This window comes from Prevotella sp. Sow4_E9_plate, from assembly GCF_052116205.1.
Classification (GTDB): Bacteria; Bacteroidota; Bacteroidia; order Bacteroidales; family Bacteroidaceae; genus Prevotella.
The window spans coordinates 1-47,041 of record NZ_JBQKLN010000028.1 but is presented as its reverse complement, the minus strand read 5'-3'; the positions used below and the strand labels follow the sequence as shown (position 1 = coordinate 47,041).

Annotated in this window: 53 protein-coding genes; 43 read left to right on the top strand and 10 right to left on the bottom strand. The window is 43.3% G+C overall.

Features of this window, described 5'->3' with window-relative positions; all coding sequences use genetic code 11:
* The first annotated feature begins 70 nt into the window (after positions 1-70).
* The 36 genes from ACTQ53_RS11365 (at position 71) to ACTQ53_RS11190 (ending at position 22,502) form a co-directional block, all read left to right on the top strand.
* Positions 71-2,509, top strand: a complete 2,439-nt coding sequence (locus tag ACTQ53_RS11365; RefSeq protein WP_441933072.1) for an outer membrane beta-barrel family protein — start codon at positions 71-73, stop codon at positions 2,507-2,509.
* A 191-nt stretch (positions 2,510-2,700) separates the two neighbouring features.
* Complete coding sequence (locus tag ACTQ53_RS11360) at positions 2,701-3,027, top strand: DUF3467 domain-containing protein (RefSeq protein ID WP_153125293.1); 327 nt, start codon at positions 2,701-2,703, stop codon at positions 3,025-3,027.
* A 241-nt stretch (positions 3,028-3,268) separates the two neighbouring features.
* The gene (rpsL, locus tag ACTQ53_RS11355) at positions 3,269-3,649 is read left to right on the top strand and encodes a 30S ribosomal protein S12 (protein WP_006848839.1); all 381 of its coding nucleotides are present in this window, start codon (positions 3,269-3,271) and stop codon (positions 3,647-3,649) included.
* Positions 3,650-3,835: 186 nt separating this feature from the next.
* The gene (gene rpsG / locus ACTQ53_RS11350) at positions 3,836-4,312 is read left to right on the top strand and encodes a 30S ribosomal protein S7 (RefSeq protein WP_153125295.1); all 477 of its coding nucleotides are present in this window, start codon (positions 3,836-3,838) and stop codon (positions 4,310-4,312) included.
* Positions 4,313-4,341: 29 nt separating this feature from the next.
* A complete protein-coding gene (fusA, locus tag ACTQ53_RS11345; protein WP_294969745.1) occupies positions 4,342-6,456 on the top strand; it encodes an elongation factor G in 2,115 nt (704 codons plus the stop codon).
* 113 nt (positions 6,457-6,569) lie between these two features.
* Positions 6,570-6,875: a 30S ribosomal protein S10 gene (gene rpsJ, locus ACTQ53_RS11340; protein WP_006283658.1), complete on the top strand. Its 306-nt coding sequence runs from the start codon at positions 6,570-6,572 to the stop codon at positions 6,873-6,875.
* Between the two features lie 20 nt (positions 6,876-6,895).
* Positions 6,896-7,510: a 50S ribosomal protein L3 gene (rplC, locus tag ACTQ53_RS11335; protein ID WP_153125299.1), complete on the top strand. Its 615-nt coding sequence runs from the start codon at positions 6,896-6,898 to the stop codon at positions 7,508-7,510.
* Complete coding sequence (rplD, locus tag ACTQ53_RS11330; protein ID WP_153125301.1) at positions 7,510-8,139, top strand: 50S ribosomal protein L4; 630 nt, start codon at positions 7,510-7,512, stop codon at positions 8,137-8,139. Before rplC ends, rplD begins: the two co-directional genes overlap by 1 nt.
* 17 nt (positions 8,140-8,156) lie before the next feature.
* Positions 8,157-8,450, top strand: coding sequence for a 50S ribosomal protein L23 (gene rplW / locus ACTQ53_RS11325; protein ID WP_006848834.1), 294 nt, complete (start codon positions 8,157-8,159; stop codon positions 8,448-8,450).
* A gap of 8 nt (positions 8,451-8,458) precedes the next feature.
* A complete protein-coding gene (gene rplB, locus ACTQ53_RS11320) occupies positions 8,459-9,286 on the top strand; it encodes a 50S ribosomal protein L2 (protein WP_089543925.1) in 828 nt (275 codons plus the stop codon).
* 10 nt (positions 9,287-9,296) lie between these two features.
* Positions 9,297-9,563 (top strand): 30S ribosomal protein S19, encoded by a 267-nt coding sequence (gene rpsS / locus ACTQ53_RS11315; RefSeq protein WP_006848832.1) that lies wholly within the window; start codon positions 9,297-9,299, stop codon positions 9,561-9,563.
* A 36-nt stretch (positions 9,564-9,599) separates the two neighbouring features.
* Positions 9,600-10,004, top strand: a complete 405-nt coding sequence (gene rplV / locus ACTQ53_RS11310; RefSeq protein ID WP_006848831.1) for a 50S ribosomal protein L22 — start codon at positions 9,600-9,602, stop codon at positions 10,002-10,004.
* A 9-nt stretch (positions 10,005-10,013) separates the two neighbouring features.
* The gene (gene rpsC / locus ACTQ53_RS11305; protein ID WP_153125305.1) at positions 10,014-10,751 is read left to right on the top strand and encodes a 30S ribosomal protein S3; all 738 of its coding nucleotides are present in this window, start codon (positions 10,014-10,016) and stop codon (positions 10,749-10,751) included.
* A gap of 16 nt (positions 10,752-10,767) precedes the next feature.
* Positions 10,768-11,196, top strand: a complete 429-nt coding sequence (gene rplP, locus ACTQ53_RS11300; protein WP_006848829.1) for a 50S ribosomal protein L16 — start codon at positions 10,768-10,770, stop codon at positions 11,194-11,196.
* Positions 11,197-11,198: 2 nt separating this feature from the next.
* Positions 11,199-11,393, top strand: a complete 195-nt coding sequence (rpmC, locus tag ACTQ53_RS11295) for a 50S ribosomal protein L29 (protein WP_006848828.1) — start codon at positions 11,199-11,201, stop codon at positions 11,391-11,393.
* Between the two features lie 2 nt (positions 11,394-11,395).
* Entirely contained in the window at positions 11,396-11,662 is a 267-nt protein-coding gene (gene rpsQ / locus ACTQ53_RS11290) for a 30S ribosomal protein S17 (protein ID WP_006848827.1), read from the top strand.
* A 2-nt stretch (positions 11,663-11,664) separates the two neighbouring features.
* Positions 11,665-12,030 (top strand): 50S ribosomal protein L14, encoded by a 366-nt coding sequence (rplN, locus tag ACTQ53_RS11285; RefSeq protein WP_294969736.1) that lies wholly within the window; start codon positions 11,665-11,667, stop codon positions 12,028-12,030.
* Positions 12,031-12,050: 20 nt separating this feature from the next.
* On the top strand, positions 12,051-12,368 hold the full coding sequence (gene rplX, locus ACTQ53_RS11280) for a 50S ribosomal protein L24 (protein ID WP_089543922.1): 318 nt from the start codon (positions 12,051-12,053) through the stop codon (positions 12,366-12,368).
* Complete coding sequence (gene rplE / locus ACTQ53_RS11275) at positions 12,368-12,922, top strand: 50S ribosomal protein L5 (protein ID WP_288231472.1); 555 nt, start codon at positions 12,368-12,370, stop codon at positions 12,920-12,922. The genes rplX and rplE overlap by 1 nt, the downstream gene beginning before the upstream one ends.
* A 5-nt stretch (positions 12,923-12,927) precedes the next feature.
* The gene (gene rpsN, locus ACTQ53_RS11270) at positions 12,928-13,230 is read left to right on the top strand and encodes a 30S ribosomal protein S14 (protein ID WP_089543921.1); all 303 of its coding nucleotides are present in this window, start codon (positions 12,928-12,930) and stop codon (positions 13,228-13,230) included.
* Between the two features lie 71 nt (positions 13,231-13,301).
* Positions 13,302-13,697: a 30S ribosomal protein S8 gene (gene rpsH / locus ACTQ53_RS11265; protein WP_006848822.1), complete on the top strand. Its 396-nt coding sequence runs from the start codon at positions 13,302-13,304 to the stop codon at positions 13,695-13,697.
* Between the two features lie 14 nt (positions 13,698-13,711).
* Positions 13,712-14,284 carry a 50S ribosomal protein L6 gene (gene rplF, locus ACTQ53_RS11260; protein WP_153125309.1) on the top strand — a complete coding sequence of 191 codons (573 nt, stop codon included), beginning with the start codon at positions 13,712-13,714 and terminating at the stop codon, positions 14,282-14,284.
* 18 nt (positions 14,285-14,302) lie between these two features.
* On the top strand, positions 14,303-14,647 hold the full coding sequence (gene rplR, locus ACTQ53_RS11255; protein ID WP_022122151.1) for a 50S ribosomal protein L18: 345 nt from the start codon (positions 14,303-14,305) through the stop codon (positions 14,645-14,647).
* A 6-nt stretch (positions 14,648-14,653) separates the two neighbouring features.
* The gene (gene rpsE, locus ACTQ53_RS11250; protein ID WP_117662536.1) at positions 14,654-15,166 is read left to right on the top strand and encodes a 30S ribosomal protein S5; all 513 of its coding nucleotides are present in this window, start codon (positions 14,654-14,656) and stop codon (positions 15,164-15,166) included.
* A gap of 16 nt (positions 15,167-15,182) precedes the next feature.
* Positions 15,183-15,359, top strand: coding sequence for a 50S ribosomal protein L30 (rpmD, locus tag ACTQ53_RS11245; RefSeq protein ID WP_153125311.1), 177 nt, complete (start codon positions 15,183-15,185; stop codon positions 15,357-15,359).
* A gap of 26 nt (positions 15,360-15,385) precedes the next feature.
* Positions 15,386-15,832, top strand: coding sequence for a 50S ribosomal protein L15 (gene rplO / locus ACTQ53_RS11240; protein WP_294969726.1), 447 nt, complete (start codon positions 15,386-15,388; stop codon positions 15,830-15,832).
* A 4-nt stretch (positions 15,833-15,836) separates the two neighbouring features.
* Complete coding sequence (gene secY, locus ACTQ53_RS11235; RefSeq protein ID WP_294969724.1) at positions 15,837-17,174, top strand: preprotein translocase subunit SecY; 1,338 nt, start codon at positions 15,837-15,839, stop codon at positions 17,172-17,174.
* Positions 17,175-17,189: 15 nt separating this feature from the next.
* Positions 17,190-17,990: a type I methionyl aminopeptidase gene (gene map, locus ACTQ53_RS11230; protein WP_153125314.1), complete on the top strand. Its 801-nt coding sequence runs from the start codon at positions 17,190-17,192 to the stop codon at positions 17,988-17,990.
* 2 nt (positions 17,991-17,992) lie between these two features.
* Entirely contained in the window at positions 17,993-18,211 is a 219-nt protein-coding gene (gene infA / locus ACTQ53_RS11225; RefSeq protein ID WP_006848815.1) for a translation initiation factor IF-1, read from the top strand.
* Between the two features lie 17 nt (positions 18,212-18,228).
* The gene (rpmJ, locus tag ACTQ53_RS11220) at positions 18,229-18,345 is read left to right on the top strand and encodes a 50S ribosomal protein L36 (RefSeq protein ID WP_006848814.1); all 117 of its coding nucleotides are present in this window, start codon (positions 18,229-18,231) and stop codon (positions 18,343-18,345) included.
* 99 nt (positions 18,346-18,444) lie between these two features.
* Entirely contained in the window at positions 18,445-18,825 is a 381-nt protein-coding gene (rpsM, locus tag ACTQ53_RS11215) for a 30S ribosomal protein S13 (RefSeq protein WP_022252022.1), read from the top strand.
* A gap of 20 nt (positions 18,826-18,845) precedes the next feature.
* On the top strand, positions 18,846-19,235 hold the full coding sequence (gene rpsK, locus ACTQ53_RS11210; protein ID WP_294969718.1) for a 30S ribosomal protein S11: 390 nt from the start codon (positions 18,846-18,848) through the stop codon (positions 19,233-19,235).
* Between the two features lie 42 nt (positions 19,236-19,277).
* Positions 19,278-19,883 carry a 30S ribosomal protein S4 gene (gene rpsD / locus ACTQ53_RS11205; RefSeq protein WP_217760887.1) on the top strand — a complete coding sequence of 202 codons (606 nt, stop codon included), beginning with the start codon at positions 19,278-19,280 and terminating at the stop codon, positions 19,881-19,883.
* A 12-nt stretch (positions 19,884-19,895) separates the two neighbouring features.
* Complete coding sequence (locus tag ACTQ53_RS11200; protein WP_153125320.1) at positions 19,896-20,891, top strand: DNA-directed RNA polymerase subunit alpha; 996 nt, start codon at positions 19,896-19,898, stop codon at positions 20,889-20,891.
* A 33-nt stretch (positions 20,892-20,924) separates the two neighbouring features.
* Positions 20,925-21,407: a 50S ribosomal protein L17 gene (gene rplQ / locus ACTQ53_RS11195; RefSeq protein WP_294969712.1), complete on the top strand. Its 483-nt coding sequence runs from the start codon at positions 20,925-20,927 to the stop codon at positions 21,405-21,407.
* A gap of 171 nt (positions 21,408-21,578) precedes the next feature.
* Positions 21,579-22,502, top strand: coding sequence for a hypothetical protein (locus tag ACTQ53_RS11190; protein WP_441933071.1), 924 nt, complete (start codon positions 21,579-21,581; stop codon positions 22,500-22,502).
* 194 nt (positions 22,503-22,696) lie between these two features.
* Here the strand turns inward: ACTQ53_RS11190 and ACTQ53_RS11185 are convergent, their stop codons facing one another.
* Positions 22,697-23,290 (bottom strand): septal ring lytic transglycosylase RlpA family protein, encoded by a 594-nt coding sequence (locus ACTQ53_RS11185; protein WP_441933070.1) that lies wholly within the window; start codon positions 23,288-23,290, stop codon positions 22,697-22,699.
* Between the two features lie 99 nt (positions 23,291-23,389).
* Between ACTQ53_RS11185 and ACTQ53_RS11180 the strand changes: the two genes are divergently transcribed.
* From ACTQ53_RS11180 to ACTQ53_RS11160, 5 genes are all read left to right on the top strand, one after another.
* The gene (locus tag ACTQ53_RS11180; protein ID WP_441933069.1) at positions 23,390-26,431 is read left to right on the top strand and encodes a PEP/pyruvate-binding domain-containing protein; all 3,042 of its coding nucleotides are present in this window, start codon (positions 23,390-23,392) and stop codon (positions 26,429-26,431) included.
* A 269-nt stretch (positions 26,432-26,700) separates the two neighbouring features.
* Positions 26,701-28,263 (top strand): glycoside hydrolase family 43 protein, encoded by a 1,563-nt coding sequence (locus ACTQ53_RS11175; RefSeq protein WP_441933068.1) that lies wholly within the window; start codon positions 26,701-26,703, stop codon positions 28,261-28,263.
* Between the two features lie 69 nt (positions 28,264-28,332).
* Complete coding sequence (locus ACTQ53_RS11170; protein ID WP_295348140.1) at positions 28,333-29,553, top strand: MFS transporter; 1,221 nt, start codon at positions 28,333-28,335, stop codon at positions 29,551-29,553.
* A 203-nt stretch (positions 29,554-29,756) separates the two neighbouring features.
* Positions 29,757-30,770: a class II fructose-bisphosphate aldolase gene (locus tag ACTQ53_RS11165; protein WP_117586715.1), complete on the top strand. Its 1,014-nt coding sequence runs from the start codon at positions 29,757-29,759 to the stop codon at positions 30,768-30,770.
* Between the two features lie 376 nt (positions 30,771-31,146).
* Entirely contained in the window at positions 31,147-31,635 is a 489-nt protein-coding gene (locus ACTQ53_RS11160) for a hypothetical protein (RefSeq protein WP_295024978.1), read from the top strand.
* A gap of 219 nt (positions 31,636-31,854) precedes the next feature.
* On the opposite strand, the gene ACTQ53_RS11155 is transcribed toward ACTQ53_RS11160, so the two are convergent.
* The 4 genes from ACTQ53_RS11155 to ACTQ53_RS11140 all read right to left on the bottom strand — a co-directional run bounded on the left by ACTQ53_RS11155 (position 31,855) and on the right by ACTQ53_RS11140 (position 35,637).
* The gene (locus tag ACTQ53_RS11155) at positions 31,855-32,658 is read right to left on the bottom strand and encodes a DUF5106 domain-containing protein (protein ID WP_441933067.1); all 804 of its coding nucleotides are present in this window, start codon (positions 32,656-32,658) and stop codon (positions 31,855-31,857) included.
* A 53-nt stretch (positions 32,659-32,711) separates the two neighbouring features.
* Entirely contained in the window at positions 32,712-34,469 is a 1,758-nt protein-coding gene (locus tag ACTQ53_RS11150; RefSeq protein WP_441933066.1) for an AAA family ATPase, read from the bottom strand.
* A 307-nt stretch (positions 34,470-34,776) separates the two neighbouring features.
* Positions 34,777-35,082 (bottom strand): helix-turn-helix domain-containing protein, encoded by a 306-nt coding sequence (locus tag ACTQ53_RS11145; protein ID WP_089544424.1) that lies wholly within the window; start codon positions 35,080-35,082, stop codon positions 34,777-34,779.
* Positions 35,083-35,085: 3 nt separating this feature from the next.
* A complete protein-coding gene (locus tag ACTQ53_RS11140) occupies positions 35,086-35,637 on the bottom strand; it encodes a hypothetical protein (protein ID WP_441211053.1) in 552 nt (183 codons plus the stop codon).
* A gap of 535 nt (positions 35,638-36,172) precedes the next feature.
* Here ACTQ53_RS11140 and ACTQ53_RS11135 point away from each other — a divergent pair.
* Positions 36,173-37,051 carry an Rpn family recombination-promoting nuclease/putative transposase gene (locus tag ACTQ53_RS11135; protein ID WP_441933065.1) on the top strand — a complete coding sequence of 293 codons (879 nt, stop codon included), beginning with the start codon at positions 36,173-36,175 and terminating at the stop codon, positions 37,049-37,051.
* Positions 37,052-37,229: 178 nt separating this feature from the next.
* Entirely contained in the window at positions 37,230-37,661 is a 432-nt protein-coding gene (locus tag ACTQ53_RS11130) for a PD-(D/E)XK nuclease family transposase (RefSeq protein WP_441933073.1), read from the top strand.
* Positions 37,662-38,171: 510 nt separating this feature from the next.
* Here the strand turns inward: ACTQ53_RS11130 and ACTQ53_RS11125 are convergent.
* The 5 genes from ACTQ53_RS11125 to ACTQ53_RS11105 all read right to left on the bottom strand — a co-directional run bounded on the left by ACTQ53_RS11125 (position 38,172) and on the right by ACTQ53_RS11105 (position 46,907).
* Positions 38,172-41,021 carry a DUF4906 domain-containing protein gene (locus tag ACTQ53_RS11125; protein ID WP_441933064.1) on the bottom strand — a complete coding sequence of 950 codons (2,850 nt, stop codon included), beginning with the start codon at positions 41,019-41,021 and terminating at the stop codon, positions 38,172-38,174.
* A 32-nt stretch (positions 41,022-41,053) separates the two neighbouring features.
* On the bottom strand, positions 41,054-42,253 hold the full coding sequence (locus tag ACTQ53_RS11120; RefSeq protein WP_441933063.1) for a hypothetical protein: 1,200 nt from the start codon (positions 42,251-42,253) through the stop codon (positions 41,054-41,056).
* Between the two features lie 116 nt (positions 42,254-42,369).
* Positions 42,370-43,497: a FimB/Mfa2 family fimbrial subunit gene (locus tag ACTQ53_RS11115; protein ID WP_441933062.1), complete on the bottom strand. Its 1,128-nt coding sequence runs from the start codon at positions 43,495-43,497 to the stop codon at positions 42,370-42,372.
* Between the two features lie 306 nt (positions 43,498-43,803).
* Positions 43,804-45,282 carry a fimbria major subunit gene (locus tag ACTQ53_RS11110; RefSeq protein WP_441933061.1) on the bottom strand — a complete coding sequence of 493 codons (1,479 nt, stop codon included), beginning with the start codon at positions 45,280-45,282 and terminating at the stop codon, positions 43,804-43,806.
* Between the two features lie 188 nt (positions 45,283-45,470).
* The gene (locus ACTQ53_RS11105) at positions 45,471-46,907 is read right to left on the bottom strand and encodes a DUF3868 domain-containing protein (protein ID WP_441933060.1); all 1,437 of its coding nucleotides are present in this window, start codon (positions 46,905-46,907) and stop codon (positions 45,471-45,473) included.
* Positions 46,908-47,041: the final 134 nt, after the last annotated feature.

Below are 47,041 nucleotides of genomic sequence, written 5' to 3'. Positions count from 1 at the left end.
TTACTGAAAATCAGCGACTTGACCAACTTTTTATAGTTAAGTTTTCATAAGCATTTCTTAATATAAGTTATTGATTTACAGCCGATTAAATATTAATTTAACGCAGTATTGCTATAATGAACTGGAAGATTTCACCGTCACTACCTCTTTCCGTAATCTTGATTTGCAGGAAGCTTTGGGGCGGGTCTTTGGATTTTATCCGATGAAGGCTACGATAGAGGATAGCTTGATATTCGTGGAATGTACCCAAAAGGAACCTACCAAATTGATGGGACGGGTGATTGATGAACGTCATCGACCAGTGGAGTTTGCCAATGTGGCTTTACTCAATCCTAGGGATTCTTCCTTTCTCACAGGTGGTGTGACCAATGCCAGCGGCAATTTCGTGATACCTTGTGGCATGAAGAAGGTTCTCGCCAAAGTAAGTTGTGTGGGTTATTACACCTTATATAATATATATAATGTGGGAAAAGTCGGAAATGTGGTATTGAAGGAGAGTACCATGCATATCAATGGTGTTACGGTGAAGGCGAAATTGCCTTCTTTCAAGATGGGACGTGAAGGAATGCTCATAGACATACAGCATTCTGATTTGTCAAAAGTAGGAGATGCCGTTGATGTACTCCGACAATTACCTCGCATCAATGTAAGTAGTACCGATGTCATCAGCGTTTATGGCAAGGGTACACCTATTATATATATCAACAATAAGCAGGTGAGAGATTCCAGGGAATTGCAGCGCCTGAAGTCTGATGCCATCAAGAATGTGGAAATCATTACTTCGCCTGGTGCAAGATATGATGCCACGGTTAGCTCTGTCATACGTATCCGAACCGTCAAGAAGCAGGGCGAAGGGGTGAGTGGATCCTTGAATTCCATGGTATGGTATAATGGATATCTGGGAGGGTCAGAACAGCTTAGTCTCAATTATCAGAGTGAAAAGCTCAACTTGTTTGGGTCTCTTTGGGGATATACAAGAGGGCATAAGGAGGCTACTTCGCTAATTCAGCATATTGAAGGAACGAAGAATGTTACCGTAAACCAGTATGGTCCCTTATCCTATCGCAATACAATGGGAGAAGTAAACTTTGGTTTCAATTATGACCTCAATGATGAAAACTCTATCGGTGCTTCTTATGATTTAGAATGCGAACCCTATGCGAAAGGGCATGTTGATGGACAGCAGGAAATATTCAATGAGGGACAACCTGTGGATATCATCAAACAGAAAGCATTGGTCGATGATATAGGTGGTCCTACCCATGAGTTGAATGCTTACTATGTGGGAAAGGTCAATAAACTGGGAATAGACTTTAATGGAACCTATCTCTGGCAAAAAACTGGGCGGGATATGTTGGAAACAGAAGAGGCTACCGTATTGGAAAATCGGGAAATCCATACTGCGAGTCGCCGCCATAATCAGTTGCTTGCAGGCAAACTGGTTCTTTCTTATCCCATAGCCAAGGGGCAGTTGGAGTTAGGAAGCGAAGTGAGCCATACCCACAGTAGCGGAGATTATAGCAATGCGGAAGGCATTGTGGCGGATGCTTCTACCGATATGAAGGAAGATAATTTGGCGGGATTTCTTGCCTTTTCATATCCTTTAGGCTCGTTTTCAATGGATGCAGGATTGAGATACGAGTATGTGTCTGCCAAGTATTATTCTTTCGGTAAGTATGAAGAAGAGCCTAGCAGGAATTATAGCAATTGGTTTCCCAACCTGACCCTGTCATGGAATAAGGAACCATGGGCGGCATCTCTGGCGTATACCTGCAAGACAAAGCGTCCTTCTTATAGTTCCTTGCGCAATGAGGTGCAGTATGATAATCGCTATATGTATGAAGGTGGCGATCCTTATCTTCGTCCTACCATTGCTCATGATGTTTCATTGGATGTGATGTGCAACTGGATTTCGTTTGGTGTGGAGTATCTTTATGAGGACAATCCCATCATCTGGTATGTTACCCTTTATAATCATCAGGATATAGCCTTCTTGAGAAATGTGAACTTTTCCAGCAAGCAGACGATGACAGCGTATGTCATAGCTGCTCCCAAGTTCGATTGGTATCAGCCTACATGGCAAGTCTTCTTTCAGAAGCCTTTTTTTGATGCGGAAAAATATGGTGCCCCTCGTGGTTTGTCGAAGCCTGCCTTGGGTATTACATGGAACAACCAGTTTAAGTTGAGCTCCACTTGGACTTCATGGGTGACCCTTCATGCCAATACGACATCCTATAATGCCTTCCGCCGGTATCGCTCTGGTTATTATGCCTCCATGCGAATGGTTAAGACATTTTTGGATGAAGCTTTGACTGTTAATTTCTATGCAGACGATATCTTCAGAAGTCAGAAAGACCAATGGACCATGTATGGTGACCATGCAACCTTGACGAAGGATAGTTATAATAGTGCCCGTGAAATTGGTGTCAGGGTGGTCTATAAATTCAATTCCGGTCATAGAAAGTATAAGGGCTCAGGTGCTGGTAATGCAGAGAAGAGCCGCTTCTGACAGATCGGTTCTTCAGATAAAAAAGAATTTATATTTCAAAAGTCCTTTCATACTAAGCTTGTGTCTTTGAAGCGTTTTAGTGTGAAAGGACTTTTAACACAAAATAATTGGCAGATTATTCGTTTTTTCCAGATATTATGTGTAAATTTGCATCATAAATTAAAGTTTAACCCTATTAACTTGATAAAATTATGGAAGAAAATAAGAATAAGGAACAGCAGAATCAGTTCCAGATGGGTATCAGCCCAGAAGTAGCAGAAGGTACATATTCAAACTTGGCATTGATTACCCATTCTAGCTCAGATTTCATTTTGGATTTTGCTTGTGCACTCCCAGGAATGCCGGCACCTCAGATCAAGAGCCGTGTCATCATGGCACCAGAGCACGCTAAGCGTTTGCTTCAGGCCTTGCAGAGTAATGTATATAATTATGAGCAGACTTTCGGTAAGATTAAGATGGCTGAAGAGCAGCAGGATCGTACTATCGCTCCATTCGGCACACCAAAAGGTGAGGCTTAATCCATAAAACATACATACTAAGACTAAATTTCCTGCTAAATTCCACTTTTTCTTTATAAGTTTTGTTTTTAATAGTTATATAAAGTTAAAATTTAGAATCCTTTTTCAAAAGTTACCTATAATATTAGGTAGTTTGCAGAAAAAATCGTAACTTTGCACCCCGAAAAACCCCATAATGTGGTGGCTTATACGGAAATAAGACAATAATAAAAAACAAAATAATAAATTAAAAAGTAAAATTATGCCTACTATTTCACAGTTAGTAAGAAAAGGCAGAAGAGTTTTGGTAGACAAGAGCAAGTCTCCAGCTTTGGATTCATGTCCTCAGCGTCGTGGTGTTTGCGTTCGTGTTTACACAACAACTCCAAAGAAGCCTAATTCGGCAATGCGTAAGGTTGCCCGTGTACGTTTGACAAACTCTAAGGAGGTTAACTCTTACATTCCAGGAGAGGGACACAACTTGCAGGAGCACTCAATCGTATTGGTTCGTGGTGGTCGTGTAAAGGACCTTCCTGGTGTTCGTTATCACATCGTTCGTGGTACTCTTGATACCGCAGGTGTTGCAAACCGCACACAGCGTCGTTCTAAGTACGGTGCTAAGCGTCCAAAGGCTAAGAAGTAATTCTAAATCCGGACAAAATTAAAAGAAATCCGAAAACTCACGGTCGGAGAAGGTCGAGAGTTTAGGTAAAAAGATTATTTTATTAAACGTTTTGCTGGAGAAGTAACAGGTTGAGTAAATACTCGGGTGCGAGTGTTGAAGAACGATATACAGCCCCATGCAGAATTTAAATTTTTTCGATTAAAAATGAGAAAAGCAAAACCAAAGAAGAGAGTGATCCTCCCAGATCCAGTCTTCAACGACCAGAAGGTCTCTAAATTCGTAAATCATTTGATGTATGATGGTAAGAAGAATACATCTTATGAGATTTTCTACAATGCACTCGATACCGTAAAGGCTAAGATGGCTAACGAGGAGAAGTCTGCACTTGAAATTTGGAAGCAGGCTCTCGATAATATTACTCCACAGGTTGAGGTTAAGAGCCGCCGTATTGGTGGTGCTACCTTCCAGGTTCCTACAGAAATTCGTCCTGACCGTAAGGAAAGTATCTCTATGAAGAACCTTATCAGCTTCGCTCGCAAGCGTGGTGGTAAGACTATGGCAGACAAGCTTGCTGCTGAGATTATGGATGCTTATAACAATCAGGGTGGCGCTTTCAAGCGTAAGGAGGATATGCATCGTATGGCTGAGGCTAACCGTGCATTTGCTCACTTCAGATTCTAATTTAACATATAAAATAGGTTTAAAAGAAAATGGCAAATCGCGATTTACATTTGACACGTAACATCGGTATCATGGCGCACATCGATGCCGGAAAGACAACAACATCTGAGCGTATCTTGTTCTATACAGGTAAGACTCATAAGATTGGTGAGGTACACGATGGTGCTGCTACAATGGACTGGATGGTCCAGGAGCAGGAGCGTGGTATTACTATCACTTCTGCAGCTACAACTTGTAACTGGAACTATCTCGGTAAGTCTTATAAGATTAACTTGATCGATACTCCGGGACACGTTGACTTCACTGCTGAGGTTGAGCGTTCACTCCGTGTACTCGATGGTGCTGTTGCTACATATTCTGCAGCTGACGGTGTACAGCCACAGTCAGAGACAGTATGGCGCCAGGCTGACAAGTACAATGTACCTCGTATCGGTTATGTAAACAAGATGGACCGTTCAGGTGCTAACTTCTTTGAGACAGTTCAGCAGATGAAGGATATCTTGGGTGCTAATCCTATTGCTATTCAGATTCCTATTGGTGCAGAGGAGAACTTCAAGGGTGTAGTTGACCTGATCAAGATGAAGGCTATTCTCTGGCACGATGAGACTATGGGTGCTGAGTATGACGTAGAGGAAATTCCTGCTGATTTGGCTGACGAGGCAGCAGAGTGGCGTGATAAGCTTCTTGAGGGTGCTGCTAACTTCGATGACGAGGTTATGGAGCTCTATCTCGATGGTCAGGATATTCCAGAGGAGAAACTCCTTGCGGCTATCCGTAAGGGTTGCTGCGCTATGGAATGCTGCCCAATGTTGCTCGGTTCTTCATACAAGAACAAGGGTGTTCAGCCATTGCTCGACTATGTATGTGCATTCTTGCCATCACCAATGGATACTCCAAATATCATCGGTACTAACCCTGATACAGAAGAGGAAGAGGATCGTAAGCCATCTGAGGATGAGCCAACATCTGCTCTCGCATTTAAGATTGCTACTGACCCATTCATGGGCCGCTTGGTATTCTTCCGCGTTTACTCAGGTAAGGTTGTTGCTGGTTCTTATGTTTACAACCCACGTTCTGGCAAGCGCGAGCGTATCAGCCGTCTGTTCCAGATGAACTCTAAGCAGGAAATTCCAATGGAGTCAATCGACGCAGGTGATATCGGTGCAGGTGTAGGTTTCAAGGATATCCGTACTGGTGATACACTCTGTGATGAGGATCACCCAATTGTATTGGAGTCTATGACATTCCCTGATACTGTAATCTCTATCGCAGTTGAGCCTAAGAGCCAGGCTGACATCGCTAAGTTGGATAACGGTCTCGCTAAGTTGGCTGAGGAGGATCCAACCTTTACAGTACGTACTGATGAGCAGAGCGGTCAGACAATCATCTCTGGTATGGGTGAGCTCCACTTGGATATCATCATCGACCGTTTGAAGCGTGAGTTCAAGGTTGAGTGTAACCAGGGTAAACCTCAGGTTAACTACAAGGAGGCTATCACTAAGACAGCTCAGAGCCGTGAGACTTACAAGAAGCAGTCTGGTGGTCGTGGTAAGTTCGCTTGTATCGATGTAACCATCGGTCCTAAGGACGAGGATTACAAGGAGGGCGACTTGCAGTTCATCAACGAGGTTAAGGGTGGTAACGTTCCTAAGGAATTCATCCCATCAGTACAGAAGGGCTTCGCTGACTGTTTGTCAAATGGTGTACTCGGTGGCTTCCCAATGACAGGTTTGAAGGTAACTTTGACCGATGGTAGCTTCCACCCAGTTGACTCTGACCAGTTGTCATTCGAGTTGGTAGCACATCAGGCATTCAAGGTACTTTGCCCTAAGGCTGGTCCTGTTTTGATGGAGCCTATCATGAAGGTAGAGGTTGTTACTCCAGAAGAGAACATGGGTGATGTAATCGGTGACTTGAACAAGCGCCGTGGTCTCGTTCAGGGTATGGAAGAAGGTCGTAGCGGTGCTCGCATCGTAAAGGCAATGGTTCCATTGGCTGAGATGTTCGGTTATGTAACAGCTTTGCGTACTATCACTTCTGGTCGTGCAACAAGTTCTATGGAGTACGATCATCATGCACCTCTTTCTTCAACAATTGCTAAGGCTGTGTTGGAGGAGGTTAAGGGTCACGCAGAACTTCTTTAATAACAAAGAAATAACGGTAAGATGAGGCGCTGCTTAGCGAATGACTCTTAAGCAGCGTACCTCTTCTTCCTTTAGACTAAAATAATTCATATAATAATAACTTAATTTTAAAAATGAGTCAGAAAATCAGAATTAAGCTGAAGTCTTACGACCACCAGTTGGTTGACAAGTCAGCTGAGAAGATTGTGAAGGCTGTAAAGGCAACAGGCGCTATCGTTAGTGGTCCTATTCCATTGCCAACACACAAGCGTATTTTTACTGTAAACCGTAGTACTTTCGTTAACAAGAAGTCTCGCGAGCAGTTCCAGCTCTCAGATTTCAAGCGTCTCATTGACATCTACAGCTCAACAGCTAAGACAGTTGATGCCTTGATGAAGCTTGAATTGCCAAGTGGTGTAGAAGTAGAAATCAAAGTCTAATTATTAAAAATTAAATTGAAATGCCAGGATTAATTGGAAAGAAAATCGGAATGACATCCGTTTTCAGTGCCGACGGTAAGAACATTCCGTGCACTGTTATCGAAGTAGGTCCTTGTGTTGTAACCCAGGTTAAGACCGTAGAAAAGGATGGTTACAAGGCTTATCAGTTAGGTTTCGGCGAGGCTAAGGAGAAGCGTACTTCTCAGCCTATGATGGGAATCTTCAAGAAGGCAGGCACAACACCTAAGAAGCACTTGGCCGAGTTCAAGTTTGATGAGGAGTACAACCTCGGTGACACCATTACAGTTGAAATCTTCAACGGCTGCAAGTTCGTTGACGTAATTGGTACATCAAAGGGTAAAGGCTTCCAGGGCGTTGTTAAGCGTCACGGATTCGGTGGTGTAGGTCAGTCTACTCATGGTCAGGATGACCGCGCCCGTAAGCCGGGATCTATTGGTGCATGTTCTTACCCTGCTAAGGTATTCAAGGGTATGCGCATGGGCGGCCAAATGGGAGGTGATAGAGTAACAACTCAGAACCTTCAGGTGTTAAAGGTAATTCCAGAGCAGAATCTCCTTATCGTTAAGGGTTCTTTCGCTGGATGCAAAGGTTCAACTGTTTTAATTGAGAAATAATGGAAGTTAGCGTATTAGATATCAAAGGTCAGGAGACCGGCCGCAAGGTAGCTCTTAATGATGCAGTCTTCGGCATTGAGCCTAACGATCACGTTCTCTACCTCGACGTAAAGCAGTATCTCGCTAACCAGCGTCAGGGTACAGCTAAGTCTAAGGAGAGAAGCGAGATGAGCGGTTCTACTCGTAAGCTTGGTCGTCAGAAGGGCGGCGGCGGTGCTCGCCGTGGTGATATTAACTCACCTGTACTCGTAGGTGGTGCTCGCGTATTTGGTCCTAAACCACGTGATTACCGCTTCAAGCTCAACAAAAAAGTAAAGATTCTTGCTCGTAAGTCTGCTTTGTCTTACAAGGCACAGGAGAGCGCAATCGTAATGTTGGAAGATTTCACATTCGAGGCTCCAAAGACTAAAGAATTCTTAAGTGTTCTTAAGAATCTTAAAATTGAGGGCAAAAAAGTACTCTTTGTTTTGCCAGAATCAAATAAAAACGTATATTTGTCTGCACGTAACTTACAGCGCGCTGAGGTTATCCTCGCATCTAACGTCAATTCGTACAAAATTTTGAACGCAGATGTTGTAGTGATTACAGAAAAGTCGCTTGAGACTATCGACCAGATCTTAACAAAGTAAAAAGGAGATATTAGAATATGGCATTTATTATCAAACCATTGGTTACTGAGAAGATGACCAAGATTACAGACAAGCAGCCTAACCGCTATGGCTTCGTTGTTCGTCCTGAGGCTAATAAGCTCGAGATTAAGAAGGAAGTTGAGAGTCTGTATAATGTTACAGTAGTTGACGTGAACACTATTCGCTACGCTGGCAAGCGCTCTGCTCGTTACACAAAGGCAGGTCTTGTTAAGGGTCAGAAGAATGCGTTCAAGAAGGCAATCGTTACTCTTAAGGAGGGCGATACAATTGATTTTTACAGCAATATTTAAAATAAAAAATGGCAGTACGTAAATTAAAACCGGTTACTCCGGGTCAAAGACACAAGGTTATTGGCACGTTCGAGGATATTACTGCATCCGTGCCAGAGAAGTCTCTCGTTTACGGTAAGCGTTCTACCGGCGGTCGAAACAACACCGGTAAGATGACCGTTCGCTACATTGGCGGTGGTCATAAGCAGAAGTATCGTTTAATCGACTTCAAACGTGAGAAAGATGGTGTTCCAGCAGTTGTTAAGACAATCGAGTACGATCCAAACCGTTCGGCTCGTATCGCTTTGCTTTACTACGCTGATGGTGAAAAACGTTACATTATTGCTCCTAACGGACTTCAGGTAGGCGCTACTTTGATGTCAGGTGCAGAGGCTGCTCCTGAAATCGGTAACTGTCTTCCATTGGCAAACATCCCTGTAGGTACAGTGATCCACAACATCGAGTTGCGTCCTGGTCAGGGTGCTTTGTTGGTTCGTTCGGCTGGTAATTTTGCTCAGTTGACTTCTCGTGAGGGCAGTTATTGTGTAATTAAGCTCCCTTCTGGTGAAACTCGCCAGATTTTGAGTGCTTGTAAGGCTACAGTTGGTAGTGTTGGTAACTCTGACCATGCTCTTGAGCAGTCTGGTAAGGCTGGTCGTTCACGCTGGTTGGGTCGTCGTCCACACAACCGTGGTGTTGTTATGAACCCTGTTGATCACCCAATGGGTGGTGGTGAAGGTCGCCAGAGTGGTGGTCATCCACGTTCACGTAAGGGCTTGTACGCTAAGGGTCTTAAGACTCGCGCACCTAAGAAGCTTTCTAACAAGTATATTATCGAAAGAGCTAACAAAAAATAAAGAGTAAATTATGAGTCGTTCACTTAAAAAGGGTCCATACATCAACGTTTCTCTCGAGAAGAAGATTCTCGCTATGAACGAGAGTGGCAAGAAGAATGTTGTTAAGACATGGGCTAGAGCTTCAATGATATCTCCTGATTTCGTAGGACATACTGTTGCAGTTCATAACGGTAATAAATTTATCCCTGTTTATGTTACAGAGAATATGGTTGGCCACAAGCTTGGAGAGTTCGCTCCAACACGTCGCTTTGGCGGTCACTCTGGTAACAGAAAGTAAGCTAAGGGTTAAACCATTTAAAAATTTAAGTAAATAATGGGAGCAAGAAAACATATTGCGGCTGAGAAATTGAAAGAAGCCCGTAAAAACTTGTACTTCGCTAAGTTGGTAGGCGTTCCTTCTTCTCCACGTAAGATGCGCTACGTTGTAGACATGATTCGTGGTATGGAGGTAAACCGTGCACTCGGAGTACTTCGCTTCTCTAAGAAGCAGGCATCTGCTGACGTTGAGAAATTACTTCGTTCAGCTATCGCTAACTGGGAAGCAAAGAATAATCGCAAGGCTGAAGACGGTGAGCTTTATATCAGTAAGGTCTTCGTTGACGAAGGCGTTACAATGAAACGTATGAGACCTGCACCACAGGGTCGTGGTTATAGAATCCGTAAGCGTTCTAACCATGTAACTCTCTTTGTTGATGCAAAAACTAATGACGAAAAATAATTAAGTAGAATGGGACAGAAAGTTAATCCGATTAGTAACCGACTTGGTGTTATCCGTGGTTGGGATTCAAATTGGTTCGGTGGTAAGAACTTCGGTGACAACCTCGTAGAGGATCAGAAAATCCGTAAGTATCTTAACGAGCGCCTTGCTAAGGCAAGTGTTTCTCGTATCGTTATCGAACGTACATTGAAACTTGTTACCATTACTATTTGCACAGCCCGTCCAGGTATTGTCATTGGTAAAGGTGGTCAGGATGTAGATAAGTTGAAGGAAGAGTTGAAGAAGCTCTACAAGAAGGAGATTCAAATCAACATCTTCGAGGTTAAGAAGCCTGAGCTTGATGCTACCATCGTTGGTAAGAACATCGCGAGCCAGATTGAGCACATGATTGCTTATCGTCGCGCTATCAAGATGGCAGTTGCTAACACCATGCGTGCTGGTGCTGAGGGTATCAAGATTCAGATTACAGGTCGTCTGAACGGTGCTGAAATGGCACGTAAGGAGATGTACAAAGAGGGTCGTACTCCTCTTCACACTTTCCGTGCAGACATCGACTATTGCCAGTGCGAGGCTCTTACTAAGGTAGGTTTGCTTGGCATCAAGGTTTGGATTTGCCGTGGTGAGGTTTATGGTAAGGCTGATCTTACTCCAAATTTCGCTCAGGACAACAAGAGCAACAATAACAACCGTGGAAACGGTCGCTCTAACAACCGTGGTGGTAATCGTAAAAGAAACAATAACCGTTAAATTTTAGAAAGCTATCATGTTACAGCCAAAAAGAGTAAAATATAGAAGACCTCAAGATGGTCGTGGCAACAAAGGCAACGCTCACAGAGGTACACAATTGGCATTCGGTTCTTTCGGCATCAAGACTCTTGAGTCAAAGTGGATCGATAGCCGTCAGATTGAGGCAGCTCGTGTGGCATTGAACCGCTACATGAACCGTCAGGGTCAGGTCTGGATCCGAATTTTCCCTGATAAGCCAATCACTCGTAAGCCTGCAGATGTCCGAATGGGTAAAGGTAAGGGTGATCCAGCAGGATGGGTTGCACCTGTTACACCAGGTCGTATTCTCTTCGAAGTAGAGGGTGTAAGTTTCGATATCGCTAAAGAAGGCCTTCGCCTTTGTGCTCAGAAACTTCCAGTGAAGACTAAGTTTATTGTTAGACGTGATTACGATAAAAACGCTTAATTATGAAGATTGCAGAAATTAAAAATATCGAGACCAAGGAATTGGTTGAGAAGTTGGAGGCAGCTGTTGACGCTTTGAACAAGAAGAAGATCAACCACAATGTTACTCCACTTGAGAATCCATCAGAGATTAAGGTTGCTCGTCGTGATATCGCACGTATGAAAACTGAACTTCGTCAGAGAGAACTTAACAAATAATAATGGTCCAGATGGAAACAAGAAATTTAAGAAAAGTAAGACAGGGTGTTGTTATCAGCAACAAGATGGATAAAACCATTGTTATTGCAGCTAAGTTCAAGGAGATGCACCCTATTTATGGTAAGTTTGTCCAGAAGACAAAGAAGTACCATGCGCATGACGAGAACAATGAGGCTAACGTAGGTGATACAGTTATGATCATGGAAACTCGTCCTCTGTCTAAGACAAAGAGATGGAGATTAGTACAAATCGTAGAAAAAGCTAAGTAATTATGATACAGACTGAATCAAGACTTACAGTATGTGATAACAGCGGCGCTCGCGAGGCTCTCTGCATTCGAGTTCTCGGTGGTACAGGCCGTCGTTACGCAAGTGTTGGTGACGTAATTGTCGTTGCTGTCAAGAACGTTATGCCATCAAGTGATTTGAAGAAGGGTGCAGTATCAAAGGCTTTGATTGTTCGCACAAAGAAGGAGATTCGTCGTCCTGACGGTTCATATATCCGTTTCGACGATAACGCTTGTGTATTGCTCAACAATGCAGGTGAGCTTCGTGGTAGCCGTATCTTCGGTCCTGTTGCTCGTGAGCTTCGTGCAGTTAATATGAAAGTCGTTTCTTTGGCACCTGAGGTTCTTTAATATTAAAAAAGTAAAAAGTAATGAGTAAGTTACATATTAAGAAAGACGATACCGTTATCGTTATTGCCGGTGCTGATAAGGGCAAGACAGGTAAGGTGCTCAAGGTCCTCGTTGACGAGAACCGTGCCATCGTTGAGGGTGTGCACATGGTATCTAAGAGCACTAAGCCATCTGCTCAGAATCCTCAGGGAGGCATCGTAAAGCAGGAGGCTCCTATTCATATCTCAAATTTGAGTTTGATCGATCCTAAGAGTGGCAAGGCTACTCGCGTTGCTATCAAGCATGAGGGTAAAAACGTTGTTCGCATCGCTAAAAAGTCAGGGGAGGAAATCAAGTAATGGATACAGCACAGTTAAAGAAAGTATATAAGGAGACAATCGCACCAGCTCTTCAGAAGCAGTTCAACTATTCTTCTGCTATGGAGATTCCAGTATTGAAGAAGATTGTCATCAACCAGGGTCTCGGTGACGCTACTCAGGACAAGAAGCTTGTTGACGTAGCTATCAATGAGATTACTGCTATCACCGGTCAGAAGGCTGTTGCTACATATTCTAAGAAGGATATCGCAAACTTCAAGCTTCGTAAGAAGATGCCTATCGGTGTTATGGTAACATTGCGTCGTGAGCGTATGTACGAGTTCTTGGAGAAACTCGTTCGTGTTTCTCTTCCTCGTATCCGCGACTTCAAGGGTATTGAGAGCAAGTTTGATGGTCGTGGTAACTACACATTGGGTATCACAGAGCAGATCATCTTCCCAGAGATCAATATCGATGAGATTGATCGTATTCAGGGTATGAACATTACCTTCGTAACAACTGCTAAGACAGACGAGGAAGGTTTTGCTCTTTTGAAGGCTTTCGGTCTTCCATTCAAGAACGCAAATAAAGATTAAGAGATATGGCAAAAGAATCAATGAAAGCTCGCGAGATTAAGCGTGCAAAGCTTGTAGCTCGTTACGCTGAAAAGCGCGAAGCTCTGAAAAAGATTATTGCAACTTCTAATGATCCAGCCGAAGCATACGAGGCAGCTCGTAAGCTTCAGGCTATTCCAAAGAATGCAAACCCTATCCGTCTTCACAACCGTTGCAAGATCACTGGTCGTCCTAAGGGTTATATCCGCCAGTTTGGTCTTTCTCGTATCCAGTTCCGTGAGATGGCTTCTGCTGGTTTGATTCCTGGTGTAAAGAAGGCTAGCTGGTAATCTTTAAAGGCAAAGAATTTTTTTATTTAATATTGTCGGGGTAGTCCCGATTAATTAAACATTTATATTTTATGACAGATCCAATAGCAGATTATCTGACAAGACTCAGAAACGCAATCATGGCACATCACCGTGTTGTTGAAGTTCCTGCGTCTAACTTGAAGAAAGAGATTACAAAGATCCTCTTCGAGAAAGGTTACATCCTCAACTACAAGTTTGTAGAGGATGGTCCTCAGGGCTCAATCAAGGTTGCCTTGAAGTACAACCCAACTACAAAGCAAAACGCTATCAAGTGTTTGAAGCGCGTGTCTACTCCAGGTTTGCGTAAGTACACTGGTTACAAGGACATGCCTAGAGTTATTAACGGATTAGGTATCGCAATCTTATCTACATCCAAAGGTGTAATGACAGACAAAGAGGCTTCTGATCTTAAGATCGGTGGCGAGGTTCTTTGCTATATTTATTAATTGGAGGCTTTTATATGTCTAGAATAGGAAAATTGCCAATTAGTATCCCTGCAGGTGTTACTGTAAACTATGACAACGATTCACACGTTTGTACAGTAAAGGGCCCTAAGGGTGAACTTTCTCAGTGGATTGATCCATCTATCAAGTTTATCAATGCAGATGGTCATATTAGCTTTGAAATCGATGAAAATAGTCCTGTAAATGTTAAGCAGAAGCAGGCTTTCCACGGTTTGTATCGCTCTCTCGTCCACAACATGGTTGTTGGTGTTAGCGCTGGTTATACAAAGGTTTTGGAATTGGTAGGTGTTGGTTATCGTGTTTCTAACCAGGGCAACCTTATTGAGTTTGCTTTGGGTTACACTCACCCTATTTTCATCCAGTTGCCTAAGGAGATTAAGGTTGAGACTAAGTCTGAAAGAAACCAGAACCCAATCTTGACATTGGAGTCATGTGACAAGCAGTTGTTGGGACTCGTTTGTGCAAAAATTCGTTCTTTCCGCAAGCCTGAGCCTTATAAGGGTAAGGGTATTCTCTTTAAGGGTGAAGTTATTCGCAGAAAGTCTGGTAAGAGTGCTTCAGCTAAGTAATTTTAATTATTCACGATTATGACAACAAAGAAAGTAGAAAGACGAATTAAGATAAAGTTCCGCATTCGTAAGAGTGTGAACGGTACAGCTGAGCGTCCACGTCTTAGTGTATTCCGCTCTAACAAGCAGATTTACGCTCAGGTTATTAACGATTTGACAGGCACTACACTTGCATCAGCTTCTTCACTTGGTTTGGAGAAGATGCCTAAGCAGGAGCAGGCAACTAAGGTTGGCGAGCTCATTGCTGAGAAGGCAAAGGCTGCTGGCGTTGAGGCAGTAGTTTTCGACCGTAATGGTTATCTTTACCATGGTCGCGTTAAGCAGTTGGCTGAGGGTGCTCGTAACGGTGGTCTTAAATTTTAAACGATTATGGCAATGGATAAAGTAAAAGTAAATAACGAAGAAGTACTTAAGGATCGCTTGGTTGCTATCAACCGTGTAACTAAGGTTACTAAGGGTGGTCGTACTTTCACATTCGCTGCTATCGTCGTTGTTGGTGACGGTAATGGCGTAATCGGCTACGGTCTTGGTAAGGCAGGTGAGGTTACAGCTGCTATCGCTAAGGGCACTGAGGCTGCAAAGAAGAACTTGGTTAAGGTTCCTGTACTCAAGGGTACAGTTCCTCACGAGGTTGAGACTGCATTCGGTGGTGCAAAGGTTCTCATTAAGCCAGCTGCTGCCGGTACAGGTTTGAAGGCCGGTGGTGCTATGCGTGCTGTTCTTGAGAGCGTTGGTATCAAGGATGTCATTGCAAAGTCTAAGGGTTCTTCAAATGCCCACAACCTTGTAAAGGCTACTATTGCTGCTCTTGCTGAGATGCGTGATGCATACACAGTGGCAGGTGAGCGTGGTATCAGTATGGATAAAGTATTTAACGGTTAATTAGGAAATATCGAATATGGCAACAATTAAAGTCAAGCAGATTAAGAGTAAAATCGGTGCTCCAGTAGATCAGAAGCGTACACTCGCTTGTCTTGGTCTCCACAAGATTTCTCAGGTTGTTGAAGTAGAGGATACTCCTAGCAACCGTGGTATGATCCGTAAGGTTCATCACCTCGTAAGTGTAGTTGATTAATTAATCTTTATAAATTAGGAACGATTATGAAATTAAATAATTTGAAACCTGCTGCAGGTTCTACCCATTCACGTCGTCGTATTGGTCGTGGTCCAGGTTCTGGTCTCGGTGGTACTTCTACACGTGGTCACAAGGGTGCCAAGGCTCGTTCTGGTTATAAGAGAAAGATTGGTTTCGAAGGTGGTCAGATGCCATTGCAGCGTCGTGTTCCAAAGGCTGGATTCAAGAATATCAACCATAAGGAGTACTTCGCAGTAAACCTTTCAACTCTTCAGGCTCTTGCTGAAGCAAAGAACCTTACAAAGATCGGTATTGAGGAACTTAAGGCTGCTGCTCTTACCAATGGTAAGGAGCTCGTTAAGGTTCTCGGTAACGGTGAACTTAAAGCAAAATTGGAAGTTGAAGCTAATGCTTTCTCAAAGACTGCCGAAGAAGCAATCAAGGCAGTAGGTGGTAACGCAACTATAATCTAAGTAAATGAAAAAGTTTATTGAGACACTAAAGAACTGTTGGAAGATAGAGGATCTCCGTCAGAGACTCCTCATCACTCTTCTGTTTACGGCTATTTACCGTTTTGGCTCGTTTGTGGTGCTTCCTGGCATTAATCCGAGCATGTTGGAAAAATTACAGTCGCAGACCTCTGGCGGTCTTATGTCGCTTTTGGACATGTTCTCTGGTGGTGCATTTTCTAATGCGTCTATCTTCGCATTGGGAATTATGCCTTATATCTCAGCTTCAATTGTAATGCAGCTTCTTGCTGTCGCTGTACCTTATTTCCAGAAGATGCAGCGAGAGGGCGAGAGCGGCCGCAAGAAAATACAATGGTATACTAGAGTCCTGACTGTAGCCATTCTGGTCTTTCAGGCTCCTAGTTACCTCTTGAATTTGAAGATGCAGGCTGCTAATGCTCTTGCAACTGGTATTAGCTGGACAGTCTTTATGATTCCAGCTACTATCATTCTTGCAGCAGGAAGTATGTTCATCCTTTGGCTTGGTGAGCGTATCACTGATAAGGGTGTTGGAAATGGTATCTCTCTGATTATTATGATTGGTATCATCGCACGTTTGCCTCAGGCATTCGTTCAAGAGGTTACTTCGCGTTTGCAGGCTATCTCCGCTGGTGGTTTGATTATGTTTATCGTAGAGATTCTGATTCTTTATGCTGTTGTCTGTGCTTCAATTCTTTTGGTGCAGGGAACACGTAAAATCCCTGTTCAATACGCTAAGCGTTTGGTTGGTAATAAGCAGTATGGTGGTGCACGTCAGTACATTCCTTTGAAGCTTTTTGCTGCTAACGTAATGCCTATCATCTTTGCTCAGGCTTTGATGTTTATTCCATTGGCTATAGTTCGCTATCAGTCTGAGAATGCTAGTAGCGTTGTTCAGCAGTTGATGGATAATCGTAGTTTGCTTTACAATGTTGTTTATGTAATCTTGGTTATTGCATTTACATACTTCTATACTGCGATTACATTGAATCCTACCCAGATGGCAGAGGATATGAAACGCAATAATGGTTTCATTCCAGGTGTTAAACCAGGAAAGGATACAGCTGAGTACATTGATACCGTAATGTCTCGTATTACTTTACCAGGTTCATTATTTATTGCATTTATTGCGATTATGCCTGCTCTTGCAGGACTTCTCGATGTGCAGCAGGCCTTCTCACAATTCTTCGGAGGTACTTCTCTGTTGATTTTGGTAGGTGTCGTTATTGATACTTTACAGCAGATCGAAAGTCATTTGCTTATGCGCCACTATGATGGCCTTCTCAATTCTGGTCATACTCGTCAGGGTGGTGTTGCAGCATATTAATCTTTATCTTTTGAAATGAAGATATTTCTGAAGACAGAGGATGAAATTAACCTGATGCGACAAGCTAACCAGTTAGTTGGTAAAACACTTGTTGAATTAGGTAAACATATAAAACCAGGTGTAACGACTCTCCATTTGGATAGGATAGCAGAGGAGTTTATCCGTGATCACGGGGCAATTCCAACGTTTAAGAATTTTCCTAATCCATATGGAGAGCCTTTTCCCGCTAGTATATGTACATCTATCAATGATGTGGTTGTACATGGCATTCCTAGTGAAAAGGACGTTCTCAATGATGGTGATATCATTTCCATCGACTGTGGAACTCTTTTGAATGGCTTCAATGGAGATAGTTGTTATACTTTTGCCGTTGGAGAAATATCTTCTGATGTTAAGCAACTTCTTAAGGTGACTAAAGAATCTTTATATCTAGGTATCGAACAGGCTGTAGTAGGAAAACATTTGGGTGATATTGGTTACGCTGTACAGAGCCATTGTCAACAATATGGCTATGGAGTTGTGCGGGAGTTAACAGGTCATGGCATTGGCAAGGATATGCATGAGGATCCTCCGGTACGTAATTATGGTAGTAGGGGCTCTGGTATTTTGTTAAAGGAAGGCATGTGCTTAGCCATCGAGCCGATGATAACTATGGGCGACCGTCAAATTGGTATGCTACCAGATAAATGGAGTATAGTTACTAGAGATCGTCAACCGGCTGCTCATTACGAGCATACTATTGTTGTTCGAAAAGGTAAAGCTGAAATTTTATCTTCATTCGTAGAAGTTGAACATTTAGAAGGACAAAATTTTTAATTATGGCAAAACAGGCCGCTATTGAGCAAGATGGAACAATTGTAGAGGCATTATCAAATGCGATGTTCCGCGTTGAATTAGAGAATGGTGTCGACATTACTGCCCACATCTCTGGTAAGATGAGAATGCATTACATTAAGATTTTACCTGGTGATAAAGTTAAGGTGGAAATGAGTCCATATGACTTGACAAAGGGTAGAATTGTTTTTAGATACAAATAATTATCACATATAAGGTTATGAAGACAAGAGCATCATTGAAGAAGCGTTCAGCTGATTGCAAAATTGTACGTCGTAAGGGTCGTCTCTTCGTTATCAACAAGAAGAACCCTAAGATGAAATTGCGTCAGGGTTAATGTTAAAGTTCTGTAAAAGTATGGCTGTTAAAAAAAAAAGTTGTACTTTTGCACCGCTTTTAACGCAAAGGTATTAATTTATTAATTTTTTATTAAACAATGGCAATAAGAATTGTTGGAGTAGATTTGCCCCAGAATAAGCGTGGCGAAATCGCATTGACCTATATCTACGGTATTGGTCGAAGTAGTTCAGCAAAGATATTGGATAAGGCAGGTGTAAGCCGTGACCTGAAAGTCAGCGAGTGGTCTGACGATCAGGCAGCCAAGATCCGTGAAATTATCGGCGCTGAGTTCAAGGTTGAAGGTGATCTCCGTTCTGAGATCCAAATGAACATTAAGCGACTGATGGATATTGGTTGCTATCGTGGAGTTAGACATCGTAATGGTCTTCCTGTTCGCGGTCAGAGCACCAAGAATAATGCTCGTACTCGCAAGGGTAAGAAGAAGACTGTTGCTAATAAGAAGAAGGCTACTAAGTAATTCTAAGGAGGAAATTAATTATGGCAAAGCAAAAAGCAACATCTAAGAAGAGAAACGTACGTGTTGACGCATTGGGTCAGCTTCACGTACATAGCTCATTTAACAACATTATTGTATCTCTTGCTAATAACGAGGGTCAGGTTATCTCTTGGTCTTCTGCTGGTAAGATGGGTTTCCGTGGTTCTAAGAAGAATACTCCATATGCTGCTCAGATGGCAGCTGAGGATTGTGCTAAGGTAGCTTTTGATCTTGGTCTTCGCAAGGTTAAGGCGTACGTTAAGGGTCCAGGTAACGGTCGTGAGTCTGCTATCCGTGCCGTACACGGTGCAGGTATCGAGGTTACTGAGATTGTAGACGTTACTCCATTACCACACAACGGGTGTCGCCCTCCAAAGCGTCGTCGTGTATAATAGCATTCATTGATACAAACAATATAGCATTTTATTAATATTATGGCTAGATATATAGGTCCGAAATCTAAAATTGCGCGTCGTTTTGGTGAGCCAATCTTCGGCGCAGACAAAGTTTTGTCCAAGAGAAACTTCCCTCCTGGACAGCATGGCAACAACCGTCGTCGCAAGATGTCTGAGTACGGTGTCATGTTGGCAGAGAAGCAGAAGGCTAAGTACACTTACGGTGTATTAGAGCGTCAGTTCCGTAATATGTTTGAGAAGGCAGCAAAGGCTGAAGGTATTACTGGTGAGGTTCTTCTTCAGAGCCTTGAGTGCCGTCTCGATAATGTGGTGTTCCGTCTTGGTATCGCTCCTACTCGTGCTGCTGCACGTCAGTTGGTTGGTCACAAGCACATCACTGTTGATGGCAAGGTAGTTAATATCCCTTCATTTGCAGTTAAGCCAGGTATGGTTGTTGCTGTTCGTGAGAAGTCTAAGTCTCTCGAAGTTATTGAAGCAGCACTTGCAGGTTTCAACCATAGCAAGTACCCATGGATCGAGTGGGATGATAATTCAAAGAGCGGCAAGTTCTTGCACAAGCCAGAGCGTGCTGACATTCCAGAGAATATCAAGGAGCAGTTAATCGTTGAGTTGTACTCTAAATAAATCATTAAATTAATGGCGATATTAGCATTTCAAAAACCTGATAAAGTAGTAATGCTGGAGGCTGATAACCAGTTCGGAAAATTTGAATTCCGTCCTTTGGAGCCTGGCTTTGGCGTGACCATTGGTAACGCCTTGCGCCGCATTCTCCTTTCATCATTGGAGGGTTACGCAGTGAACACCATCCGTATTGCGGGTGTTGAGCACGAGTTCTCTTCAGTTCCTGGTGTGAAGGAAGATGTTACCAACATTATCTTGAATCTCAAACAAGTTCGATTCAAGCAAGTAGTAGAAGAATTCGAGAATGAGAAAGTTAGTATCACCGTTGAGAATTCTACAGAATTCAAAGCTGGTGACATTGGTAAGTATCTGACTGGATTTGAAGTGTTAAACCCTGATTTGGTGATTTGTCATTTAGATGCCAAAGCTTCGATGCAGATCGATTTGACTATTAACAAGGGTCGTGGTTACGTTCCTGCTGATGAGAATCGTCAATTCTGCACAGATGTTAACGTTCTCCCAATCGATTCCATCTACACCCCTATTCGTAATGTAAAGTACGCAGTTGAACCTTATCGTGTTGAGCAAAAGACCGATTATGATAAGCTCGTTCTTGAGGTTACGACAGATGGTTCCATTAGTCCTAAGGATGCACTGAAAGAGGCTGCGAAGATTCTTATTTATCATTTCATGCTTTTCTCTGATGAGAAGATCACTCTTGAAAGCCCAGATCAGGAGAACAATCAAGAGTTTGATGAAGAAGTTCTTCATATGCGCCAGTTACTTAAGACTCGTCTCGTAGACATGAACCTCAGCGTTCGTGCTCTAAACTGCTTGAAGGCAGCTGATGTTGAGACACTTGGTGATTTGGTACAGTATAATAAGACTGACCTCTTGAAGTTCCGCAACTTCGGTAAGAAATCGCTCTCAGAGCTTGATGATTTGCTCGAGAGTCTGAATCTGTCTTTTGGAACTGATATTTCAAAGTATAAATTAGACAAGGATGCTTAATGCATCCTTTGTCCAAAAAGAACAAAAATTAAAATGAGACACAATAAAAAATTCAACCATTTAGGTCGTACTGCTTCTCATCGTAACGCGATGTTGGCTAACATGGCTTCATCTCTTATTTTGAGCGAGCACAAAAGAATCACTACGACCCTCGCAAAGGCAAAGGCTCTTAAGAAGTATGTTGAGCCATTAATCACTCGTTCAAAGAATGATACAACTACATCACGTCGTGTTGTTTTCCGTTATCTTCAGAACAAGTATGCCGTTAAGGCTCTCTTCGGTGAGGTAGCTGAGAAGGTAGCTAACCGTCCTGGTGGTTACACTCGCGTAATCAAGTTGGGTACCCGTCAGGGTGACGCAGCTGAGATTGCTTTCATCGAGCTCGTTGACTTTGATGAGAACATGGCTAAGACTCCTAAGGCTGCTAAGAAGACTCGCCGTAGTCGCAAGGCAACAAAGGCTGAGGAGGCTCCTGCAACTGAGGCACCTGCAACTGAGGAGGCTGCAGCTGAATAAGTTACAAAAGATCTCACTATATATAGCGCTTCTGTCGTTAGACAGAGGCGCTTTTTTTTGCGAATACTGTTTTCTTTGTTTTAGGGGAATCCCTAAGGTTATTTAGGGATTCTGGCTTGAATATTCAACTAAATAGTTGTATTTTTGCAGAAGAATTTAAAAAGATATGATATGAAAAAGATGATATTTTTGATGCTTTGCTCTTCCTTGGTGTTGAGTAGCTGCGATACATATACAGGCAGTGGAGCTTATGCCGGAGGTTCCATTGGTTCAATCTTAGGGTCTGCCATCGGTGGTTTGTCTGGTGGTCCTTGGGGATCAGATATGGGAACTATCATCGGTATGGCTGGAGGAGCAGCCATAGGTGCTGTTATAGGAAGCCAGGCTGATAAAGCGCAGGCTGATCGTGATGCTGCTTATCGGCAGGATAGGATAGAAAGACGCTCGGATTATCCGGGTTCGTCACGCCGATATCCTACAAACCCTAGTGGCAACCGCTCTTCACATTATGGGGGGAATGAAGTTTATGACTATAGTATTCCTTCTACTGATTATAGCAGATCCGGAAGCGATTATAGCAATGCTCCTGTAATAGATAACCCAGAGATTTTCGATTCCAATAATGGAGGAGACGATCGTTTATATGATTTTCAGGGAAAGGACTATACCGGAGATTATAGTGCCCAGAAGCCGACTACTTCGATGCCAACTGCTACCGTAGAGGAGCTTGGCGCCCGTCTTTCTTATTCTACAACCCTAGAGATTGTGAATGCCCGATTCGTTGATTCCAACGAGGATAATTGTTTGAATAGGAATGAGATCTGCAAGGTGATATTTGAGATTGTCAACCGCGGCAAGTTTCCGGTTTATGATGTTGTACCTACTGTACTTGAAACCACAGGAAACAAGCATATCTTTATTTCACAAAGCATTCATGTTGAGAAGATATTGCCTGGCTCGGGTGTCAGATACACGGCTATGGTGAAAGCGGACAAGAAGTTGAAGGATGGAATGGCTAGATTCTGTGTGAGTGTCATTCATGAGGGTAAATCCATCTCGAAGGTCAACGAGTTTAACATTCCCACTAAGAGATAAGAATCATAGTAGTTGCAAAATAAAATAAAAAAAAACAAGAACCGGCTTTTATGCTAGTTCTTGCTTTTTTTCTTTTGGGGATATTAAGCTTTTGCCCTTACAGAGTGCACAGAGCTTAGCTGGTTTGCCCAGGGGGGTACCTTGTGCTAGGAGCTTCTGTTCTTTGCTTTTCCATTAGGCCGGTGACCGTTGGTTCAAGGCGTATGGCGATGATTAGGGGCTTTTTCCTTTTCCTTTGCTTTTTCCTTTTCCTTTGCTTTTTCCTTTTCCTTTGCTTTTTCCTTAGTCTGTACTTTTTCCTTAGCCTCGACCTTGGTTTCAGCTTGCTCCCTTGCCATTTCTTTCTTTTCGAAATAATGGTCAGGTTCAAATTCAGCCATTTCGAAATCAACCTTCGGGAGCTTGGTTTGCTCAGGCTTGAAAGGAACAGGGTTATCCAGTCTTTCCACCTTGACCGTTGCTACACCCTGTGAAATCATATCCAGTTTCTTGGCAGCAGCCCAGGAAAGGTCGATAATTCGGCCTCTTCCGAAAGGTCCTCGGTCGATGACCTCTACGATTACACTCTTGTCATTTCTGAGGTTGGTAACTTTCAGCATCGTACCGAAGGGATAATATTGGTGTGCACACGTCAGGTTGTCGTGATGGATTCTCTGTCCGCTTGCTGACCTGGCTCCTGTAGCTCGTTTAGAGTAATAGGATGCCTTGCCACGTTGATGCTTCTGGCCGCAACATGGTATACATAAAAATGTACTCAATAATGCTATGATTAATAATCTTCTTTTCATAACTTCTCGATATTTTGGTTGCAAATATATAAAAAAATGATGAAAAATGCAAGGAAATATCAGAAAATCAGTATCTTTGCAGAATAAATAGCAATAGAAATGGAGAATAATGTACCTCAAGAGTGGAATAAGTTCTACTTGAAAGACGTATCGTTTGTCAATCTTATGATGCGTCGTATCTACAATGTGTTGATTGTAGCTAACCCTTATGATGCGTTCATGCTTGAAGATGATGGGCGAATCGAGGAGAAGATATATAATGAGTATATGGAACTTGGCCTTCGTTATCCGCCTACTTTTACTCAGGTTTCTACCACGGAGGAGGCTACGCAAGTATTGCGTTCAACTGTGATCGACCTGGTAATCTGTATGCCAGGTAATGCGGATAATGATGCCTTTGATGTGGCCCGTGACATCAAGGGCAAGTTTCCTAATATTCACTGTGTAGTTCTTACTCCATTCTCTCATGGCATTACCAAGCGAATGCAGAACGAGGATTTGAGCATCTTCGATTATGTCTTCTGCTGGTTGGGTAATACCAACTTGATTCTTTCCATCATCAAGTTGATTGAGGATAAGATGAATCTTGAGCATGATATCCGGGAGGCTGGTGTACAGATGATTCTTCTTGTAGAGGATTCCATCCGCTTCTATAGCTCCATCTTGCCTAACCTCTATAATTATATTCTGGAGCAGAGTAAGAACTTCTCCAAGGAAGCCTTGAACCGGCATGCTGCCACCATGCGTATGCGTGGTCGTCCGAAGGTGGTATTGGCTCGTACTTATGAAGAGGCGAAGAAACTGTATGATAAGTATTCCAATAACACCCTTGGCGTCATCAGTGATGCCCGATTCCCGTTGAAAAGTGCAGCCAAAGCTTTTGGAAATGAAGTTGAACAGGAAGTCAAACCAGAGTATGGCACAGATACCTTTGGTCGTGAGAAATGTCCGGATGCAGGTTTGCAGCTTTTCCGCTATATCAGAAAGAATGACTCTTTTGTGCCCCTTATCCTCGAGAGTTCTGAGAGTGATAACCGTGCCAAGGCAGAAGCAGAAGGCTTCCGCTTTGTAGACAAGAACTCCAAGAAGATGAGTGTGGACTTGCGCCGTTTGATGGAGGAGCACATGGGGTTTGGCGATTTCATCTTCCGAGATCCGAAAACCCATGAGGAAATCATGCGCATCAGAAGCCTGAAGGAGCTGCAGGATAATATCTTCAACATCCCCAACGATTCGATGCTCTATCATATCAGCCGCAATCACATGAGCCGCTGGCTTTGTGCCCGTGCCATATTCCCGGTATCGGCTTTCCTGAAGCACGTTACCTGGGAGAAACTTCAGGATGTAGATGCTCACAGACAGATTATCTTTGATGCGATTGTGCAATATCGTCATATGAAGAATTTGGGTGTGGTAGCCGTGTTTGATAGAATGAAGTTTGATAAGTATGCCCACTTTGCCCGCATTGGAGAAGGATCCCTGGGTGGTAAGGGTAGGGGCCTTGCTTTCCTCGACAATATCATCAAGCGTCATCCTGAGTTCAACCAGTATGAGAATGCCACCGTGCAGATTCCGAAGACGGTGGTGCTCTGTACCGACATCTTTGATGCATTCATGATGAATAACAACCTTTATCCGATAGCGCTGAGCGATGCCAGCGATGAAGAGATATTGAAGCACTTCCTGCATGCGCAGTTGCCGGATTCCCTGATAGCCGACTTCTTCACCTTCTTCGAGGCCACGAAGAGTCCTATAGCCATCCGTTCCAGTTCGCTTCTTGAGGATGCGCACTACCAGCCTTTCGCCGGCATCTATTCCACCTATATGATTCCTTATCTGGAGGATAAGTATCAGATGCTCCAGATGTTGGCATGTGCCATCAAGGGCGTGTATGCTTCTGTATTCTATCGTGATTCCAAGGCGTATATGACAGCCACCAGCAATGTCATCGACCAGGAAAAGATGGCGGTTATCCTGCAGCAGGTGGTGGGTAAGGATTATGGCACCCGCTTCTATCCAACGATGAGTGGCGTGCTCCGTTCGCTCAACTATTATCCTATCGGCGATGAGGAGGCTGAGGAAGGTATAGCCAGTCTTGCCCTCGGATTGGGTAAGTATATCGTGGATGGCGGTCAGACCCTGCGCGTCTGTCCTTATCATCCTCATCAGGTACTGCAGACTTCGGAACCGGAGATGGCGTTGCGTGATACGCAGACCCAGTTCTATGCCCTCGATATGAAGCATGTAGGTGATGATTTCAAGGTAGATGACGGCTTCAATATCCTCAAGCTTCGGGTGAAGGATGCCGTGGAAGACCAGAGTCTTACCTATATAGCTTCTACTTTCGACCCATACGATCAGGTTATCAATGATGGAGTGTATGAAACGGGCAGAAAACTGATTACCTTCGCCAGTGTGCTCCAGCATGAGGTGGTACCATTACCGGAACTGATGCAGATGTCAATGAAGTTTGGTTCCGAGGCGATGCGCCGTCCTGTGGAAATCGAGTTTGCCTGCAATATCAACAATGACAGAACCTGTGAGTTCTATCTGCTTCAGATTCGTCCGATAGTGGATGCCAAGGAGATGCTCGACGAGGATGTGAAGGCGATACCGGATACCGACTGTCTGCTCCGTTCGCACAATTCCCTGGGGCATGGTATCAGCGAGGATATTGTAGATGTGGTTTACGTGAAGTATGATGATAACTTCTCTGCGATGAACAACTTTTATGTGGCTGATGACATCGAACGCATCAATCGCAAGTTCCTTGCCGATGGCAAGAACTATGTGCTGATAGGACCTGGACGCTGGGGCTCCAGCGATCATTATCTCGGAGTTCCTGTCAAATGGCCGCATATCAGTGCTGCCCGGGTCATCGTGGAAGTAGCATTGAAGAACTATAATATCGACCCGAGCCAAGGCACTCATTTCTTCCAGAACCTCACCTCTTTTGGCGTGGGTTACTTCACGGTAGACACCAATACCGAAGAAGGAGGCTTTGTGAATAAGGAGATTTTGGATGCGATGCCTGCCGTGGAAGAAACGCAGTATGTGCGCCATGTGCGTTTTGAGCATCCGATGAGAATATTGATGGACGGAAAGAAGCAGGAGGGAGCTGTCCTGATTCCGAAGGAATGATGATGTTTCCTCTTAAGGTAGAAACTTTCTGATATTGGGAATAAATGTTTTTGCTTCTAGGTCAAATCTTCGTTCATAGACGTTGAATCTCTGTTCAGTGACTTTGAACCGCCGTTCAGTGACCTTGAACCGCCGTTCAAAGTCTATGAACGGAGATTGTACTGATGCTCAAAACATTTTTATTTAGCATAAATAATAAAAAACACCAGGATTGTTTGGAAATCTCATCAAAAAGCCTTACCTTTGTTCCCAATTTAAACGAATTCCTTATGAATAGACAAAACCTATTTTTATTTGTATGGATGCTGATGCTGGCATGGCTGCCGATTTCGGCACAGGAGTATCGTAATCCGGTGATTCCAGGTTATCATCCCGACCCGTCCGTGTGTCGGGTAGGAGATACTTTCTATCTTGTCAACTCATCCTTCCAGTATTTTCCGGGCGTTCCTATCTTCCAGAGCAAGGATATGGTGCATTGGCAGCAGATTGGTAACGTTCTTGATCGTGAAAGCCAGATTCCCTTGAAGGGGGCTAGTTCTTGGCTCGGCATCTATGCCCCAACCATTCGCTATCACGAGGGTACCTATTATATGATAACTACGAATGTGGGCAATGGCGGCAACTTCTTTGTTACTGCTACAGATCCTCGTGGCCCCTGGAGCGAACCTGTTTGGTTGAAGCAGCAGGGCATAGACCCGTCGCTCTATTTCGAGAACGGCAAGTGCTATATGGTGAGCAATCCGGGCGATGCCATCTGGCTCTGCGAGATCAATCCAAAGACTGGCGAACAGCTTACAGAAAGCAAGCAACTATGGCAGGGCGATGGCGGCCGCTATCCGGAAGGTCCACATATTTATAAAAAGGACGGTTATTACTATCTTCTTATCTCAGAAGGTGGAACTGAACTGGCGCATCGTCTTACCATCGCCAGAAGCCGGAATATAGAAGGTCCATACGAGAGTAATCCCAATAATCCGATACTGACCAACTGTAGCAGACTGGGACAGACGAAGCATATTCAGGGTACGGGGCATGGCGACTTAGTACAGGCAGGAGATGGCAACTGGTGGATGGTGTTCCTGGCATACCGCAACTATGGCGGTTCTTATCATCACTTGGGTAGAGAGACCTATCTGGCTCCTGTGGAGTGGAAGGAAGGTGAGTGGCCTGTAGTGAATGGTGGGATGCCTATCGATACTCTGGTGAAGGCTAATACCTTGCCAAGTGTCCTTCTGGAGAAGCATCTGGAAGCGGATGCCGAGGATGCGCCTGCGACAGGAGCTTTCGAATGGGTGCAATTGCAGAATCCTATTCCGGGCAACTATCTCCGCAATGATACGATGGCTGTGGAAGAGAAGTACTTCGTGCGTCTTTATCCTCATGGAACCTTGACGGAAAATCAGCAGCCTACCTTCGTAGGACGCCGACAGGAGAGTGCCAGCTTCTCCCTGGAGACGGATGTTGTCACGAAGGGGGAGGTAGAGGCAGGTCTGTCTGTCTATCAGATCAACGACGGTCATCTCGACTTTTTTGTATCCCAGAAGCAGGTGGCATTGCGCTGCAAGCTGAAGAGCATCGACTATGTGGTGAAGAGCGTGCCTCGCCTGCGCAAGGGTTCGGTCAAGTTGCGCATCAGAAGCAATGGCGAGATGTATTTCTTCGACTATTCGCTTGATGGAAAGCGATTCCATGAGTTGGCTTCCATGAACTGTAGCCTGATGAGTACAGAGGTCGCCGGCGGATTTACGGGCGTAGTTCTCGGCATGTTTGCAGAAGGTAAGGAAAAGAGTGGATATGCAGATTTCGGTTATTTCTACTATGATGAAAAGTAAGGATTATCTTCCGATAGTCTCTTTAAAATGAACAGAAATATCTTTTTAGATGAATAAATAGAAAAGTAAATGTTGACAAAAGAAACAGATTCGAAACAAACAGCTGACAAGAAATATCTTGTCCCTTTCATATTGATAACGTCGCTCTTCTTCTTGTGGGGCTTTGCTCGTGCCATTCTGGATGTGCTGAACAAGCATTTCCAGAATGCTCTGCATATTAGTATTACCCATTCAGCCCTCATTCAGGTTACCACCTATCTGGGTTATTTCCTGATGGCGATACCTGCGGGTATCTTTATTAATAGGTATGGCTATCGCAGGGGTGTAGTCTTTGGATTGTTGCTCTTTGGATTGGGCTCATTGCTTTTTGTCCCAGGAGCAGCAATCGGCAGTTTCTATGCATTTTTACTTTGCCTCTTCATTATCGGCTGTGGATTGGTCTTCCTGGAAACGGCAGCCAATCCATACGTAACGGAATTGGGAGCCAGGGAGACAGCTACCAGCCGCCTGAACCTTTCGCAGTCTTTTAATGGCTTGGGTAGTATCTTCGCTACATTTTGCATCGGTCAGTTTCTTTTCAATAATACCGATGAAGGTGGCAACGTGGCTGTACCTTATGCCATTTTGGGTGTCTTGGTACTCGCTATAGCCGTGGTCTTCTCACGTGTCAGTTTGCCTGAAATCCAGCATGATACAACAGCCGAGGATGAGGCACGGGGAAGTAATATCGGCAAGCTTTTTGCCCATCACAGGATGTTTGTCTTTGGTCTCTTTGCCTTGCTATGCTATGAGATTGCGGAGATTTCCATCAATTCCTACTTCATTAATTTCGTAACCGGCATGCATTGGATGACGGATCGTACGGCTTCGCTCGTGCTCACTTGTGCCCTGGCATTCTTCATGGTAGGTAGATTCCTGGGCAGTTGGGTGATGCGCCACATCAAGGCCACTACGATGCTCTTGATCTGCGCCATCGGCAGCGTAGTGTGTATCGGTTTGGTACTTTGCGATTTAGGCATTGTCTCCCTGGCAGCCTTGGTGGGCAATTATCTCTTCGAGGCAATCATGTTCCCTACCATATTCTCTATTGCCCTCACGGGATTGGGTAATCTTACCAAGAGCGCATCCTCGCTTCTGATGATGACTCCGATAGGAGGTTGTGGCTTCCTGCTGATGGGATTGATAGCCGACCGCACCCATGTGGTGTTACCTTTTGTAGTGCCGTTTATCGGTTTCCTGGTTGTGCTGGCTTATGCAGTAAGAGAGTATAAAATTGCAAAGTGCAATTAGCAATTTGCTAGAAGTGGGGTGTGCAAAAGGGTATAATTAACTTTTTTAACTCGATTGAAACGCTAAAAAGTAAGTTAACATTTTGTCGTATCAAAAGAAAAAGGTAAATTTGCAGTCGGTTAGGGTAGGAATCCCATAAGTTCTTTCCCTTATCAATGGAAAAAGAAAGAATGTTTCATTAAAACAATAAAATTAATACAATTATGGCAGTAGATTACAAGAAAATCGGTCTTGTGAACACTAAGGACATGTTCGCAAGAGCTATCAAGGGCGGTTGGGCCGTTCCTGCTTTCAACTTCAATAACTTGGAGCAGCTCCAGGCTATCATCCAGGCTTCTTCAAATTTGAAGTCACCAGTTATCCTTCAGGTATCTAAGGGTGCTCGTAAGTATGCTAACCCTACATTGCTCCGCTACATGGCAGAGGGTGCTGTAGAGTATGCAAAGGAGTTGGGTTGCAACCATCCAGAGATCGTTCTTCACCTCGATCACGGTGATAGCTTCGAGACATGTAAAGACTGTGTAGATTTCGGTTTCTCTTCTGTAATGATCGATGGTTCTGCACTTCCATACGAGGAGAACATTGCATTGACAAAGAAGGTTGTTGACTACGCTCATCAGTTCGGTGTAACTGTAGAGGGTGAGCTCGGTGTCCTCGCTGGTGTTGAGGATGACGTAGTAGCTGAGGAGTCTCACTATACAAAGCCTGAGGAGGTTGTTGATTTCGCTACACGTACAGGTGTTGATTCATTGGCTATCTCTATCGGTACTTCTCACGGTGCTTACAAGTTCAAGCCAGAGCAGTGCACACGTGACCCTAAGACAGGTCACCTCGTTCCTCCTCCATTGGCATTCGACGTATTGGCAGCAGTTGAGGAGCAGCTTCCTGGTTTCCCTATCGTTCTCCACGGTTCTTCTTCAGTTCCTCAGGAGTATGTTGATATCATCAACAAGTTCGGTGGCAAGTTGCCAGATGCAGTTGGTATCCCAGAGGAGCAGTTGACTAAGGCTTCTGAGAGCGCTGTTTGCAAGATCAATATCGACTCTGACTCTCGTCTTGCTTTCACTGCAGGTGTTCGTGAGACATTGGCTCTTCACCCAGAGTACTTCGACCCACGTCAGTACTGCGGTAAGGCTCGTGAGTACATGGTTGACCTCTATAGCCACAAGATCAAGGATGTTCTTCATTCTGACAACAAGTTGGCTAACCTCGACTAATCTTCGAGATTTTTCAACCCAAAATAATAGCGGGAATCCTTCGGGGTTTCCGCTTTTTTAATGCCCTTTTCTTTCATCTTTCTTTCGCTTTTCTTTCATTTTGTTATGTAACAGGATTGTTGTGTGCGTAAACGCTTTGTTTCTTTACATAATTTAACTTAAAAAGTTTGGAGCGTATTACTTTTTTCTCTAAATTTGTACTCGAACAAAAGTAGGAAGTACATTTTATATTCTTGTATATCATTTGTATATTGTAAAAGATGATTTAGGCCGAAAGGTTATTTTTAGAAGTCTTCCTGAGTACTGCCTTAGGGCAGATGCTTGTAAGAGGAGATCAGGTTTAAATGATTGAATAACAATTAGTAAATGATAAAATATGAAAAAGTTTTTTGGAATGGTCATCACTTGTATGGTGGCATTGGGTTTAGTAAGCTGCAGTGCGGCTGACGATGATTTGACGGGCGATACAACAACACGCGTCAACACCGTTACGACGAAGTCTAACTTCTCACTGCTCAGTTATTCACAGACAACCGGTGCTGAGGTAAATGAAACCTCTAACATCAATGGTGAGAACAACGAGAAGCTGGTATGCAAGGTTCTTTCTGGTGGTCAGTTGCAGTTGACTCACAAGAATGTAATCTTTGATGAGGGCACAAATATCAAGTTTGACTCTCAGTTAGTTGGCAACAAGATTATCATCACCGAGACAGGCGATTACGGCAAGTCTGGTAAGTATGGTTATTACACACTTGTTGCGAAGGTTGGAATAGTTAAAGATGGTGACTATGTGATCGTAGTTAAGAGAAACGAGCACACTCGCGAGGAGTTTAATATGCATTACGACTCTACAAAGGCGAAATAAGGTAGAATATATGATTAGTACAATATCTTACGATAATGATTCAATATAAATAGGTAGAATAGAAAATATAATATAGAAAGTGAATTTAAAGTGTGATTAAAGAATGTAATTGAATAATTAAATAATGTAATTGGATAGTTTAAAATTCATGCAATTGAATAATGGTAAATGATAATAAGTTGAGCGTCGCTTAGACGACCAGTCTAGTTCTTTTTTTAATTAATTGTTATTGATGACGCTGATGAGCAGTTCCGGCGTACAATCCTTTAAAACCACGATGTTGCCTTTGTCTAATAAGTAAATCGTAGGCATCGCCTTGATGCTGTAAGTAGCACTTATCTGATCGTCAGCAATGATTCTGAGCATTCTGTATTCAGCAGGAATGGTCTGTTTTTTCAGCCACGCCGTAACCTTGTGGCAATTCTCGCATTCCGGATCATGGAAGTAGAGTATCACCTTTTCATTCTGATAGTCAGTCAACTGATGCATTTTTCCATCTTCCAGCTTGAAGGAGAGGTTGGTAGCCTTGGTGCCTGGCAGGTTTTTCCGTGCCGCCTTCCACTTGAAGTCGATGCGTTCCTTTTCCGCTTCATCGAAGTAAGGCGACTTCTTCATTTCAGCCAGGAAGAAGCTATATACCCTGTCGTTTCTCATCGGCGACTGTGGGTCGTCGAAATAATGCTCTATCAGGCTCTCGAATTTCTCCTTGGCAGGCTTCTGTACGTAAGCCTTGGCAGTGAAGGCGCTGATGCCTTTCTGAGCGATCTCGTCGTTGAAACGGGCGAGGATATCGATGAAGTTGACGAATCCCTGTTCTGTAATCTCCTCGTTTTTCAGTTGGGTAGTATCAGCAAACTGATAGTTGTCCCAGTAGTGCTCGCTGAGGTAGGTAGCGCGCTGTTCTACGTTGCGCAGCGTATCAGGCAGTGCAGGGTAGGGGAATGCATTCTGCGCCTGGGTATTCAGGCAGCATAACATGATCATGCATGCGATAAGATAAGAGATATGTCTTGCTTTCATCATTTTCTTCCTTTTATTATTTATTATTTATTGAATCTGTTATTCTTCTCCGGTAATTATATCTCCTCGCAAGCCACCATTTCCGCTCCGCGGTAGATGACCACCAGCTTGTGGAGCTTTGTGGTCTTTACCGCCTCTCTGACCATATCACTTTCCGCATAGCGGGAGATTTGAGCAGAAGCCTCCTCGAAGAGCTTTTTCACTTGCTCATCTGTGGTTTGGCTCTTGCAATATTTCAACTCGATGATATATGAATCCACCATATCCTTGTAGATGTCACAGAGCGGAGAGAGGAAGATGTCGGCATAGCCGCCGTCATTGTCCAGCTCAGAGATAGGGCGATAGAACTTGTTCTGGCTCGTCATCGCCAAGGTGAAGCCATGCACGAAAGCCTCTCCCTTCTGCTTGTCTCGCTGTGAGGAGTACTTCTTCAGGCAGTCGGCGATATACTCAAAGTATGGCTTGAATTGTCCATCGTATGCCAGTTTGCTCTCCAGTTTACCCTTGCTATATCTATCATATACCAAGTCATTCTCCTTGTAGGTGTCGAGCAGGTAGGTGTACATCTGGTCTCGCACCACCTCATTCGGGATGATGAACTTGGTCTCACCCTTGTATGTTCCGTCTATCGTCACCATGCCGAAATAGAACAGCAGGCTGAGGAAGTTGTCTGGGTCGTTGATTCGCTCGGCAGGGAAGTTCTCGTTGAGCGTGCCTATCACGAATCCCTGGGTCACCAATTGCTGGATGATGCTAGCGTCGTGGGTGAACTCCTTGTCGTGGCGGATGAGCATGCGCATCTTGTCATAGTCGATACGGATGTTGGGCTCCACCATCTTCTTAGTGATTTGGTATTCGTAGTCAATATAGTTGTCTACGAAGTAGAGCACCATCATCGAGTTGTACATGGTGGTCTCACCATATCTCTCCTCGGCAAAGCAATAGTTGTCGTACCATGGCTTCATCACCTTGATCAGCTCATCTGTGGTGTGATTGAACGGCAGGACGCTGCTGTAATAATCCAGCATCTCTCTGACTTCTTCTTCCGTGAAGCCCGTCATCTCATTGAATTTTGGGCTTAGGGAGTAGTTGGTTCCGATGTTGAATCCGCTGGTCAGGTCGTCCATGGTCACAGGGCTTACTCCCGTGACGAACACTCTGCCCAGAGTATTGCCAGCCGCACCCTTGATGGTGTTGAAGAACTGGCGCAGGTATCCCTCTCCGTGGGTCTGGTTGCGATACCTCACGAGATGCTCTTCATGGGCGAGAATCATGTTGGTGAAGTTGTCGTACTCATCGATGAAGAGATAAATCTTCTTTCCCACCTCCTGACACTTCTGGCAAAGAAATCTCAACTTGGATACCGCATCAGGCTCCTGTTGCAATCCTTCCTTGGTACCAGCAGGAAGAATATGTGCATAGATGTCGCAGAAGAAATTGAACACAAGGCGACAATGGTTGTCCAGTCCATCCTTATAATCATCCAATCCTGCTGCCACCTCGGCAAAATTGAGGTGGATGATGAGATATGTATTATGCTCTGGTGTAGGATTCTGCCCGATGTAAAGCTTGCCAAAGATTTCCTCAAACTTGTCTTTCTTGTTGATGTCATAGTAATTCTCAAGCATGGAGAGGATAAGTGTCTTGCCGAAACGGCGAGGGCGAATGAAGAAGAAATACTTGTTGGATTCTTCTATTTGCTCTATGAAAGGAGTCTTGTCCACATAGTAACAATCCTCTTTTATGACATCCTCAAAATTCTGCATACCGTATGGTATGCGCTTGCGATAAATGCGCTTTGGTCTTACTATCATAACTCAGTTTGATTATTCGTTTTTGAATCTGATGGCAAAGATAATACTTTATCTCCTAATCTCCAAAACTTTTCCCGAAAAACTTTGACCGTACTTCTTCAAAAACACTCTTCACTGCTCTTCACCTCTCGCAACCCCAGTGTTTATCGGGGTTTCAGCCGATTTGGTGAAGAGTGAAGAGTAAAAAAGAGAGTGGTGCTTTTATAAAAAAAGCTCCCGACGTATCGTTTTGTGCCAGGCAATGACAGATTATAGCCCTGGTATGGGGCAATGTTATGCCATAGTGAGGCAATAAGCGATACAAGCATTATGCAAAAGCTTTTTCCATACATGAAATACCAAGTCGGCGTTCAATTTCTGCAATAGTTTTGAACGAGAAGTTAGTCTTTCCTGACAATATTTTACTCACGTATTGTGGCGTACATCCCAACCGCTCAGCAATATCAGCCCTTGATAAATTGTTCTCTTGCATGAAATCAACAATTTTTAGGGCAATGCTCTGCGACCATCTTATCCAGGCATTGTTTTCCTGTCTCCACTTGGCTTCATCTACAAATGAAGAGGCTTCATGGCTTTCATGTGCCTCTAGGAATCTTAATGTTTTCTCTTTCATATTTTATTCCTCCTTTATGTAATCAACAAAACTATCTTGATCGAACACTCCGTTCTGTATTAAATATTCTCGGCAAATATTCAGTTTGTCAAGTTCTATTTGGGTATGTTTTCTATCTTGCATCTTAGCTGTTAGCTTAATAGTACCTCCTGTGATAATATATACATTAGGCTCTATTCTGATAGCGTATATTCTAAGCCAGCTAGCATGTTTCTTTCTATCCCAGTTTCTTGCTTTTTCCCTAGTTAATTCTCTCATTCTATTGTCTGAAAGACTTAATGGATGAAATAGTTCGTCTAGATGTTCTGTATATGGAAATTCCAGAATCAGTCTTTCCAACTCATCTGCATCTTCCATTGTATCTTTAATAGCGTCGCTTATTTTTTCAATATTGAAGAATCCTTGTAAGTCTTCAAGATTAGCTAGAAAGAAGTCCAGTAGATAATTGGCATTATTCCACCTTTGAAACAAACGAGTAAGCTCATCTGCTTTTTGACTTTCATCTCTAACTGCCCAGAGATGATCATAACCAGGGATGATTCTAGCAAACTTCATATCTTTAATGCTTTTATAATGCAAAGATATGAATAATATCGATTAGTTGCAACTTTTAGGTTGCTTTTTTAATGAAAATTATACTAGTTCCAAAATGTGGGACATTGTCCCACAAATTGATTGCAATCATCTTTGTATCTTGTAAGTACTATCATTGTTGTATCGTTTTTACGTTAATAGTCTTCGGAGTAACCTTTGCTTGTTGCCGGAAGAATTAACGGTATAAGCAGGAGATGCCTATGTCTTCAGCCGCACAACAGGTGTTGTGCGCTTGCATAACAGCTGATATGCGCTCGCCCAACACCTGTTGTGCAAGTGTTAGCCTGCTGATGGGCGATATTTTTTAGATAATCTCCCTATCCTCCGTCGAAACGCCTGGCGGGGTGATGAACGACATATCCAGCGAGGCGGAATAGTTTTATGATCCAATAGAGGTAAATTCTATGGTTTTTCAAATTTTTGCGTTTTTTTCTTGGAGTTTTCAGAGAAAAATCGTAAATTTGCCATCAGATATCAATTATCTAAATATTTTGCCATGGGTAAATATATTAACCCCTTCACCGATTGGGGATTCAAACGCCTCTTCGGGCAAGAATTCAGCAAGGATTTGCTGATTAGTTTCTTGAACGACCTGTTGGTTGACGAAATGCATATCAGGGATGTCACCTTCAAGGATAAAGAGCAACTGGCAGATTCCAAAGATTTGCGTGGCTGCATCTTTGATATTTATTGTGAAACCGATGATGGAAATCATTTCATTGTCGAGATGCAGAACAGATGGGTGCCGTTTTTTGTCAATCGCTCCATCTATTATGCCAGCAAGGCTATTGTCGGGCAGCGGAAAAAGACAATCGAGCAGAAACCTGCTCTCTATCAGTTAATGCCCGTCTATGTCGTCTGCCTCATGAATTTCATGCCAAAGGACAATGCAGTGTCGAAATTCAGAACCGATGTAGCCTTGTATGAAAAAGGAAGTCAAGATGTCTTTTCCGACAATCTTCGCTTCATCTATTTATCTCTTCCTTTCTTTGACAAGAAAGCTGAAGAATGTGAAAGTGATTTTGACAAATGGATTTATGTATTAAAGCATATGGAAGCATTAGAGAGAATGCCGTTTACGGCACAGAAGAAGATTTTCAAGCGTCTTGCTGAACTGGCAGATTCCCGCTGTCTGAGTCAGGAAGAGCAAGAGAAATATGATGAAAGCTTAAAGGCCGCCGATGATTACTATGGTGTCTTAATGAGCTATTACATGAATGGTATTGATGAGGGTGTTGCTAAAGGTGAAGCTAAAGGTAGTTATCACAAAAGTCTTGATATAGCGAAGAAAATGCTATTAAAGGGTATGGATGATGACTCTATCATGGAACTGACGGGCTTAACCCATGAGCAATTGCTTCAATTGAAATCATAAAATTATCAGATACAAGTTCTCCCCATAAGCCAGGCGATAGATGCCTGAACTTATAGGGAGTTTTTTGAGGGGAAAAAAGTTATGATGGAAATCATTTCATTGTCGAGATGCAGAACAGATGGGTGCCGTTTTTTGTCAATCGCTCCATCTATTATGCCAGCAAGGCTATTTTCGCTTCATCTATTTATCTCTTCCTTTCTTTGACAAGAAGGCTGAAGAATGTGAAAGTGATTTTGACAAATGGATTTATGTATTAAAGCATATGGAAGCATTAGAGAGAATGCCGTTTACGGCACAGAAGAAGATTTTCAAGCGTCTTGCTGAACTGGCAGATTCCCGCTGTCTGAGTCAGGAAGAGCAAGAGAAATATGATGAAAGCTTAAAGGCCGCCGATGATTACTATGGTGTCTTAATGAGCTATTACATGAATGGTATTGATGAGGGTGTTGCTAAAGGTGAAGCTAAAGGTTTTGCCAAAGGTGAAGCTAAAGGTAGTTATCAGAAAAGTCTTGATATAGCGAAGAAAATGCTATTAAAGGGTATGGATGATGACTCTATCATGGAACTGACGGGCTTAACCCATGAGCAATTGCTTCAATTGAAATCATAAAATTATCAGATACAAGTTCTCCCCATAAGCCAGGCGATAGATGCCTGAACTTTTGGGGAGATTTTTTTGTTTGAAAGTTATTATCTTACTCTGCCTCACGGTCTTTCTGGGTAACTACTCAGTCATTAAATAAGAACACGTATTCAATGGAGGACTAAAAGTTCGAACTATTATATGTTATGGATTAGGGGATTATAAATCCCCTGGTTTGATAGGTCGAACCTTTTTTTACGACGGATTTCAAATCCGTCGGGACGCCTAATGGGGGTGTAGGACGGCTGGCGGGGGTGGAATTTTCAGGGCACAAAAAAAAGTCGTGGAATCTTAGCAGGTGAGTCACCTCGGCAACTAAAATCCCAACGACCAGTCTAGTCTAGTTTTCGCAAATTTGTATAATAGTAAATGATAATAATGTCTTATAATAATAAAAAAAAGGGGGGAGGAAGTATTCCCAACTTCCTTCCCTCCTCTCTTACAGATATATGATTCTTAACTTTTGTATTTTACTTGTTATTTCAAAACCTTGATGCAACGGACTTTACCTAACGAATAGTCACTCCAGTTGGTGGCCATTGTAAAAACGGAAGTATATGTCCAAGACTTTCTGAAGTTTATATTTGAGAATTTTGTTCTGCAATAAGCCATATTGATCAAATTAGGATTGATTAAATACATCACAGACATTTCTCTTTGATTTGGCACTCTCCATTTTCTGTCTTCTTCATTATAGTTGCCATAGCATTTGAATCTACCATATACTACACTCTCCATACTGGCCTCACCACTATTGTTTTCTGGATACGTTTTGGCTGCAATTCTGAACGATTTAGCAGGTTTATTGCCTGCAGAACGTTCTTCATGCTCATTTAGCTCTCCTTGATCTCCTGTGACATTGAGGGCTTGATTATCCACTTTGTCCAGTTCGACATCATAACCGCTTGTTGAGTAGAACTTATCTGGTTGCTCGTCATAGCCGATTGCGTTTGATTTTAAGTTGCGAACGCAGCGGACAAGTGTAGGTATGAAATTGTAGTCTTTGTTTTTAAAATGATTGTTGGTGGCCATACCCTCTTCCGAGAAATAAGTATTTACTCCAGATGTTGAAGTGTAATATAACATTCTGTCAGAATCTCCTACGAGGTCTGAAGTATTCTTATTGTATAGTTTTGCTTCTGTACCCATAGCTTCCTCTCCAATCCATAATCCTGCGTATTGGTCAAGAGCTGGAGCATACCATCTCACTTCGTCTTGTGAGATTTTACCATCACCATTCAGGTCTCTATTACGGCTCATGCAAGATTTGACCAGCGACTTGTACTGTTTTAAATATGTTTTCAATTCTGACCAGTTTTGCCTTGGAGTTGTTGTTACATTTCCACGCCAATCAGTTTTGAATATATCTTTCAACATATTACTGCGACCATTCCATGTATCAGAGCCATAAGACATATACTGACGATTTGCATTATTGCCGCTATCTCCTCCTATTCCATCATCAGTGAATCCTTTTCCTTCCTCGTCATTGATGGTTTCGCAGCCATAAGCAATAACACTTCCTGCCTGACTTCTATCGTAGAAGGTCTGGATATTGTGCTGGGTCAAACCATATTGAGCCTCGGCATATACGCTTCTTGTATCTTCGCTAACCCATACGTTGTTTGCTACATAGAAAGCTCGCTTATCTACGTTGTTAACGTACTTGTCCCAAGTGAGATTGTCATAGTAGTTCTCACTGATGAAACAGGTCGCATCAATGTATTGGCGATTATTCCAGAACTTATCGTTTTTTGCATTAGCATACAGCATTTGCAAGAATGTTTCGATATCCATGGTTTCTGATTTGCCTGGATAATCACATGGAGTACCTCTACCGTCATTTGCGTCGCCATAGATACTTTTGCTTTTATTTCTGCCTGTAATTGCAAACTCAATCCACTTTGTATCTACACCGTTCAGCTGCTTTTGGTGTTCCTGTGTCGTTGGATTTGCTTCATCTTTTACGTTTATTGGCTCTGTCTTCTTGCCCAAGGCGTAAACCTGATAGTAATATCCTAGTTTGGAGTCTTTCAGCTTTTTGATGTCCGCCTGATTGAAGCGCATTACCATATATTCGTAATGACTGTCGAGAGTCAGGTTCTTACCGGTATTGCCATATTTCAATACCACACCTTCTGCACCAGGCTGTTCGTTTCCTTCTTTTGTAGCTTCAACGATGATTTTATTTACACCTGCCACTGTGATGTTAAAGGTGTAATTGCAATTACGCTCAACATTGTAGTCATTGTGATTTACACTGCAGTCGCCTAAGTGAACATAGTAGGTTACGTCGGCAGTTATGGTTGAACCATCCTTGGTTGTTTCTTCATACTTGCCTTTCAAAACTACGTATGTGCCATACTTTGGAGCATTGGTGAATACCTTAGGATTTGACTTGTTGTCGTCCTCTCGCATTTCCTGAACTTTTACGTCTTGTTTTGCATCCTGCAGATTTTCTGGCAAATAGGCTTCGAAGTATTCTGCGCCTGTTTCATCCACATCGTTTACGCCAAGAGTCAGACCCACGATATTGCTAACATCTGTATTATTGCTTATTTTTTTCTTATCGTTACCGTCAATACTGCCAATGAGTGTACCATTCATTGCGATATTCATGATATCATAATTGGCAAGTTTGAATGAACGATTTACGACATCTCCTGTTTTTTCCTTGATGGTAAACTTTACCTTGGATACAATACGTCTCAGTCTGATGTCATTTCCGCCATTTTCGATTGTTCCTGCAGTTGTGATGTTCACCAGGTTGCCTTCCTGTACAGCACCACTCATCAAGAATGCACTTGGAATCTGAATGGTGTTAGGATTGTTACGATTGAATGTCAAAGCTTTCAACTGGTCGAGTGTGAATTCATATTCACCAGCACAGGCTTTGTCTTCATCCAAGTTAATAGGCAACTTGTTTGGTTCAACAGTACCGTTGCTGGTCGCCACAGGGTAAAGACCCGTAGAAATGTTGGCAACCGCATAGATATATGAATCGCCGCTTCTTGTCTTGATGCCGGTTATTTCCTGTTTTTCAGTTTCAGAGCTGCTGGTACTTTGATTCAGACTATCTGCACCTTCAATACCTTTATAGCCCTTCAAATTACCATTGCCATCAAATATATAGATGTAGAGATTGTCGAGATGACGCTCCTCAGCATCTGTAGCTCGGGAGTTGACCACGATGTCTCTTGGGGAAACATCAGAATAGGCCAACGAAATGGTAACATCTTCGTTACTCTCGCTGCCGCCCGGGAAGATGTCTTCCGAGCAACTGCTGAGTAAGAGTGCTACTCCCATGAGCAGGTATGCTAATTTCATTACTTTCTTCATATTATGATTCCTCCAATAGTTTAATTAAATTCAATGTTTGTAGTACCCTTATCAGTCCAGTCTGCTACATAGTACTTCAAGGTGAGGGTTGATTCCTCATCACCCAGGAAGTAGCCATATACTACCATTTCATGGTTGCGGTAGGCTTTGGAAATCCTGAAGGTCTTATGCTTCTCTGCTCCATTCTTTCTCAATTTAAAGTAAATTGTACCAGTGAGTTCTTTGCCTGTTTCACGAAGATAGCTCAGATGGCATTCTGTCTTTAAACCACGAAGCTGGGTGATGTAGTCTTCTGCAGTCTGATCAGGCTTGCGAATATAGCTTGCAGGGTCTGTTACAGGTTTGATGTCTCCTGTTGCCACACCGCCGAATGTCATCTTCTCATTGAGATATTTCAGAGAAGTGAGGTCTCCGGTTAAACCATCTGTTTCTTTATTAGCATATGTTGTTGCTGTTGGGAATACAGAACTTTGGGTAGGAATAACGTTTTCATTCACCTCAATCTTCGTTACTTCCACACCTTCTGTATCTTTCACATTCTTTCTTGTGAAGAAGAAGTGGAGCTTCGAAACGGCTCTTACCAATGGAACGCTTACAGGGTTGGCAGCTGCTTCGGCTGCATTGTCTTTGATGTTGTTGGTAACATCAAGTTCCTTGATAACTCGAGAGATTGGCAGACCGGCATCTGGTACTACTGTTGTTTGAGCCGTACCATTATCTATACCAAAATTATTCTTGATAACCAGGGCTTCCAGCTTTTCACGTGTCATCTTGATGCAGTCTTTGCCATCCAGCACTCCTACGCTTTCTGCGTTGAGCAGGATGTAAAGATCTATTTTGCCCAGAGTCTTAGCGTTTTTGCGAGTAATCATCATACTTACGTTGTGAGAACCTTGTTTTGAGAGGTTGGTTTCTGATTTGAATCCTATTGGTGTGGCAGTTGCTTTTTCTGAATCGCTTTTGAATGCCCATACTCTGATACTTGTAATTTTCTCCTCTGTATCAGGAGAAGGGTTTGTTTCGTCTTGCCCGGGCGTTCCGCTGGTTCCTGCTGGGTTGGCAGGAGCTTTGGCTCTGGCCTGAGCTGTAGGAGTTGATACATTCAGGTTGATGTAGGTATCACTCTTTCCAGCAGCTGTATCTGTGTAACCGTCCGACATACATGATGTTAGTATCAGGGTAAGCAGCAAGGTGGGTGCCAATGCTGCTATTCCCTTCATAATGTTAGTCAGTTGATTCGCACAGATTTTTCTTTTTGCGAAATCTAACATAACTTGTATCTCCTATCTTTTACTTATACTTATACTTCGTTACTTTGTTACTGTTTTGGGTAATCTTATTTGGATCCGAGGTCTGCATTCTGCAGATTGAGAACCCAGCCGTTCACCTTGATTCTAGCATCCATGTGGTAGTCGGAACCTGGACTTGGAACGTAGAATACGAGGGTGTAGTGATCCTGGCGGTCGAGGTATTCCTGATCCTCCCAGCCCTTGTCGGTGCGCTCGCCGCAGAGAGCGAGGAACCATGGCAGTGAGTGGTTGAAGATTTCCTTGCCTGTGCGCTTGTCGGTGATTACGATTCGCTTGTCGTTGTACTCCTTACTGTCGGTGTTGCGGGTGCTTACATCGTTCTTGCGCTCGAACATTCTGGAAGAAGACAGGTCGTAAACCAAAGCCTTGTCGATTTTTTCACCATCTACCTCAGTATTGCCGTCGGTGTTAACCACCAGTTTCTCGTTGTAAGGCACGTAGGTGATTGGCTTGTTCTGTTCTACTCCGTTGGCATCCTTTACCTTGTCGCCCTTGTAGTCGAGGAGGGCAGCCGAACCCTTGATTCTTACGTCGAAGTTTTCTGCCACGAATCCCTGCTGTTCGTTATCGTAAGGAAGCATCACGATGCGGTAGGTCTTGGTACATTTCATCAGACTCAGTTTGCCGGATGTGTCCTTCTTGCCCTTGAAGTCGAGAGATGTCTGGGCGGTGTAGAGAGCGGTGAACTTCTTATTGTTGACTGAAGCTTCTCCGTTTTTCTTTCCCATTTCCTCCTGCAGGTCGTTGATGGTAGAAACACCTGGTGTGAGTTGGGTGAAGCTGAACTCCATCTCGTCGTCACCGTCGGCTCTGCTACCTGTAGGTTTCTTGTCACGAGCGAGGCAGACGAAGGTGTATTTACCTTCCTGTAAGTCTGTGATGTCCATGCTGTGACCCGTTTCGAATTTGTCGGCAGACTGCGTATAGGTATCGAAGTATTTACCGTTTTTATCGAAAACATAGACGTTGAGGTTTTTCACTTCCTGAGAGAAAGCATCAGCGTTCTCAACATTATATGTATAATCGAACTTGAGCGACACCTTAGGTGCAGGACAATTCGTCAGATCGTCTTTCATGCATGATGAAAGCGAAGAGAGTGCGATGGCTGAGATACAAACCACTTTGCAACCGTTTTTGATGATGAAATGTTTCATATCGTTTGTGTTTTATTAATTCTTTTACTTATACTTATATCTAGTGTGCCGTAGGGCGTAAGAAGTGGGGGTAGCCTCCGGCATCCTTTTTTTCTTGTTGAGTGGTGCTGATTCAGCACGATAGGGGTTCCCGCCATCTGTTGGCGGCAAATATCATCTTTTGTTTTTGTAATCTCCCGGAGGCGGGGTAGCCCCCGGGAGATTGAGAGTATTGTTGTTTCAAGAATTATCTTGAGAGCGGGGGATGGGGTACATCCCCGGAGCATTCATCTTTTTCTGTTTATGCTTGATTAACTTGAAGAATGATTACTCACCCAGGTTTACATCCTGTGTACTGAGAACCCATGGGTTAACAGAAACCTCAACATCGAGGTAGTACATTGGCTTGTTCTCGTCTGGCTTGCCATTAGGAACGTCTGCACCCAAGTTGTAGATCTTCTTTACATTCAACTGATAAACAGTATTACGCTGGATGGTGTTTGTGCCAAGCCACTTGTCGATGATAACCTGTGAGTAGTAAGTCTTACCTGCTACGAATACTTCGATAACGTTGTCCTTGCGGAACTTAGCTAATTCAGCAGCTGTAGCACCGATAGTCTTCTTTACATTTTCACCTTCACCTTCTGTTTGTGGCTTCAGCTCTGCCAAGAGGTCTGCTGCGCTCTTACCACCGAAGAGGATAGGCTGATCTTGATATGCCTTATAGATAGCTGCAATGCTTCTGTAGATAACGCCATTATAGCGATAGAATGTACCATCTGTGAAATCTGGGGTATCATCTGGGAACTTGCTTTCATCCAAACCCAATGTGTATTCGAAGTACATGGTAGTTGGAGTTTCCTTTGTATTCTCAAATACGTAGTTCTTTTCAGCATTTGCAAACCAGCCGTAATTTTCTAATGTCCACTGGTCACCCAAATCTCCTGACTTCTGCATGTGATCGGTGCCTGCAGGAATCTGAAGAGCAGCCCATGCGTCATTCCACTTCTGCATAATGTTTGTCTTGTTAGACAAGTTGGTGATAGCGTAATTAGACTGTGTAACAGTCTTCACCTTTGCAATTTCGGCATCAATAGCAGCCTTCTTTGTATCTGAAGCACCTTCTGGATATTTTGCAGTAATTGAAGTTGCCTCAGTTTCAGGCTTGTCGATGCGAGCAGTAACGCGGTCGAGCATAATGGTCTTATTAACTGAAGCAGGGGTCTTTATATTCTTATTTGCAGCTTCGAATGATACAATATATTGGTCTGCATGAGAATTCTTGTCATTCTGGTTGAACATAACAAACGCATTATCTGTGGCATAACCTGCATCAAACATGTTGATTGCTGTGAATTTTTCAGCTGTTGGGGCAAAAATGTTTTCCCATGGCATAGCATCTGTTGTATTAGCCAAGAAATATACATTATATGTCACACCTTCTGTTACGTTCTGTACTGGAACCTGAATCTGGGTCGTGCCAGTTTTTGTTAATACAGGTGCGGCATTTAACCACTCAGTCTCGGTAATATTCTTCGTGAAGACAATCTTTCCCTGAGCATCAACCAGGTAGAATGTACCACTTGTCACCTTAGACTCTTCTGGAGTAGCCTTTACATTTTCTTTCTGCTGCTGGGTTCTTGTACCATTGCTAGTTGGAGTCTGAACCGCCAAAGTCATATAGAAACCTTCCACCTTAGACTGGTTGCCTGCGCCACCTGTCAAATCATCATTGCTGCTGCAGCTTGAGAAAGAAAACGCTGCTGCTGATACCAAGCTCATAACGAGCAAATTCATTTTCTTCATAATCTTTTACTTATTAAGTGTTATATAAAATTTTGTTTTGAGTTGCGAAATGGACGGGTCTCTCAGACCTCATCACTGGCTTCGCCCGGGGGTAATCAAAAACTATTCTTTCTTTTCCAGTTCTTAAATTAAATTTTTTAGTTTATATTATTATTGTTTATTCTTTTACTTATACTTCATGTTCATTCTTACTCCACAATCTTGTTCACCTTGTCGAGATTTTCCTGAGCACCCTTCAAGCCATCGGCTACTGCCTTCTGGAAGTACTGCTTGGCAGCTACGTAATCCTCATTAAGAACAGCGAGACAACCACGGGTGTTATCTACTTCGGCACCGGTGCCAGCCTTCTTGAGATATTTCTCTGCGCGCACCTTGTCGCCTCTGTCGATGGCAGCAATAGCCGCATTCAGGTTAGCGAGTTTATCTTCTGGGAACATCTTGACTGCGGTATCGAATACATTGTTGTATTCCTCGCTTCCCTTCGGATAACTGTTTGCTACCATATACATCTCCTGAAGAGAGAGCTTCTGTGGACGTGTATTCATCACTTTGCGTGCCTCCTCGAGGTTGAATGCCTTCACATCGTACTCAATGGTGTAATCGGTGCGGCGCAAGCTTGGCCAAACCTTGTCAATCAGGAATCGGAATGCCTCACCAGCCTTGGCTGCGAGCGTCTGTTCTTTCTGGTCAGGAGTCAGATTGCTGTTGATGATCTTGAGAGCAGCTTCCTTCTGAGGAATGTTGTGACTCTCAATGTACTTTAGTGTTCCTTCCCAATCCTCTGCGGTAGATTCTACCTTGAAGAGTTTCTTGTCTACCGGATAGGTCTTCAGCAGATACTGGTTGAGAGCCTGGGTACGGTTGCGTGACAGCTTGTCGTTGTTGGCATAGTTGCCGTCAGGTGAAGCATAACCGTGAAGCGTAATGGAAGTGATGGTTACGTCTGGGTCGTTCTTTACGAGATCGAGCGTCTGCTTGATGGTAGCCAACTCATTGCTGTTGTTACCCAATTCCTTTACGATATCCCACTTGTTGATGCGGAAGTTGAGTCTTGCCGAACCATTTTCCTGTCTTACCTTCACAACCTCTGCCTTAGGTTCTCTATAAGCCTGGTAGAGCTGCTGAGGAGTAGTGAGTGCCTCTGTGTTATTGGTGAGCAGGTTTTCTGCCAGTAGTTTCTGGTTACATCCGCAGGCATCATTGCTAATGGCGAAGTTGGAGTTCTTCATCCATTCGCGGTAAGGGGTAGTGTAAGCGTATCTGAGAGTCTGAGACTTCTTGTTTTCACGCTTTGCTACGATGAGTGGATTTTCTGTAGCAGTTTTCTTGGTACGCTCATAGTAAACGAATCTCTTTCTTCCCATTACCTCCACAGCCGGGAGCTTTAGTGTATCTTCACCTTTATAGATGATTGGGGTAAAGACGAGTCCCTTATTGCTAGCCACTTTTACCTGGTCTAGGTTGAGGTCCATATAAACGTTTACCTTATTACCTTTCTTCTTGATTTCCTTATTCAGGATTTTCATATCCTTGGCAGCCTGCTCTTGTGCGATAGCATGAGTGCTAAACAAAATGCTGATGGCGACGGCTCCAAGTGTTTCTGTTAAAATCTTATATGTGTTCATAATCTTCAGTTTTACTTATTAATTAGGGTGTCCAGTTCTCTGTTCTTAAAAACAAGCTGGAAACATCCCTGTTAATTGTTAATATTACGCTCTGATATTTAACGTTTCATGTAACGAAATAGTTCTTTGAAAAT

Coding starts and splice junctions, on each gene's coding strand:
- ACTQ53_RS11190 (WP_441933071.1), top strand. CDS start 21,579: ATGAAAAAGATGATATTTTTGATGCTTTGCTCTTCCTTGGTGTTGAGT.
- rpsK (WP_294969718.1), top strand. CDS start 18,846: ATGGCAAAGCAAAAAGCAACATCTAAGAAGAGAAACGTACGTGTTGAC.
- rplN (WP_294969736.1), top strand. CDS start 11,665: ATGATACAGACTGAATCAAGACTTACAGTATGTGATAACAGCGGCGCT.
- rpsG (WP_153125295.1), top strand. CDS start 3,836: ATGAGAAAAGCAAAACCAAAGAAGAGAGTGATCCTCCCAGATCCAGTC.
- fusA (WP_294969745.1), top strand. CDS start 4,342: ATGGCAAATCGCGATTTACATTTGACACGTAACATCGGTATCATGGCG.
- rplE (WP_288231472.1), top strand. CDS start 12,368: ATGGATACAGCACAGTTAAAGAAAGTATATAAGGAGACAATCGCACCA.
- rpsC (WP_153125305.1), top strand. CDS start 10,014: ATGGGACAGAAAGTTAATCCGATTAGTAACCGACTTGGTGTTATCCGT.
- secY (WP_294969724.1), top strand. CDS start 15,837: ATGAAAAAGTTTATTGAGACACTAAAGAACTGTTGGAAGATAGAGGAT.
- rplV (WP_006848831.1), top strand. CDS start 9,600: ATGGGAGCAAGAAAACATATTGCGGCTGAGAAATTGAAAGAAGCCCGT.
- ACTQ53_RS11145 (WP_089544424.1), bottom strand. CDS start 35,082: ATGAAAGAGAAAACATTAAGATTCCTAGAGGCACATGAAAGCCATGAA.
- ACTQ53_RS11135 (WP_441933065.1), top strand. CDS start 36,173: ATGGGTAAATATATTAACCCCTTCACCGATTGGGGATTCAAACGCCTC.
- rpsQ (WP_006848827.1), top strand. CDS start 11,396: ATGGTCCAGATGGAAACAAGAAATTTAAGAAAAGTAAGACAGGGTGTT.
- rplF (WP_153125309.1), top strand. CDS start 13,712: ATGTCTAGAATAGGAAAATTGCCAATTAGTATCCCTGCAGGTGTTACT.
- rplO (WP_294969726.1), top strand. CDS start 15,386: ATGAAATTAAATAATTTGAAACCTGCTGCAGGTTCTACCCATTCACGT.
- rpmD (WP_153125311.1), top strand. CDS start 15,183: ATGGCAACAATTAAAGTCAAGCAGATTAAGAGTAAAATCGGTGCTCCA.
- ACTQ53_RS11105 (WP_441933060.1), bottom strand. CDS start 46,907: ATGAACACATATAAGATTTTAACAGAAACACTTGGAGCCGTCGCCATC.
- ACTQ53_RS11360 (WP_153125293.1), top strand. CDS start 2,701: ATGGAAGAAAATAAGAATAAGGAACAGCAGAATCAGTTCCAGATGGGT.
- rplW (WP_006848834.1), top strand. CDS start 8,157: ATGGCATTTATTATCAAACCATTGGTTACTGAGAAGATGACCAAGATT.
- rplP (WP_006848829.1), top strand. CDS start 10,768: ATGTTACAGCCAAAAAGAGTAAAATATAGAAGACCTCAAGATGGTCGT.
- ACTQ53_RS11200 (WP_153125320.1), top strand. CDS start 19,896: ATGGCGATATTAGCATTTCAAAAACCTGATAAAGTAGTAATGCTGGAG.
- ACTQ53_RS11155 (WP_441933067.1), bottom strand. CDS start 32,658: ATGATGAAAGCAAGACATATCTCTTATCTTATCGCATGCATGATCATG.
- ACTQ53_RS11110 (WP_441933061.1), bottom strand. CDS start 45,282: ATGAAGAAAATGAATTTGCTCGTTATGAGCTTGGTATCAGCAGCAGCG.
- ACTQ53_RS11125 (WP_441933064.1), bottom strand. CDS start 41,021: ATGAAATTAGCATACCTGCTCATGGGAGTAGCACTCTTACTCAGCAGT.
- rpsH (WP_006848822.1), top strand. CDS start 13,302: ATGACAGATCCAATAGCAGATTATCTGACAAGACTCAGAAACGCAATC.
- rpsM (WP_022252022.1), top strand. CDS start 18,445: ATGGCAATAAGAATTGTTGGAGTAGATTTGCCCCAGAATAAGCGTGGC.
- rplQ (WP_294969712.1), top strand. CDS start 20,925: ATGAGACACAATAAAAAATTCAACCATTTAGGTCGTACTGCTTCTCAT.
- rpsD (WP_217760887.1), top strand. CDS start 19,278: ATGGCTAGATATATAGGTCCGAAATCTAAAATTGCGCGTCGTTTTGGT.
- rpsS (WP_006848832.1), top strand. CDS start 9,297: ATGAGTCGTTCACTTAAAAAGGGTCCATACATCAACGTTTCTCTCGAG.
- map (WP_153125314.1), top strand. CDS start 17,190: ATGAAGATATTTCTGAAGACAGAGGATGAAATTAACCTGATGCGACAA.
- rplR (WP_022122151.1), top strand. CDS start 14,303: ATGACAACAAAGAAAGTAGAAAGACGAATTAAGATAAAGTTCCGCATT.
- ACTQ53_RS11140 (WP_441211053.1), bottom strand. CDS start 35,637: ATGAAGTTTGCTAGAATCATCCCTGGTTATGATCATCTCTGGGCAGTT.
- rpmJ (WP_006848814.1), top strand. CDS start 18,229: ATGAAGACAAGAGCATCATTGAAGAAGCGTTCAGCTGATTGCAAAATT.
- ACTQ53_RS11115 (WP_441933062.1), bottom strand. CDS start 43,497: ATGAAACATTTCATCATCAAAAACGGTTGCAAAGTGGTTTGTATCTCA.
- ACTQ53_RS11180 (WP_441933069.1), top strand. CDS start 23,390: ATGGAGAATAATGTACCTCAAGAGTGGAATAAGTTCTACTTGAAAGAC.
- rpsJ (WP_006283658.1), top strand. CDS start 6,570: ATGAGTCAGAAAATCAGAATTAAGCTGAAGTCTTACGACCACCAGTTG.
- rplX (WP_089543922.1), top strand. CDS start 12,051: ATGAGTAAGTTACATATTAAGAAAGACGATACCGTTATCGTTATTGCC.
- ACTQ53_RS11165 (WP_117586715.1), top strand. CDS start 29,757: ATGGCAGTAGATTACAAGAAAATCGGTCTTGTGAACACTAAGGACATG.
- rplD (WP_153125301.1), top strand. CDS start 7,510: ATGGAAGTTAGCGTATTAGATATCAAAGGTCAGGAGACCGGCCGCAAG.
- rpmC (WP_006848828.1), top strand. CDS start 11,199: ATGAAGATTGCAGAAATTAAAAATATCGAGACCAAGGAATTGGTTGAG.
- ACTQ53_RS11175 (WP_441933068.1), top strand. CDS start 26,701: ATGAATAGACAAAACCTATTTTTATTTGTATGGATGCTGATGCTGGCA.
- rplC (WP_153125299.1), top strand. CDS start 6,896: ATGCCAGGATTAATTGGAAAGAAAATCGGAATGACATCCGTTTTCAGT.
- ACTQ53_RS11160 (WP_295024978.1), top strand. CDS start 31,147: ATGAAAAAGTTTTTTGGAATGGTCATCACTTGTATGGTGGCATTGGGT.
- ACTQ53_RS11185 (WP_441933070.1), bottom strand. CDS start 23,290: ATGAAAAGAAGATTATTAATCATAGCATTATTGAGTACATTTTTATGT.
- ACTQ53_RS11170 (WP_295348140.1), top strand. CDS start 28,333: ATGTTGACAAAAGAAACAGATTCGAAACAAACAGCTGACAAGAAATAT.
- rpsL (WP_006848839.1), top strand. CDS start 3,269: ATGCCTACTATTTCACAGTTAGTAAGAAAAGGCAGAAGAGTTTTGGTA.
- infA (WP_006848815.1), top strand. CDS start 17,993: ATGGCAAAACAGGCCGCTATTGAGCAAGATGGAACAATTGTAGAGGCA.
- ACTQ53_RS11150 (WP_441933066.1), bottom strand. CDS start 34,469: ATGATAGTAAGACCAAAGCGCATTTATCGCAAGCGCATACCATACGGT.
- rplB (WP_089543925.1), top strand. CDS start 8,459: ATGGCAGTACGTAAATTAAAACCGGTTACTCCGGGTCAAAGACACAAG.
- rpsN (WP_089543921.1), top strand. CDS start 12,928: ATGGCAAAAGAATCAATGAAAGCTCGCGAGATTAAGCGTGCAAAGCTT.
- rpsE (WP_117662536.1), top strand. CDS start 14,654: ATGGCAATGGATAAAGTAAAAGTAAATAACGAAGAAGTACTTAAGGAT.
- ACTQ53_RS11120 (WP_441933063.1), bottom strand. CDS start 42,253: ATGAAGGGAATAGCAGCATTGGCACCCACCTTGCTGCTTACCCTGATA.